Origin of the sequence: Pleomorphomonas carboxyditropha (assembly GCF_002770725.1) — a bacterium.
Lineage (GTDB): Bacteria > Pseudomonadota > Alphaproteobacteria > Rhizobiales > Pleomorphomonadaceae > Pleomorphomonas > Pleomorphomonas carboxyditropha.
In genome coordinates this window covers 1-55,939 of record NZ_NQVN01000021.1, presented here as the reverse complement: position 1 = coordinate 55,939, position 55,939 = coordinate 1, and the positions used below count along the sequence as shown (strand labels likewise).

The window sequence follows — 55,939 nt, the reverse complement described above, 5'->3', positions numbered from 1 at the left end:
CTCGGCGGTGCTGGCGCAAAGCGAAGCGCGAAAGCCAAGGGCGGAGGCCCGCCGGCGCCCGAGGCGGACATAAAGCTTGACGCCGTGGTAAACGCCCATCAATCCTCGGTCGCGGGAATTTCGCCCGGCGGGTTCGCGCCGCTACCCGACAGAAGGACCACGATGCCGCTTTTCGCCCTGCCCTTCCCGCCGATCAGCCCCGTCCTCGTCGAGCTCGGCCCGGTCTCCATCCGCTGGTACGGGCTGGCCTATGTCGCCGGCCTGATCTTCGGCTGGTGGTACATCATCCGGCTGGTGGAAACCGAGCGGCTGTGGAACGGCGTCAGGCGGCCCAAGGCCACCGACATCGACGACCTCCTCGTCTGGATGACGCTCGGCGTCGTGCTGGGCGGCCGCATCGGCTACATCCTGTTCTACAATTTCGCCGCCTATCGCGAAAATCCGATCGAGATCCTGCAGATCTGGCACGGCGGCATGTCGGTGCACGGTGGCTTCATCGGCACCGCGCTCGCCCAGTACCTGTTCGCCCGCCGGCGCGGCCTCAACGTGCTGACGGTCTTCGACCTCACGGCCGCCGCCGCGCCGGTCGGCCTGTTCCTCGGCCGCCTCGCCAACTTCGTCAACGGCGAGCTCTACGGCCGCGTCACCGACGTGCCCTGGGCCTTCGTCTTTCCCAATTCCGACGGCCTGCCCCGCCACCCGAGCCAGCTCTACGAGGCCGGCCTCGAGGGCCTGCTGATCTTCGCCGTGCTGACGCCGCTGATCTGGAAGGCCGGCATTCTCCGGAAGCCCGGCCTCGCCGTCGGCATCTTCGGGCTGATCTACGCCGCCGCCCGCATCCTGGTCGAAACGGTGCGCGAGCCCGATCCGCAGGTCGGCTTCCTGGCCGGCAACTTCCTGACCATGGGCATGCTGCTGTCGGCCGTCACCGCCGTCGCCGCCTTGGCGCTGGTGGCGCTGGCGCTCGGCGGCCGGACGCGGCGCCCGGAACCCTCGTCATGACCGGCCTCGAAGACAAGATCCGCCGGCTGATCGCCGCCGTCGGCCCGATCTCGGTCGCCGACTACATGAGCCTCGTGCTGTCCGATCCCGAGCATGGCTACTACACCACCCGCACCGCCATCGGCCTCGAGGGCGACTTCATCACCGCGCCGGAAATCAGCCAGATGTTCGGCGAGCTGATCGGCATCTGGTGCGTCGCCGCCTACGAGGCGCTCGGCCGGCCGCCGAAGCTGATCCTCGCCGAGCTCGGGCCGGGCCGCGGCACGCTGATGGCCGACCTGCTCAGGGCCGGCCGCGTCGACCCCGGCTTCATCCGCGCCGCCGAGGTGCATCTGGTCGAGATCAGCCCGGAATTGCGCCGCCGCCAGGCCGCCTGCCTCACCGGCTTCGCCAGCCCGGTCTGGCACGACCGCATCGACGAGTTGCCGGACGGACCGCTGCTGGTGGTCGCCAACGAGTTCTTCGACGCCCTGCCGATCCGCCAGTTCGTCCTGAGCGAGCGCGGCTGGCGCGAGCGCGTCGTCGGCCTCGACGAGGCCGGCAACCTCGCCTTCGGCATCGGCGCCGCCGCGCCGGACCTCGCCCTGCTGCCGCCCGGCGCCGGCGAGGCGGACGTCGGCGCGGTGGCCGAGATCAACCGTCCCGCCGAGGCGATCCTCGCCACGCTCGCCCATCGCCTCGTCCGGCACGGCGGCGCCGCGCTGATCTTCGACTACGGCCACGTGAAAAGCGGCTTCGGCGAGACCTTGCAGGCGGTGCGCGCCCATCACTATGCCGAACCGCTCAGCGAGCCCGGCGAATGCGACCTCACCGCCCACGTCGATTTCGACCGCCTCGCCCAGGCGGCCGCCGCCGAGGGGGCGGCGGTGCTGGGGCCGGTGACGCAGGGCGATTTTCTCATCGCCATGGGCCTCGCCGAACGGGCCGGGGCGCTCGGCGCCGGCAAGAGCGCCGCCGACCAGCAGGCCATCGTCGCCGCCGTCGAACGGTTGGCCGGACCGGAGGAGATGGGCACGCTGTTCAAGGCGATGGCGGTGACGCATCCGCCGATCGCCCTGTCCGGATTCTGAAGCGGATTCCAAGGCGCCGGCGGCGATGGTCCTCCACCGGCGCGATGTCATGCTCTTTCCCAAACCCCGCCCGAAAATGGTCGCGATTGCAGCCTCATTTGACAAGCATAGACCACCCCGCAGACCCCCTCCCCGGAACTTATCGATGATCGTCCGTTCGCCCGTCCTCTCGGCCCTCCCCGGCATCCGCCACGGCTGGTTCACCCGCGAGGGCGGCGTGTCGGGCGGCCTCTACGCCAGCCTCAACACCGGCTACGGCTCAAGGGACGATCGCGCCAACGTCACGGAAAATCGCGGCCGCATCGCCGACGCCGTCGGTGTCCGGCGCGACCGGCTGGTCACCCTCCATCAGGTGCATTCGCCCGACGTCGTCGAGGTGACCGAGCCCTGGGCCGTCAAGGACAATCCGGAAGCCGACGCCCTGGTCACCCGCGTTCCCGGCATCGCGCTGGGCACCAGCCACGCCGACTGCGGCCCGGTGCTGTTCGCCGACGCCGAGGCGCGCGTCGTCGGCGCCGCCCACGCCGGCTGGAAGGGCGCCTTCACCGGCGTCCTCGAGGCGACCGTCGACGCCATGGTCCGGCTCGGCAGCCGGCGCGGCGACATCATGGCCAGCCTCGGCCCGACCATTTCCGCCGCCGCCTACGAGGTCGGCCCGGAATTCGTCGCCCGCTTCCGCGACGCCGGCGAAGAGCGCTGGTTCGCGCCGTCGCAGCGGCCCGGCCACGCCATGTTCGACCTGCCCGGCTACATCATCTTCCGGCTGGAGCGGACCGGCGTCCGCGCCACCAATCTCGGCCTCTGCACCTACGGCGACGAAGCGCGCTTCTTTTCCTACCGCCGGATGACGCACAATGGCGAGGCCGACTATGGCCGCCACCTCGCGGCCATCACGCTCGAAGGCCCCTGACGCCGTCCGCCTCCACCAAGGGCCCCAACCAAGGGCCCCCAACCAAGGGATAGACAACGCAAAAACGGTTTCCAGACGGGCCGAAAAATGCTCTAACGGCACACGGCTGTGATTTGCCGGGAGGCGGATGGATGGGTTTTCTGAGCGGAACGAAGCGCACCGGATCGCTCCGGCTGTCAGGCGCCGTCCTGACGATCGCCCTCGCCTCCGTCCTTACGGCCTGCCAGTCAACCGAGCCCACCCGGCCGAGGTCGGCCGCCGTCGCCGGGCCGACGGTGCCGGCGCCGCCCGAGGCGACGCAGCCGGCCGCGCCGGCCGTGCCGGCGGCCGTCGCCACCTTCTCCTTCGACCAGATCAAGGGCGTGCCGACCAACAAGCAGGACGAGCTGGCCAAGTCGATCGCCAAATACGCCCAGCAGCGCAACCTGCGCCTCGTCCGCCGCACCGACACCACCGCCACCTATCACGTCTGGGGCTATCTGTCGGCGGTCGGCGGCGACGTCGGCACCAACGTCACCTACGTCTGGGACATTCTCGACCAGAGCGGCAACCGCGTGCTGCGCTTCTCGGGCATCGAGATCACCGGCGGCGCCAACGACGACCCGTGGGAAAGCGTCACCGGCAGCGTGCTCGACACCGTCGCCGCCCGCACCGTCGAGGACGTCTACGCCTGGATCAACCGCCTGCCGCAGCCGTCGGCGACCGGTGCGCCGGCCGCCCAGGCGGGCCTCGCGTCGACCAGGCCGCCCGCCGGCACGCTCTAAACTCATAAGTCGGCGCATAACGCCGTCAACATGGCAGCATTCGCGAGATCGCGTGTTTACGCGTCTCCATCGCGCTGCTAAAAGGCGCGCGAAACCAGCCAGCCGGTCGCCGCTCCCGTCTCTCATGGGGGCGGCGAGGTCTTTTCGCGAGGTCGACGTTCATGAAACTTGTCGCTGGAAACTCCAATCCGAAGCTGGCCGAGCAGGTCTCGGAATATCTCGACCGGCCGCTCACCAAGACCTCGGTCCGCCGCTTCGCCGACCAGGAGATTTTCGTCGAGATCCTCGAAAACGTGCGCGGCGAGGACGTGTTCGTCCTCCAGTCGACCAGCTACCCGGCCAACGACAACCTGATGGAGCTGTTGATCATCACCGACGCGCTCCGCCGCTCCTCGGCCAAGCGCATCACCGCCGTGCTGCCCTATTTCGGCTACGCCCGGCAGGACCGCCGCTCGCAGGGCCGCACGCCGATCTCGGCCAAGCTGGTCGCCAACCTGATCACCAACGCCGGCGTCGACCGCGTCCTCACCCTCGACCTGCACGCCGGCCAGATCCAGGGCTTCTTCGACATCCCCACCGACAACCTGTTCGCCGCGCCGGTGTTCGTGCGCGACATCAAGGAGCGCTACGTCACCGACAACGTGGTGATCGTGTCGCCCGACGTCGGCGGCGTGGTGCGCGCCCGGGCGCTGGCCAAGCGCATCGACGCGCCGCTGGCCATCGTCGACAAGCGCCGCGAGCGGCCGGGCGAATCCGAGGTGATGAACATCATCGGCGCCGTCGACGGCCGCGACTGCATCCTGGTCGACGACATCGTCGATTCCGGCGGCACGCTGTGCAACGCCGCCGACGCGCTGCTGCTGAAGGGCGCCAAGTCGGTCACCGCCTACGCGACGCACGGCGTGCTGACCGGTGGCGCCATCGCCCGCATCACCGCCTCGCAGCTCAAGGAAATGGTGTTCACCAACTCCATCCAGCCGACCGAGGACTTCGAGAACAGCCCCAAGCTCAGGTGGATCTCCATCGCCCCGCTGATCGGCGAAGCCATCTCGCGCACCGCCGCCGAGCAGTCGGTATCGAGCCTGTTCATCTGAGGATGATGGGCGCCGGGTTTTGGCGTCCGATATCCACGTCACGCATTTTCCGGCATGAGGTCCTGCGCCTTCGCGCAGGATGACAATCTATATATTTGTTTTCATTATATAATTCTGTCATCCCGCGCGAAGGCGCAGGACCTCGGGCAGAATGGGGCAATCGGCACATATAGGCGCCCGGCTCCCGAGTTTCCCACCCCGAAGTCCTCGACGCCGCTTACCCCTTGAGCCGCTCCAGCATCTCGAAGCAGGCGCGGCCGTTGTGATAGGGGCACTTCCACGGACCGGCGAGGCAGGCGTCGGGGTCCTCGGCCGCCGTATAGGGCCGGCCGTCCGGCTTGAGCTTGGCGTGCCATTCGCCATGTGCGCGATCGGTCAGCTTGTCGCGGATGAAGGCCCAGACGTCGCGCGCCGCGTCGCGGAACGCCGCGTCGCCGGTCATCTCGAAGGCATTCCGAAAGCCGACCAGCGCCTCCGCCTGCGGCCACCAGTGCTTGTCGGCGTCGATCAGCCGGCCGTCGCCGTGCGCCTCGTAATGCAGGCTGCCGTCGCGGTCGCGGCCCTCGGCGAGCGTCCGCTCGGCCATCAGGATGGCGGCCTCCCTGGCGCGGGCGATCAGCGCCGCGTCGCCCAGCACCTCGGCCGCCTCGACCAGCAGCCAACTGCCTTCGATGTCGTGGCCATAGGAGACGTGGTCGCCGAGCGGCCGCCAGTCCATGTCGAAGAACAGCCTGAAATGGCCGGCATCGACGATGCGGTCGAGCGTGACGGCGATCAGGTCGGCCTGCCGCGCCACCAGCGCCGGGTCGCGCCACACCCGGAGAAGGTTGGTATAGGCCTCCATGACGTGAAGATGGGTGTTCATCGACTTCGGGCTGTTGAGGTCCTTGTCGGAGAGGCGCATGTCGTCGAGCGGCCCCCAGGCCCGGCCAAGCGCCTCGATATAGCCGCCGCGCCCGCGGTCGGCGGCGTGCTTCTCGATCAGGTGGAACAGCTCGATCGCCAGCCGCAGGCTGTCGCGGTTGCCGGTGGCGCGGGCATATTCGGAGAAGGCGTAGATGGCGAAGGCCTGGGCGTAGATCTGCTTGCGGTCGGACAGCGGGCGCCCGTCGGCGTCGATGAGCCAGTAGAGGCCGCCATGTTCACCATCGACGAAACGCGTCCGGAGATCGTCGAAAGCCCAGTCGGCGGTGGCGCGGTAGCTTGCGCCGAGCACCCGCGTCGCCGTGGCGAAGGTCCAGAGGATGCGGGCGTTGACCACCGAGGCGCGCGGCGCTGTTTTGTCAACGATACCGTCGCAATTCGCGGCGCCGAAGAAGCCGCCGTTCGGATCGCGCATGCGCCCCTGCCAGAACGGCAGGATATTTTCGGTCAGTTCGCGACGGATCTCCTCGCGCATGCCCTCGTCGTCCGCCGTCATCGCCTGCCGCTCCTGTACACCGGACATTCCGGACCGGCCCCGCTGTCCTAAACGTTTTCATGCGGATTGCCAGACCGCAATGCCCCGAAGCCGCCCGGCAAGACGGGTGCGCCCTATATCCGCGTTGCGCCCTCTTCGGTCCGAGGTCCTACGCCTTCGCGTAGGATGACAGAATTATATATAAGAAACAAATACGTAGCCGCTCGCGGTGGTTCTTATAGATTGTCATCCTACGCGAAGGCGTAGGACCTCGGGCAGGATGGAGCGGGCGGCGGATATCGGGCTCCCCGTCGACACCGCAAGGTGCCATAAAATCCCCCGTTCCCTTGCCTTCCCCGGCCGTTTCCGCTATAGCGCCGGCATCCGCGCCGACCCCCCTGGAGGGAGCGCCGGATCGGTGTCGGCCGCGTGGCCGCCACTGCCAGTACTCCGATTAAGAAAGCACGAGAAATGGCTCAGACTTACGAGCTCGTCGCCTCGCTGCGCGACCGGGTGGGAAAGGGGTCCGCCCGCGCCCTGCGCCGTGAAGGCAAGACGCCCGCCGTCGTTTACGGCGACAAGCAGCCGCCGCTCTCCATCGCGGTGGACACCAAGGAAACCTTCCTCAAGCTGCACGCCGGCGGCTTCATGACCCACGTCGCCACCCTCAAGGTGGACGGCAAGGAGATCAAGGTCCTGCCGCGCGACTACCAGCTCGACCCGGTGACCGACACCCTCGTCCACGTCGACTTCATCCGCGTCTCCGACACCACCAAGGTGACGGTCAACGTGCCGGTGCACTTCGTCGGCCAGGACAAGTCGCCCGGCATCAAGCGCGGCGGCGTGCTGAACATCGCCGCCCACGAAGTGGCGCTGCTGGTTTCCGCCAATGCCATTCCCGAGCACCTGACGGCCGACGTCGGCGCCCTCGACATCGGCGACGCCGTGCACATCTCCGCCGTGACGCTGCCGGAAGGCGCGACGCTGGTCGACCATGGCGACTTCGCCGTCGCCACCATCGTCGGCTCCGCCGCCGCCACCTCGGAAGAGGCCGCCGACGCGGCTGCCGCTCCCGCCGAGGAGCCCAAGGCCTGATCGTTCCGGCCTTGTGATCGATGTTCGGGGTTCCGGTCGTGAGATCGGAACCCCTGATCTTTTCGGGAGAGGCGCGTGCTCATTCTGGTCGGTCTCGGCAATCCCGGCGCCAAATATGCGTCGAACCGCCACAACATCGGCTTCATGGCGGCCGACGTCATCCACACGCGCCATCGCTTTCCCGCCTGGCGGAAGAACTTCCAGGCCGAGGTGTCGGAAGGCGTGATCGACGGCGAGCGCGTGCTGCTGATGAAGCCGCAGACCTACATGAACGAGAGCGGCCGCTCGGTCGGCGAGGCGGTGCGCTTCCTGAAGCTCGCCCCGTCCGACGTCGTCGTCATCCATGACGAGCTCGACCTGCCGCCCGGCAAGCTCCGCATGAAGGTCGGCGGCGGCCACGGCGGCCACAACGGCCTGAGGTCCATCACCTCGCAGATCACCGACGGCTATCGCCGCATGCGCCTCGGCATCGGCCACCCCGGCGACAAGGCGCTGGTCCACGCCCACGTGCTCTCCGACTTCGCCAAGGCCGACCGCGACTGGCTGGTGCGCCTCCTCGATGCCATCGCCGACAACGCCGGCGAGCTGGTGAAGGGCGCCGACGCCACCTTCGCCAACCGCGTCCACGCCGTCACCGAGCCGAAGCCGCAGCGCAAGCCGAAGCCGGACGCGAAGACCGACAGCGGACCGGCCGCGCCCGCCGCCGCGGCCCCGGCCGAACCGCCGCCGAAGAACGCCATGGCGGCCATCCTCAAAAGCCTGCTCGCCCAGAAGACCAAGCGCTGACGAACCTCTCCGGACATTTTCCTTGACGGGCGGCGGCGCGCTTCCCTAACACCTCGGCCAACAGTTCGCTCCAGACGAAAGTCAGATCACCATGGGTTTCAAGTGCGGCATCGTCGGCCTGCCCAACGTCGGCAAGTCCACGCTCTTCAACGCGCTCACCAAGACCGCGGCCGCCCAGGCGGCCAACTATCCCTTCTGCACCATCGAGCCGAACACCGGCGAGGTGGCGGTGCCCGATCCGCGCCTGTCGGCGCTGGCCGAAAAGGCCAGATCGGCGCAGATCGTGCCGACCCGCATCACCTTCGTCGACATCGCCGGCCTGGTGCGCGGCGCCTCCAAGGGCGAGGGCCTCGGCAACCAGTTCCTCGGCAACATCCGCGAGGTCGACGCCATCGTCCACGTGCTCCGCTGCTTCGAGGACAGCGACATCACCCATGTCGAGGGCCGCATCGATCCGGTGAGCGACGCCGAGACGGTGGAAACCGAGCTGATGCTGTCCGACCTCGAAAGCCTGGAGCGGCGCGTCGTGCCGCTCCGCAAGCGCGCCCAGGGCGGCGACAAGGACATCAAGGAGCAGGTCGAATTGATGGACCTCGCCCTCGAGGAGCTGCGCAACGGCCGGCCGGCCCGCGTCGCCAGCATCCCCAAGGGCGCGGAAGCCGGCTTCGCGGCGCTCAACCTCCTGACCGCCAAGCCGGTGCTCTACGTCTGCAACGTCGAGGAAGCGGCGGCCGCCACCGGCAACAGCCAGTCGGCGCGCGTCTTCGAGATGGCCGAGAAGCAGGGCGCCAAGGCGGTGATCATCTCGGCGGCCATCGAGGCGGAGGTCGCCCAGCTCGACGACGCCGAGCAGAAGGAATTCCTCGAAACGCTCGGCCTCGAAGAGCCCGGCCTCGACCGGCTGATCCGCGCCGGCTACGACCTGCTCGGCCTGATCACCTATTTCACCGCCGGCCCCAAGGAGGCCCGCGCCTGGACGATCGTCAAGGGCACCAAGGCGCCGCAGGCGGCCGGCGTCATCCACACCGATTTCGAGCGCGGCTTCATCCGCGCCCAGACCATCGCCTTCGAGGACTACATCGCCTATGGCGAGGTGAAGGCCAAGGAGCTGGGCAAGGCGCGCGACGAAGGCAAGGACTACGTCGTCCAGGACGGCGACGTCATGCTGTTCAAGTTCAACACCTGACGTTCGGCGACCTCGACCCATTCTCGCCACATTTTTGACGCCGCCGTGGAACTTTCGCGGCGGCGTCGGCGTTTCCATTCAGTCCTCCGATTTGCGTTCCCGGCCGAAACACCGCGTTTACCAGCCGTTTACCGCGATGAACGCGAGATGAACGGCAGGTTCGGGGCTCGTTCAAGCCGGCGGGAATAGGGTGACATCATGGCGCGGAAGGGGCCGCGCCGCACAACAACGGCAGCATGCCATGGCCCGCAAGACCAAACTCCTGAGCTGGATCGCCGCCGCGCTGGTGGCGCTGACCACCGTGGTCGCCGCCCGCACCTTGCCCGACCGGCTGTGGCCGGGCGATTTCACCGTCACGGTCGAGATTTCGGCGACGGCCGGCGCCGGCGTCGCCACCAGTTGGCAGGCGCCCTGATCCTGCCAACAAAAGCGGCGGACATGCCTGGCATGCCCGCCCGAAATGGATCCGGAGCGATGACGGAACGGAACGCCGGCGGCGCGGATCAGCCGGCGTGATAGGAGCGGCGGGCCGCCACCTCGTCGAGCGCGTCCTGCTCGGCGACCTCCTGAGCGGTCTTCTCGCGCATCTGGTCGCGCTCTTCGAGAAGCTCGATCTTCTTCATCTCCTCGACCGCCTCGCTGAGCGCCGCCTGCGCCGCCTCGAGCTGCCCCCTGAGATCGTTGGCCGAGCCGATGAGATTGTCGCGCCGGCCCATCGCCGCCTTCGCGAAGGTCGGATAGGCGAAATGGGTGATGTCGGTAATGCCGCTGCGCTTCTGTTCGGCCAGGATCTGCTCGTCGAGCTCGGAGGCCATGCGCTCGAACTCGGCGATCATCATCTCGATCTGCATCACCTGCCGACGCTTCTCGTCGACCTGAAACCGCTTGAGTCGGATGAGACTGTTGCGAGATTTCATTTCAAATTACTCCCCGGAATGCGGGTATCGTAAACCGACAGTGCTTTCCAAAAGGTGAGCAAGATCGCGGTAACCGTCGTGACGGCAGGTGCATTCGCCTTTTCCCTGCGTCAAAAAGGCTTCCAGCGGACCGGAAACGTCGATCGACTGGTCGACTTCCGGGTTGCTGCCGCGCCGGTAGGCGCCGAGGCGGATCAGCTCCTCCATGTCGGCGAAGGTGGCCATCAGCCGCTTGGCGTCGCGGATCATCGGCCGGATCTCCTCCTCGACGCAGCCCGGCATGGTGCGCGACACCGTCTTCAGCACGTTGACCGCCGGATAGCGGCCGCGCTCGGCGATCGCCCGCTCCATGACGATATGGCCGTCGAGGATGCCGCGCACCGCGTCGGCCACCGGCTCGTTGTGATTGTCGCCGTCGACCAGCACGGTGAACAGGCCGGTGATGGTGCCGCCGCCCACCGGGCCGGGACCGGCGCGCTCCAGGAGGCGCGGCAGCTCGGCGAACACCGTCGGCGTATAGCCCTTGGAGGTCGGCGGCTCGCCGGCGGAGAGGCCGATCTCGCGCTGGGCCATGGCGAAGCGCGTCACCGAATCCATCAGGCAGAGCACGTCCTGCCCCTCGTCGCGGAAATGCTCGGCGACGGTCAGCGTCAGATAGGCGGCCTGCCGCCGCATCAGCGCCGTCTCGTCGGAGGTGGCGACCACCACCACCGAGCGGGCGAGCCCCTCCTCGCCGAGGTCGTCCTCGATGAACTCCTGCACCTCGCGGCCGCGCTCGCCGACCAGGCCGATCACCGACACGTCGCAGGCGGTGTAGCGGGCCAGCATGGACAGGAGAACCGACTTGCCGACGCCCGAGCCGGCGAAGATGCCCATGCGCTGGCCGCGGCAGCAGGTGGCGAAGGTGTTGAGCACGCGCACGCCGAGGTCGATCGGCTCGCCCACCCGCGCCCGCTCGGCCGCCTGCGGCGGCGAGGCGCGGAGCGGCATCTCGCGCGGGCCGAGCGGCAGCGGCCCCTTGCCGTCGATCGGCTCGCCGAAGGCGTTGACCACCCGGCCGAGCCAGCCTTCCGACGGCCGCACCGACGCCGACGAGGTGGCGATCGCCGCCTTGGCGCCGAGGCGCACGCCCTCCATCGAGGCGAACGGCAGGCAGAGCGCCTTGCCGTCGCGGAAGCCGACCACCTCGACGGCCACCCTGGCGCCGCCGAAGCCCGAGACCGACAGGCGGGCGCCGACGCTCATCTCCTCAACCGGGCCGGCCACCTCCACCAGCATGCCCTGCACGCTGGAAACGCGCCCGTAGATTTCCAGCGGACGGAGGGCGGCGATTTCGGCGGCGAGCCGGTCAAGCGTCATCGGCGGGGGTTCCGGACAAAAAGGTTTCCAAATTGATTCGCGCTCACCCCCTCAGTGTAACGCTTCGTTAAGGTCGGACGTTAATACTTTGCTTAAGAGTACGGCGGCGACCGACCGGGAGGCCCCGGGGTGTGGACAAGGAATCTTCGTGGAGTCGGCAGAATCGCTTAGGCAAATATCTTAATTTGCTGGATGAGGACAACCGAAGCCAATTTATCGTTGATTCTGAAGGACCTGCCCGACCTTTCGTAGGATTTTCGTCAAAGTGCTTGCGGCTGAGAATCATTGTTTGTTAACCATTCGGAACTAGCCTTGGATCCGATAGCCCATGTCCGGCGGAAGACCGGATGCGCTTCCGACAGAAGGTCGGGCCCGAGGCCCTAGAAAAAGGGGATAACGGAATGCGAGTTTTGCTGATCGAGGACGACAGCGCGACCGCACAGAGCATCGAGCTGATGCTGAAGTCCGAGAGCTTCAACGTCTATACGACGGACCTTGGCGAGGAAGGCATCGACCTCGGCAAGCTCTATGACTACGATATCATCCTGCTGGATCTCAACCTGCCGGACATGTCGGGCTATGAAGTGCTCCGGACGCTGCGCGTGTCCAAGGTCAAGACGCCGATCCTCATCCTGTCCGGCCTCGGCAACATCGAGGACAAGGTGCGCGGGCTGGGCTTCGGCGCCGACGACTACATGACCAAGCCGTTCCACAAGGACGAGCTGATCGCCCGCATCCATGCCATCGTCCGCCGCTCCAAGGGCCATGCCCAGTCGGTGATCGTCACCGGCGACCTCCTGGTCAACCTCGACACCAAGACCGTCGAGGTCAACGGCAACCGCGTGCATCTGACCGGCAAGGAATACCAGATGCTGGAGCTGCTTTCCCTCAGGAAGGGTACGACGCTCACCAAGGAGATGTTCCTCAACCATCTCTACGGCGGCATGGACGAGCCGGAACTGAAGATCATCGACGTGTTCATCTGCAAGCTCCGCAAGAAGCTGGCGAACGCCACCGATGGCCGCAACTATATCGAGACGGTCTGGGGCCGCGGCTACGTGCTGCGCGAGCCCGACGAGATCCAGGAAGCGGTCTGACCCGATCCGACCGAGCGGGCGGCGGCGCGTTTCACCCCTTTCGCGCCACGCTCGGCTTCGCCCCGGCTCACGCCGGGGTTTTTGTTTTCAGGCGACAGCCCCGGCGCGACGGCGGCGGAGCGCGTCGCTGCGATCGGACGTCCGGACAGGCGGAGTTTCGACGGCTCGTCGAAGAGGCGTGCCCTATATCGACCCCTTGCCATATCCTGCCTGAGGTCCTACGCCTGCGCGGAGGATGACAAATTATATATAGAAAACAAATATATAGGTTGTCATCCTCCGCGCAGGCGTAGGACCTCGGGCAGAAAGAGGCGCGAGGCAGGTATCGGGCGTTCCCGCACGAATGATCCCTGCCCTATTCGACCGGCTTGAAGCTCTTCGGCAGCGCCGTGCTGTCCTCGCCGCCGGTCTCCGCCCGGATCCAGGCGGCGACGCCGCGACCGGCGTCGGCGAGCGCCGTCACCTCGATGGCCGGCTGCTGGTAGGGATGGGTGGCGACGATCGCCGTGTAGAGCGATTCCACGAAGTCCTCGCGCGTCTTGAGGGTGAGCAGCACCTCGCTGTCCTCGCTGATCTCGCCCATCCAGCGATAGACGGTACGGACGCCCGGCACGATATTGGCGCAGGCGGCGAGGCGCCGCTCCACGGCGAGGCGGGCGATGGCGAGCGCCGTCGCCTCGTCCGGACAGGTGACGCTGACGATGCGCAGGTCGTCGACGGATTTCGACATGGGATCTCCCGCAGCTTCCGGAGGTGACCGGGCCGGCGAGAATCGCCACCGGCCCGGCACGTTTCCTTTTCCACGGGGCCATGCTAGATCATATCCCACGAAAGTGGACCCCCATTTGCGGCGGGCGCATCGTCCGGATGCCGGCTTGGCAGGGGGCGATGGCGGCCGGCCGGAGCCAGGAAACCGCTGGACGACTGACGCGACGGATCCGATGCCGCAAAACGGACGCCCTTCCTTCGAGCACCTTTCCTTCGTCGCCAGCGACACGGCCGAGGCCCGGGACGCCAGGGCGCGGCTCGTCGCCGCCTATGGCAACGTCGCCGCCGAGGACGCCGACGCCATCGTGGCGCTGGGCGGCGACGGTCTGATGCTGCAGACGCTGCATCGCTTCATCAATACCGACAAGCCGATCTACGGCCTCAACTGCGGCTCGGTCGGCTTCCTGATGAACGAGTTCCGCGTCGAGGGCCTCCGGGAGCGGCTCGCCGATTCGGTGGTCACCGCCCTGCACCCGCTGGCCATGGAGGCGACGACGGTGCTCGGCGACACCCACCTCGCCCACGCCTTCAACGAAGTGTCGCTGATGCGGCAGACCTATCAGGCGGCCAAGCTCAGGATCTCCATCGACGACAAGGTGCGGCTCGAGGAGATGGCCTGCGACGGCGTGCTGGTGTCGACGCCGGCCGGCTCGACCGCCTACAACCTGTCGGCCCACGGCCCCATCCTGCCGATCCACGTGCCGCTTCTGGCCGTCACGCCGATCAGCGCCTTCCGGCCGCGCGGCTGGCGCGGCGCCGTCATTCCCGACCGCTGCTCGATCGTCATCGACGTGCTCGAGCACGAGAAGCGGCCGGTTTCGGTGGCCGCCGACCATCAGGAGGTGCGCGACGTGCTGCGCGTCGCCATCAAGGCCGACGTGCGCCAGCGCAGCCTGATCCTGTTCGATCGCAACCATGGCTGGGAGGAGCGCGTCCTGACGGAGCAATTCCGGACCTGAAACGTTTCCTTAAGCGCCGCCGACGACAATTGGTTGTCGCGGCTCACCGCCGTGCAATCGACGGAACCATCGCCGATGACCAAACCCTCCGAAGCCACCGAATACATCGAGGCCAAGAACGACCTCCGCAAGAAGGTGCGGGAGATTCGCCGTCGCTCGCCGGCCGACGATCCGGTGAAGCGCGCCGAGGCGGCGCTGCAGATCCTGTCGACGCATTTCGACGACTGGATGCTCGACGAGGTCAGGACGATGTTCGCGACGCGCGACGCCTGGGTGGCCGCCGACTATCGCGAGGGCGAGGAGAAGCGCGCCTTCCACCGCGCCGTCCACGACATCAAGGGCCAGTCGACGACGCTGGGCTTTCCGCTGGCCACCCGCGTCGCCGGCAGCCTGTGCGCCCTGCTCGAACGCATCGCCGACCGGACGCTGACGCCGGTCGACCTCGTCAACCAGCACGTCGATTCCATCCGCGCCATCGTCCGCGAGCGCGCCAAGGACGAGCAGAACCGGGTCGGCTCGGCGCTGACGCAGACGCTGCTCGACGTGACGGAAGCCTATATCGCCCGTCACGGCCACGTCGACGAGGACGACGACGGCGTCATCATCCGCGACCTCTGAGAACCGTCCGGCAATTACGACCGCAAACGCTCGATCGCATCGGCGGCTCACCAGGATTTCAGCGCCCTGAGCGTCGGCGTCTTCTTGAAGATGTGTTCGTCCATGCGGGCCAGCAGGCCGTCGAGCACCTCGATCCCCTGGCAGACGGCCGGCCCCTTGTTGAGCATGACGCACTCGGCGCGGGCGGCCATCGCCGCGTCGGTCATCTCGGCCCGCGACGGCGTGCCCTGGCGGACCAGGTTCTCCAGGACCTGCGTCGCCCAGATCACCGGCACGGCCGCCGCCTCGCACACCCACAGGATTTCCTCCTGCATCTCGGCCAGGCGCTCGAAGCCGATCTCGGCGGCGAGGTCGCCGCGGGCGATCATCACCCCCAGCGGCCGCCGGCCGCTGGCCCGGGCGATCAGATCGGGCAGGTTGCGGATCGCCTCGGGCCGCTCGACCTTGGCGACCAGCCCGAGCGGACGCTGCCGCGCCCCCGCCGCCGACAGCGCCTCCTCCAGGAGATCGATGTCGTCGGGCCGGCTGACGAAGGAATAGCCGATCAGGTCGGCGCATTCGATCACCGTTATGAGATCCTGGTGGTCCTTGCTGGTCAGCGGCGACAGGCCGAGCGCCGTGTCGGGCAGGTTGAGGCCCTTCTGCGGCTTGATGCGCACGCCGCCGGTCTTGACCCGCCGCACCCGGATCAGCGCCTCCCCGCCGCCGCAGCTCTCCACCACCCCTTCGAGCTTGCCGTCGTCGTAGAGCAGCCGGTCGCCGACCGTCAGGCGGTTGACCATTTCGTCGAGCGACACGGAGGCCGCATAGGACGCCTCGCCGCAGAGGCGCGGCGCCCCGCTGGCGCACAGCCGGAGCGCGTCGCCCACCCCGAGGCGCGGACGGCCGTCCGCCGCCGCCACCTCCTCGGTGCGGATCTTGGGACCGGCGATGTCCATGAGAACGGCCATCGGGCGGCCGAGCGCCGCGCCGGCCGCCCGGACGTTGGCCGCCATGGCCCGCCAGGCGGCGGGATCGTCATGGGCGCAGTTGATGCGCGCCACGTCCATGCCGCAGCGGACGAGATCGTCGACGAAGCCCCGGTCGTCGGCCGCCGGGGTCGGCAGCGTCACCATGATCCGGCTGCGGCGATGGGCCGGCGCCGGCCCGAACAGCGCATCGGTGGCCGCCGCCAGGCGCGTCTCGCCGGCGAAGAACCGCGCCTCGTCGGGCGGCGGCGCCGGCGGCGGGCGCCCGGTCATGGCGGCCAGCGCCCAGAGCACGGCGTCGAGCGTCGGCAGGGTCCGGCTTTCCAGCCGGCCGAAGGACGACAGCCCGTGCCACATCAGCCGGCGCTGCATGGCGCGCAGGTCGCGGTGCCTGAGGCAGAGATAATGCGCCAGATTGGCGATGGACGGCGAGGCGGCGGCGCCGCCGAACCGCTCCAGCAGCGCCGCCGATTCGTCGACGATCCCGGTGCGCAGGGCCAGCACGTCGTCCATGAGCTTGCCGGTTTCGCCCTGCTCCGCCGGCGTCTGCGTCCAGCTTTCCATTGCCCCTCCCCGGCGAACGACCTCCTTGCCGCGTCGAAGAAGGCCCATCCGCTCCCGGCCAAGGTCGCCGCCATGTTCGCATCCGGCGGCGCCCCGCTCCGCCGCGCCGCCGATCGAGGAATATGTCGGGGCTTCGGCGAGCGTTTGCCATAGTCAGTATCCCCCAACGACGAAAGGCTTATGACCGTTCGATCCGGGCGGACAGGTCTCGGAAAATCGGCCAGGCGGGCAGGATGAGGGGCGCTTCCGGGCGCCCTCAGGCGGCGTTCCGCCGGTGTTCGCGCCGCGCCGCCATCATGTCGCGCGCCGCCGCGCGGGCGCTCTCGGCGGCGAGCCGCCGCAGCATGGCGAGAAGATCGTCCACCTCGCCGGGCGCGAATTCCTGGTAGCGGGTGAGGATGCGCTCGACCATCCGCCGGCCGAAGCGCGGCTCGTCGCCGTCGCGGCCGTCGTAGTCGAGCTCGCGCCAGACGTCGAGCGCGGCGAGGAAGGCGGCGTGGCTGCGCTCCGGCAGGCCGGCGCGGCCGAACAGCGCCCGGAGCGCCCCCGGCCGGCCGTCGATCAGCAGCGCGTAGACGCGGGTCGCCGGCAGGCCGGACAGCCGGGCGAGCGCCGCTTCGAGAAAGCGGATATGGCCCTCGCACATCGAGCGGATGAGCAGCGCCGTCGTCAGTTGCCCGGAGGCCCGGAGATGCTCGACCAGCGCGGCGAGCTCCGCCTCGCCGGCCGAGCCGGCAAGGAACACCGTCGCCTTGTCGCAGGCTTCGCGCAGCACGACGCCGGCCCGCTTGGGCGCGATCCAGGCGCGGCCGACCAGGAAGCGGCCGAGCTTCTCGCCGAGCGCCGAGATCAGCGACTGCCGCACGGCGAGCGGCAGATCGCGGCGGGCGAACAGCGCCTCGCGGATGTCGCCGTCGTCGCCCAGCCGGCCGGCGATCGCCGCGAAGGCCTCGCCGTCGAGATCGGCGCCGGGGTTGCCGAGCATGGCGAGCACGGCGTCGCGGTCGCCCTCGGCGGCGATGGCGTCGGCCACCTCGAAGGAAATCCAGGGGCGGCTGGCGATCGCCCTGGCGATCGACGGCGTGCCGAGCGCCACCGCCGCCGCGAGCTCGCTGTCGATCAGGCAGGGCGAGCGGCGGAAGATCGGCTCGGCGATGGCCGGCAGGTCCTGCGACAGCGCCACGATCAAATGGCGCGGCGCCGTCTCGTGGATCGACAGCGCCTCGGCCAGCGCCCGGCGCACGTCGGGCGACGGATCGTCGGACAGCAGCGTCAGCGTCGCCTCGATCATCTCGCGCGCGTCGCTTGCGAGGTCGCCGTGGACGTAGCTCCTGACCAGCGCCGGCACCGCCGAGGCCCGGGCCGGCGCCGGGGCCTTTTCCATCCAGTCGATGAGCCGAAAACGCCCCATGCTTCAAGTCCCGCCACGCAATTCCGCCGACGACGCGCCGCCGGCAACATCAACGGGATGTTCCCACGCCGACCCTTAAGGATTGGTTCACCATAACGCCGGTCTCCAGACCTCTTGACCAGGTAATGAAAATTCCCTACCTTTCCCGACCAAGCAAAGGAGATGAACCATGGCCGCGCCTGCCATCATCGAAAAGACCTGTGCGGTGACCCGGAAGGGACAAACCACTCTGCCGCTTGCCGTGCGGCAGCTCCTGGGGGTCGCCGAGGGCGGACAGATCGTCGTGCGCGCCGAGGGCCGCCGCGTCACCATCGAGCAGGTCGAGGCCGAGCACAGCGATCCGGCCATCGAGGCTTTCCTGCGCCTGATCGCCAACGACCTTGCCACCGAGCGCAACGTCGGCACGCTTTCCGACGATCTGCTCGAAAGCCTTCGGCACGCCCTCAAGGACGTCGAGGTCGACCTGAACGAACCGATCGAAGGTGACGTGTGCCTCTGATCGTCAACGGCTGGACGCTGCTTTTCCATGACATGATGCTCGGCCAGCTCAGAACGCTGGCCGACGCCTTCGACCGGGCGCGCACCGCCGACCCTACCGGCTTTCGTTCCAACGCCAACGTCCGCGTGTTCGCATCGGTCGCCAAACTGACCCTGCACGTCATCCCTCAGGAGCCCGGACACACGGACCACCGGATCGGCAACACCATGGGGCCGGACTACCGGCATTGGTCCCGAGCGAAATTCGGACAGCGATTCAGGCTGTTCTTCCGATACGACAGCGCCAGCAGGATCATCGTATACGCCTGGGTGAACGACGAGACCACCCTGAGAGCCAGGGGCAGCAAGTCGGACCCTTACGCAGTCTTCAAGGCCATGCTCGATCGGGGCAACCCACCGGATGCCTGGAAGGCGCTGCTGTCGGCGGCCACGGACCTGCCGGCCGAACTGCGGGACGTATTCCAGGACGCAAATCCATAGAGCATTTCGAGCGAGTGGATACCGGTTCGCGTTAAGATAATGGGTGCGTCGGACATGTACCCAGGGCAGATTTCCTGGCCAGTTTGAGAAACTCCGCTCGGAAAGCGGCGGCAATGTTCATTAAGGATTGAAATGGCCTGATCTCGCCCATGCGAAACCACGAATATTGCGCCAGCGCACCCGGGAATTTGCCCCGGATACCAGTGTGCCGGCCTATCCCTTTGTTCCCCATATATATAATTCTGTCATCCTCGCGCAGGCGAGGACCTCGGGCAGAACAAAGCTCAACGCCGATATAGCGCTCCAGCAACGCAAGGCGCCTGATACACCCCTCATCCCCTTCTCGTCCCGAGGTCCTCGCCTGCGCGAGGATGACAATCTATGGGAAGCGATGCGCGCGGCGGCGACGGCGTGATAGGAACGTTCGCGTATCCGGGGCAGATTTCCGGGCAAGCTTGAGGAGCAGCGTGCCCGGGAATTTGCCCCGGGTACGTCGGAAATTCGCCTGTGGTGCGTACGATTGCTGCCGTCAGCCGTTATTGTTGAGGAAGCTGGCGAGATCGAGCGGGCCGCTTGCCTTGAAGCCGCGGTCGAGGATCTGGCCCGGCCGGCTGGCGCGCAGCGCCGCGCTGGTGTCCGCCGCGTCGGCGGTGGCCTTGGCGAGATCCGAGCTGTCGTTGGCGAGCGCGGCGTGGAACAGGGTCGGCGACAGGTTGAACCCCTGCCAGAAGGCGGCCGACGCGTTGGCGGCCGCCGGGGCATCGGTGCGATAGAGCGCCGAGAAGGCGCCGGACGGCGCCGCCGCCGTCCAGCCCGAGCCGGGGGTGACCTCCGTCGAGGTCAGCGCCGACAGCGCCGATTCCGCCTCGGCGATGCGCCGCGACGCGCCGCCGCCCGTCTCGGCGTCGGTATAGCCGAGCGCCGGGTCCCAGCGGGTGGAGACCGGTTCGTCGGTCCGCTCCAGCCGGGCCACGACGTGGCCGGCGTCGACGGCGACCGGCACCGTCTCGCCGTGTTTGCCCGTCAGGTTGGCGTAGACCTCGGCGACCGTGCGCTCGCGCCCGCCCTCGTAGAAGATGGCGGGATTGGACCGCGCCGCCTGCGGGAACAGGTCGGCGGCGCTCGCCGCCGGGTCGCTGCCGGCGGCGCCGATCAGCGCCGACGCGCCCCTGGCACCGAGGAAATGCGCGATGTAGAGCTCGCCCGCCGTCGCCTCGCGGCCGATGTCGTCCCTGAGCGAGGCGGCGTTGCGGCGCGTCAGGGCGCCGGCCACCAGCGACGACACGTCCGGGTCCTCGCGCAGCGCCAGGATTTTCTGCCGCGCCTCGGCATCCGCCACCTGATAGCGGCCGCTGGCGGTCCTGGAGATCTGGGCGCTGTACTGGCCGAGGCCCAGCGACGGCCCCTCCTCCTTCAGCGTCTGCAGCCAGGTGCTCTCGACGAACTGGAACAGGCCGGTCGCCGACGAGGTCGCGGCCCTGGCGTCGGGCCGCAGGGAGGATTCCCGCTGGGCGGTGTCGAGGAGATACTGGAAGGACGTGCCGGTGGTGTCGCTCGCCGCGTCGAACGCCTGCTCGATGCGGTCAGAAATGCCGGCGCCCGAAATGCCCGTTCCCGAAAAGCCTGTTGACGTGGCCGGCGGTGCCGTCGTCTTCTGCGCCGGCGTCCCGTAGACCCATTGGAAAACCGGATTCATCGGCGTTTCACCAGCAAGGACCCTCCGGGTGGCTCCGGCGGGTCGGAAGGGCGAGGCGCGGCAGCCTCGGTTAGTTCTTTGTTAATCATTCTCGGCAGGAATGGTTAAGGATTGGTAAATGTCGTTCGTCTTCCAGTTACTCAGCAGAAACATCGGCAAGCACTTGATCAACTGCCCGGCGTTGCTGTGGCCGCTCGTCGCGGCCGGCGATCCGCCGCCGGGCGTCACCTTCTCCGTCGCGACAAGCGATCCCGACATGGCGCGCGCCGCCGTCGCCGCCGGCGCCCGCGCCGTGCTGATTCCCGTGGAGGGCGACTTCGCGCCGGCCGACCGGATGGCCGTGGCGCTGTCGGTCACCGAGGCGGACCTCGGCCTTGCCGACGGCGCGCTGGCGCTGATCATCGAGATCGCCGGCCCGGCCGCCGCCCTCCGGCTCGGCCGCGGCCTTCCGGCATCGCCGCGGCTCGCCGCCATCGGCATCGATCTCGACGGCTTCGGGCGCGGCGCGGCGGGAGCCGTCGACGGCCCGCGCCTCGTCGCCGCCGGCCTGGTGGCGCTCGCCGGCGCGGCGCTCGGCCTGCCCGCCTACCTCACCGGCGCGGACAGCCTCACGCCGTCCGGCGCGCCGGCCGTCGCCGGCTTCAGCCACCGGCTGGTCGACGCCGACGGGAAGGCCCGTTCCGCGGTCCGCTAAAGCATCGGGCCGACAGCGCGCGTATAGTTTCAATTGGCAAAACCTTGCCGGCGCATAGTCTTTTCATAAAGAAATATCGGCTGAAAATATATAATCTCCTATATTCTATTTTTTGCTTGACGGAAGATGACATTCCGCACTCTCCTGTGATGGAGAGTTATGGCTATGCTTGACGATAATTTGCGGCGGCTTGCCTGCCTGATATCCGAAAACCGCCGGACCGGCACCGTCTCGGACCTGCCCTTCGATGCCTTGCGGACCGAACAGGATGCCTGTTCGGTTCAGTCGGCCGCCACCTCGGCCTTCGCGGAGGATGCGCTCGGATATGCCATCGTCGGCGGCAGCGCCGCCATACGCCGCAGCCTCGGGATTGAGGCGCCGATTTACGGCGCGATCCCCGTCGGAACCTGTCAGGGGGAATCCGATCGCCCCATCCGGCTTCCCCCGGGGATGATCGGGGCGCAATGCGATCTGGTCTTCACCATGGGAGCGCCGCTGGGCGCCGACCGAGGCCCGGTCAACCGCGAAGGGTTCTGCGCGGCCGTGCTGAGCTGCCGGCCCGCCATCGGCCTCGTGGGCCGGCGCGGACATCTGTCGGGCCGGCCGCACCTCGCGGCCATCGCCGACTTCGCATTGCACGTCGCGACATGCGTCGGCAGCCACCACGAGGCAATCGACCCGGCCGTTTTCGACGGGATGAGCCTTCGCGCATCGATCAATGGAAATGACGTGCTCCATGCCGAGGCGGGCGGCCGGTTGGTCGATCCCGTCGCGTCGGCCGTGTGGCTGGTCAACGAGCTGATCGGGAGAGATCTCCATCTCCGCGCCGGCGACATCGTCGCGGCCGGCGCGCTCGCGCCGATCCTGCTGCAAATCCTGCCCGGGCAGGAACTCGCGGTTGAAATCTCCGGAATCGGCGGGATCGCCGCCCGCTTCGCCTGACGGCGCCGGCCGGAACTCAAACGGCGAATTCGCCTTGTCGCCCCTTCGTCTTGCCGGCAATCCGCTCGCGGCCGGCTTCGCAACTTTTCGGACGCGCGCTCTAGCGGGACGGGTGAACAGCCTGTATTTTTCCGGGACGAGCAACTTGCGACGGAGCAGCCGGGTCATTCCCGCACCCCATGGGCTACCTCTTTGAAATCGGCGTCATCTTCATCCTCCTGATTCTGAACGGCCTCTTCGCCATGTCCGAGCTGGCGGTGGTATCCTCGCGCCGCCCGCGCCTCGAGGCGATGGCCGCCAAGGGCTCGAAAGGGGCGGCGACGGTGCTGAAGCTCGCCGCAAATCCCGGGCGCTTCCTGTCCTCGGTGCAGATCGGCATCACGCTGGTCGGCATCCTGGCCGGCGCCTATTCCGGCGCCACGCTGTCGGAGCCGCTCGCCGGCCTGCTGCTCGCCTGGGGCGTTCCGGCCTCCTTCGCGTCAGCGCTGTCCATCGCGCTGGTGGTCGGCCTGATCACCTATTTCTCGCTGGTGATCGGCGAGCTGGTGCCCAAGCAGATCGCGCTGGCCAACCCGGAGGCCGTCGCCTCGATCATGGCCCGGCCGATGCTGGGCGTTGCCTTCATCGCCACGCCGGTGGCCATTGTCCTCGAAACGTCGAGCCGCCTGCTGCTCACCGCGCTCGGCCTGAAATCGACCGGCCAGAGCGCCGTCACCGAGGAGGAGATCAAGGCGGTGATCGCCGAAGGCACCAGTTCGGGCATCCTCGAACCCGAGGAAAAGGAGCTGATGGCCGGCGTCATGCGCTTCGGCGACCGGTCGATCCGCGCCGTGATGATCCCCCGCCCCGACATCACCGGCATCGACCTCGAATGGGACGACCGGCGCATCATCGAGGCGATCGCCAATTCCTCCCACTCGCGCTATCCGGTGTTCACCGGCTCGATCGACATGGTGCAGGGCGTCATCCAGGCCAAGGACCTCCTGGACCAGCACCTCAAGGGCGAGCCGCTCGACCTCAGGAGCCGCATCCGCCAGGTCGACATGGTGCCCGACACCGCCTCCGCCCTCGACGTGCTCGACACGCTGCGCCGCTCGCCGCTGCAGATGGTGATGGTGATCGACGAATACGGCTCGGTCGAAGGCATGGTGACCGCCGCCGACATCCTCACCGCCATCGTCGGCAACCTCGGCGGCGAGGCCAGCGAGGAGGCGAGCGAGATCATCGAGCGCGCCGACGGCAGTTGGCTGATCGACGCCGATCTCGGCGTCGACCTGGTGGCCGAGAAGATCAACTGCCAGGGCCTCGACGACCCCGACCGCGACTACGAGACGCTGGCCGGCTTCGTGCTGTCGGTCACCAAGGCGATTCCCTCGACCGGCGATGTCGTCGACTGGCGCGGCTGGAAGTTCGAGATCGTCGACATGGACAGCCGGCGCATCGACAAGGTGCTGGTCACGGCGCCGCCGCAGCCGCAGGCCTGAGCGCGGATCCTCTGGGGGGCCTTGTTCAGGCTATGATCGAGGCTCCCTCCTCCGCCGATCCGACCGTCCGGCGGAAGCTGGCGAAGAGCTCGCGGCCGGTGCCCCATTCGTTGTCGGAGAGATCGGCGGTCTCCGCCTCGCGGGCGGTCCATTCCGCCTCGGGCACCAGCGCCTGGAGCGTGCCGGCCACCGCGTCGAGGCGGACGATGTCGCCGTCGCGGAGCTTGGCGATCGGACCGCCGTCCTTGGCCTCCGGGGTAAGGTGGATCGCCGCCGGCACCTTGCCGGAGGCGCCCGACATGCGCCCGTCGGTGACCAGCGCCACCTTGTAGCCGCGGTCCTGCAGCACGGAAAGCGGCGGCGTCAGCTTGTGCAGCTCGGGCATGCCGTTGGCCTTCGGACCCTGGAAGCGGATGACGGCGATGAAATCGCGTTCGAGCTCGCCGGCCTTGAACGCCGTCTGCAGCGCCTCCTGCGAATGGAACACCACCGCCGGCGCCTCGATCACCCGACGCTCGGGCTTGACCGCCGAGGTCTTGATCACCGAGCGGCCGAGATTGCCGTTCAGCACCTTGAGCCCGCCGTCGGGCTGGAACGGGCTCGATGCGGGCCGCAGGATCTTCTCGTCCGCCGACCGGGTGGGCATGTCGATCCAGTGCAGCGAACCGTCGCCGGCAAGCCTTGGCTCGACCCGATAGCCCGAAAGGCCGCTGCCCCACACCGTCTTGACGTCCTCGTTGAGCATCCCCTCGTCGAGAAGCGTGCCGATGACGAAGCCCATGCCGCCGGCGGCATGGAACTGATTCACGTCGGCAAGCCCGTTCGGATAGACGCGCGCCACCAGCGGCACCACGTCCGACAGGTCGGAGAAGTCGTCCCAGGTGAGTCTGATGCCGGCCGCCCGCGCCATGGAGATGAGGTGCATGGTGTGGTTGGTCGACCCGCCGGTCGCCATCAGCCCGACGACGCCGTTGACGAAGGCCTTCTCGTCGAGGATGTGGCCGACCGGGGTGAATGCGTTGCCCTGTTGGGTGATGGCAAGCGCCCGCCTGGTCGCCGCCCTGGTCAGCGCATCGCGCAGCGGCGTGTTGGGGATGACGAAGGTCGAGCCCGGCAGGTGCAGGCCCATGATCTCCATCAGCATCTGGTTCGAATTGGCCGTGCCGTAGAAGGTGCAGGTACCCGGCCCGTGATAGGCGGCCGCCTCGGAGGCCAGAAGCTCGGCCCGGCCGACCTTGCCCTCGGCGTAGAGCTGGCGGACCTTGGACTTCTCCTCGTTGCCGATGCCGGTGGTCATGGGACCGGCCGGCACGAACACCGCCGGCAGGTGCCCGAAGCTCGCCGCGGCGACGATCAGGCCCGGCACGATCTTGTCGCAGACGCCGAGGAAGACGGCCGCGTCATACATATCGTGGCTGAGGCCGACGCCGGCGGCCATCGCGATGACGTCGCGCGAGAACAGGCTGAGCTCCATGCCGACCGCACCCTGCGTCACCCCATCGCACATGGCCGGCACCCCGCCCGCCACCTCGGCCACCGCGCCGACCTCGCGCGCGGCGGCGCGAATGACATCGGGAAAGCGCTCGAACGGCTGGTGCGCCGACAGCATGTCGTTGTAGGCGGTGATGATGCCGAGGTTGAGCGCGCCGTCGCCGGCGAGCAAGCCCTTGTCGGCGACGCCGCAGGCGGCAAAGCCGTGGGCGAGGTTGGCGCAGCCCATCTTGTTGCGCCGCGGCCCCTTCTCGATCTGGCGGTCGAGGCGTTCGAGATAGCGCGCCCGCCCGTCGTGGGAACGCCGGACGATTCGCTCGGTGATCTCGCCGATGCGAGCGGAAACGGTCCTCGTCATGCCATTCCTCCGGCATCGGCATATCGTGCCTGCCAAACGCTTTCGTCGACCAGATGGGCCGGTTTACGCCCTTCGAGCCCGGCGATCAGGTCGGCCACCGCGGTTTCGGCCATGGCGGCTCGCGTCTCATGGGTGGCCGAGCCGATATGCGGCAGCGCCACCACGTTCGGCATCGAAAGAAGAGGCGAGGCGGCCGGAAGCGGCTCCTTCTCGAACACGTCGAGGCCGGCCCCGGCGATCGTGCCCGCCCGAAGCGCCTCGATCAGCGCCGCCTCGTCGACGACGCGGCCGCGCGAGCCGTTGATGAAGAACGCCGATCGTTTCATCCGCGCGAAGGCGGCGGCGTCGACCAGCTTTTCGGTGGATGGCAGCAACGGCAGCAATGCGCAGACGAAATCGGCCTCCGCCAGGACTCTCTCGATCGGCAGGCGCACGGCGGCAAAATCCGCTTCGACCGACGGGGCGGCATGAAGGTCGTGATAGATCACCTTCATGCCGAAGCCGAGCCGCGCCCGGCGGGCGACGGCGGCGCCGATGCGCCCCATGCCCAGAAAGCCGATGGTCTTGTCGTGGACGTCGGTTCCGAACAGATCGGGACCGATGCTCCGCTCCCAACGGCCCGCCTTGACCAACTCGGCGAGCTCCACCACCCGCCGCGCCGTCGCCAGGATGAGCGCGAACACCGTATCGGCCACCGTTTCCGTGAGAACGCCCGGAGTGTGGGTGAGGACGATACCGCGCTGCCTGAGGAAGGCGGTGTCGAAGGTGTCGAAGCCGACGGAAATCGTCGAGGCGATCCTGAGCTTCCCGGCCTTGGCCAGCATTGCGGCATCGAACTTCACCGAGGCGCCGACCATGCCTTCCGCTTCGGCAAGAGCCGCCATGAAGGCGGCGCGGTTGCCGTCGTTGACGCCGTCGAAGGCGGTCACGTCGAAGCGGCTTTCAAGCTCGGCAATCAGGCTGGGAGCGAGTTTTTTGTAGACGACAACCTTCTTCTTCATAGCTGATCCTCAAGACGAAAGGCCGGTGATGGCTCCGGCCGGAAGGGCGCTGCGCCGGCCTTCGGGCCGGAGCGGCATGTGCAGGCAGGGCCGGCCGATCAGGCGTGATGCGGGACGGCGGCGAAGCTCTTCTCGCCCTCCGGCTTGACCGCGATCGTCAGCACGACCGAAACCAGAAGCGCCGCGGCCATCAGCGCGTAGGAGGCCGAGGGGCTGCCGGTAACGCCGTTGAGATAGCCGACCGCGTAGGAACCGACGAAGGAGCCGAGCGCGCCCATGGAGTTGATCAGGGCCATGGCGCCGCCGGCGACGTTCTTCGGCAGCATCTCCGGAATGATGGCGAAGAACGGGCCATAGGGTGCGTACATGGCGCCGCCGGCAATCACCAGCAGGCCGAACGAGAGCCAGAAGTTCGAGCTGCCGACCATGTAGGAGCCGATGAAGGCGACGGCGCCGATCAAAAGGCAGGGCCAGACGAAAGCGCGGCGGTTGCCGGTCTTGTCCGAAAGGTAGGAGACACCCAGCATGGCGACGGTGGCCAGCAGGTAGGGCACCGACGACAGCCAGCCGGCCTCGACCATGCCGACGTCGCTGCCGGCCTTGAGGATCGACGGCAGCCACAGCACGAAGCCGTAGACACCGATCGACCAGCAGAAATACTGGGCGCAGAGCAGGATGACCTTGCGCGAGCGGAAGGCCTCGCGATAGTTCTTGACCTGCTTGAGACCGCTCTGCTCTGCGGCGAAGACGGCCTCGAGGCCCTTCTTCTCCTCGGCGGTGAGCCAGGCGGCGTCCGCGGGCTTTTCCTTGACCAGCAGCCACCAGAAAACCGCCCAGATGATCGCCGGCACGCCTTCGGCGATGAACATGACGCGCCAGTCGAAGGCCTGGACCAGATAGCCGGAGAGCACCGACATCCACAGCACGGTCACCGGATTGCCGAGGATCAGGAAGGTGTTGGCGCGCGAGCGCTCGGCCTTGGTGAACCAGTGCGACAGGTAGATCAGCATCGCCGGCATCACCGCCGCCTCGACGACGCCAAGCGTGAAGCGGATCACGATCAGCCAGTTGGCGTTGGTGACGATGCCGGTGAGCGCGGCACATCCGCCCCACAGGATAAGGCTCCAGAACACCAGTGTTTTGGCCGAACGCCGTTCGGCATAGACGGCGCCCGGAATCTGGAAGAAAAAGTAGCCCAGGAAGAACAGCGCGCCGAGCAGCGACGACATTGCCGGCGTGATGGACAGGTCCTTGGCCATGCCGGCGGCGGCGGCGAAGCCGAAGTTGGCGCGGTCGAGATAGGCGAGGCTGTAGGTGATGAAGGCGATGGGCATGATGTACCACCACCTCCGGATCGCGATCGTCGTATGCTGCATGGTCCCCACTCCCTTGGATGCCGACGCGGAAATGCCGGCTTAGTCCTCGAAACGAAGATACTGTGTCCGGCGCCTCAGGCCGCCAGCGACAGGCCGAGTTGGCTTCGGGTCGGCAGGCCGTCCATGTCGCCGATCACCTGAATGGCGTAGGCGCCGACGCGGTTGCCGCGCATCACCGCCTGGGGAATGCTCTCGCCCTCGATGAGGGCGGAGATGACGCCGGCCGCGAAGCCGTCGCCGGCGCCGACGGTGTCGACCACCGTGTCGACGCGAACGGCGGCGACCGAGCCGCTGGCGTCGGCGGTGCGCCAGTAGGCGCCTTCGGCGCCGAGCTTGATCACCACCAGCTCGACGCCGCGGTCGATATAGAAGGCGGCGATGTCCTCCGGCCGGTCGCGGCCGGTCAGGACGCGGCCCTCGGCTAGACCGGGCAACACCCAGTTGGCCTCGACGGCAAGCGCGTTGAGCCTTTCGACCATCGCCTCGCGGCTCGGCCACAGCACCGGCCTGAGGTTGGGATCGAAGGAAACCGTACGGCCGGCCCGACGCATCTCGCCGATCATGTGGGCCGCCAGCTCGTAGCTCGTCGCCGAGAGGGCCGCGGCGACCCCGGTCGCATGAAGGTGGCGGGCCGACAGCACGTAGTCGGGGTTCCAGTCGGCCAGCGACAGGAAGCTGGCCGCCGAGCCCTTGCGGAAATATTCGACCCGGGGATCCTCGCCGCCCACGGCGCGGGATTTCAACTGAAAGCCGGTGGGATGGCGGGGATCGGTGGCGACGGCAGCGCAGTCGACCCCCTCGCGGGCGAGGGTGTTGCGGACGAAGCGGGCGAAGCTGTCGTCGCCGAGCCGGCTCACCCAGCCGACCCGCAGACCGAGGCGCGACAGCCCGACGGCGACGTTGGTTTCGGCACCGGCCATGCGGCGGGTGAAGGTTTCCACCCCGGCGAGGTCGCCGGGGGCGGTGGCGACGAACATCGCCATGGCTTCACCGAAGGTCACCACATCGAGTGCGGTCATGGTCATCTCCCTTGGCCCCTCAGAGCGTGGCCAGTTGCGTTACATGGTGGCGGGTGGCGGCGACGAGATCGTCGCCGGCGATCGGGAATTCGACGGCGCGCGGCAGTCCTGGCGTCAGGGCGCCGAAGATGACCGGCGCCAGGTCGGAGGCGGGGCCGAACGGCTCGACGTCGAGCCTGCCGTCGCGCTCGGCGGCGGTCTTGCAATGGACGTAGGCGACGTGAGGGGCGAGGCGGCCGATGGCGGCGGTGGCGTCTTCGCCGGTGTAGCGCCAGTTGCCGATGTCGAAGGTCAGCGCCAGCGAAAGCCCCGAGGCGGCCGCCCCTTCGATGAAGGCGGCGAGCGGCGCCAGGCGGCCGCCCTCGGGGGTCTGGTCGTTTTCGATCAGCAGAGGGCAAGGCAGCCCCGCGACGATGCCGGCCAGCTCGGCGAAATCGGGCGCGGCCGGGGCATGGCCGAGCGACACCTTGAGCGCCTCGGCGCCAAGGCGTCCGGCTTCGTCGGCATAGCCGGCAAGCTCCTCCGCCCCGAGGCGGCCGTCGGCGCCGTAAAGCGCGAAGGGCACCGAGTAGCGGATGCCGAGGCCGAGGGCGGCGGCGAAGGCGCGAAGTTCGCCGAGGGGAAGCGGGCGGCCGTCGAACAGCTCGCGCCGTATCTCGGCGCCGTCGGCGCCGGCGGCGGCGGCGACGGCAAGGAAGGCGGCCTGCCCCAGGAGCCGCACCCGTTCGGCGCCGAAGGCGGATAGTGCGATGAAAACCCGGCCGGTCATGAACCCTCCTGCTCTGGATTTTGTGAAACCGGTTGCAGTTGATAGAATTTGGCAAGCCGATCTCGTTTGTCGCATTTCCGGGAAATGCGGCAGTATTTTGCATGCGGTGGCGAGGTCCCCCGATTTCAGCCCTCAATTTACTGAAACCAGTTTCAGTAAAATATCCATGGATTGCCGGCAAACTCAAGTGCGTAAGAGCCACTAGGACAAAAGACCAATCGAAGCGCGATCGGGGACCGGCAAAGGCTGTGCGGCAGGGGGCAACCATGTTTCCACGCCGTCCGATCTCGGATAGGTTGCCGTCATGAGCAGCGATACGAAGCAGGCTTTGCCCGGCGAGCCTCCCCGCAGCGTGACCATCAGCGACGTGGCGCTCGAGGCCGGCGTCTCAAAGGCGGCCGTTTCCCGATTCCTGGGCGGCCGGTTCGAGCTGGTCTCGGCCCAGAACCAGGCGCAGATCGAGGCGGCCATCGGACGGCTGGGCTATCGGCCGAACCGGCTGGCCCGCGGGTTGAAGCGCGGCCGCACCCGCCTCATCGGCTTCGTCGCCGCCAATGCCACCAACCCCTATTCGGTCGAGGTGATGCGCAGCGCGGAACGGGCGTGCCGAGCCAGGGGCTATTCGATGATGCTGTGCAACAGCGCCGACGACCCGGCCACCGAGCAGGACATACTCGACACGTTGGCCGCCTATAGCGTCGAAGGCATCATCCTGCACACCACCAGCGAACGGCACAAGACATCGGCCCGCGCCACCGACGAGATGAAGGTGGTCCTGCTCGACCGCCTTCTCGCCGGAAGCCGCCACGACTATGTCGGCCTCGACAACGCCGACGCCTGCCGGCAGGCGACGCAGCACCTGATCGGCAACGGTTTCCGGGACATCGCCTTCGTTTCCGAGACGATCGCCGGCGTCAGCACCCGGGAGGAGCGGTCGTCGGTATTCCTGTCCGAAGCAGCCCGGCATGCGGGGGTGCGGGGACGGATCATCGAGGTCGACCTCGCCGACGAATCGGCGCTCGCCGCGCTGGTTGCCGCCTTTGTCGGCGACCGGGACGGCTCTCTCGGCCCCAAGGCGATGATCGCCGGCAGCGGCATCACCACCCTGCGCGTCGTCCGCGCCATACACCGGCTCGGTCTCGCCATGCCGGACGATCTCGGCTTCATCGGCTTCGACGAGCTCGAATGGTCGCCGCTGGTCAGCGGCGGCATCACCACCATCGCCCAGCCGACCGACGCCATCGGCGGCACCGCGGTCTCCCATCTGATGGATCGCATCGGCGGCGACCTGTCGCCGCGGCGCAAGACCGTCTTCCAGGGTCAACTGATCGCACGCCGGTCCTCGGCAGCGGTGTGAGAGCCGGTCTAGTCGTCGCCGGGCCGCGCGCCGATCTGCTCGACGATGCCGGCGCAGGCGGCGGCGCAGGCGCTCACCTTGTCGCTGCCGACGCTGTTGGCGATGCGCTGGACGAGATCGCTGTAGTTCGCCTCGATCGGCGCGATCGTCTTGCATCCGTAGTCGGTCAGCGACACCAGCGTCTTCCTCAGGTCCTCGAACTGCTGGGCGCGATTGATCAGGTCGCGCGCCTCGAGGTCGCGCAGAATGCGCGACAGGCTCGACGCTCGGACGAAGGTGTTGGCGGCGAGCTCGGAGGCGATCATCGGCGACCGCATCTGCAGCTCGTGCAGCACCCGCCACTGCGGCTCGGTGAGACCGGCGACCTTCATGCTCGGACGCAGTGTCTCGATCACCGACTCATAGGCCAGAAGGAAGGTTTTCATGAGATCGGGTTCGGCCGCCATGGCTGCCTCCCCTGCATTTTGCCGAACGGAGGAAAGGAGGGTGCTGGTGACCACTTGCTTCGACCTTGGGAGAATCGTGTTGCGTTTTATCCTACTAAACAACAAAATCAGAGATTTCAAGTATGCGCCTCGCATACGTTACGAATAGCGCAGGCAGCGCCCCAAGGTTTTTTAAAAGTTTCTATAAACCGGGCCGCCAATGAAAATTGTTTCCTGAGTGTTGGCGTAATTACATTTACATACCGGAATGTATCTGAATGACCTTGGCGGGTAAATAAGATTTGATATCCCTAGTCTCGACTAATTTTAAAGTGCTGGAAAAGCGGGCAGCAAACGAGGCAGTTGACCTTGTAAACGTTATATCATAACGGTTCGCTCTATCTCGACGTCGCCGCCAATCCAGGGGCCGCCATGCTGCAACATTCGCCTCGCCCCTTGCCCTCCGCCACCGGCGACGCCGGCCGTCCCGCCGTCGTCGTCGTCCGGCCGTCGGTGCTCCGCCTCGGCCTCGGCGCCCGCCTCGCCGGCGCGGCCTGCCTTGTCGCGGGCATCTGGATCATGATCGGCTGGGTGCTGCGGTGACGGATTTCGACCAACACGCCCGGCCCGCCGGCGGCGCGGCGCTCGCCTTCCGGAACGCCACCATCGGCTACGATCGCCATCCGGCGCTGCACCACCTGTCGGCGCATTTTCCGGCCGGCAGCATGACGGCGGTCGCCGGTCCCAACGGCGCCGGCAAGTCCACCCTGCTCAAGGCGGCGATCGGTCATATCCGGCCGATCGAGGGCCACGTCGAGGTCAGCGGCTGCCGCCGCAGCGAGATCGCCTACCTGCCGCAGCTCGCCGAAATCGACCGCCAGTTTCCGCTGCCGGTATTCGACTTCGTCGCCATGGGCCTGTGGGGCCGGCGCGGTGCCTTCGGCGGCTTCCGCCGCGCCGACGACGAGGACGTGGCGCGGGCGCTCGCCGCCGTCGGCCTCGTCGGCTTCGAGCAGCGGCCGCTCGACACGCTGTCCGGCGGCCAGTTGCAGCGGGTGCTGTTCGCCCGCCTCGCCCTGCAGGACGCGCCGCTGATCCTCCTGGACGAGCCGTTCACCGCCGTCGACGACCGCACCACCCACGAGCTGATGGACGTCGTCGCCGGCTGGAACGCCGAGGGACGCACGGTGGTCGCCGTGCTGCACGACCTCGAGCTGGTGCGCCGCCGCTTCCCCCGGACGCTGCTGATCGCCCGCCGGCTGATCGCCGAGGGCGACACCGCCGCCGTGCTGACCGCCGGGCACCTCGCCGCCGCCCGCCGCCATGTCGAGGCCTGGGACGAAGCCGCCCCCTTCTGCGAGGTCGAGCCCGCCCGATGACCGCCGCCGACCTCCTGTCCATCTTCGCCGATTTCGCCTTCATGCGCCGGGCGCTCGCCGGCTGCCTGGTGCTGTCGGTGGCCGCCGCGCCGATCGGCGTGTTCCTGATGCTGCGCCGCCTGTCGCTGACCGGCGACGCCATGGCCCACGCCATCCTGCCGGGCGTCGCCGCCGGCTATCTCCTCGCCGGCCTCAACCTCTGGGCCATGACGGCGGGCGGCCTCGCCGCCGGCCTCGCCATCGCGCTGATGGCCAGCGCCGTCACCCGCCTGACGCCGCTCCGCGAGGACGCCTCGCTCGCCACCCTCTACCTGGTGTCGCTGGCGCTCGGCGTCATCCTGATCTCGGCGCGCGGTTCGGCGGTCGACGTCATGCACCTGCTGTTCGGCTCGGTGCTGGCCATCGACGACACCGCGCTGACGTTCATCGGCATCGTCGCCTCGATCACCGTCGTCGCCTTTGCCGTGATGTGGCGCCCGCTGGTGCTGGAATGCATCGACCCCGGCTTCCTCAAGGCGGTCGGCGGACGCGGCGCGCTGATCCACGTCGCCTTCATGCTGGTGATGGTGCTGAACCTGATCGCCGGCTTCCAGGCGCTCGGCACGCTGCTGTCGGTCGGCCTGATGATGCTGCCGGCCGCCAGCGCCCGCTTCTGGACGCGCTCGCTCGGCGCCATGACGGCGCTGGCCATGGTCTTCGCCGCCCTGTCCTCGCTGTGCGGCCTCACCGCGTCCTTTGTCGCCAACCTGCCGTCGGGCCCGGCGATCATCGTCGCGGCGGGCGTCGTCTACGCCTTTTCCATCGCCTTCGGTCCGGCCGGCGGCCTGATCGCCCGTTTCCGGCCGGCACGCCACCACCGCACGGGCTGAGAGACCATTTGGAAATTCGCTCCGGTGAGTCGGCTGGCGTGGCTTTCGAGAACCGGAGCGGAGCGGACATTGAGGTCCGTGAGCACAGGAAGCGCAGAAAGTCGCGTCAGACGGCCGCCGGAGCAGAATTTAGAAATGGTCTCTTATGAGGAGCCCGACTGCGGCGCATCCCCCTGCGCCGGCGGCTCGGTTCCCTTGGCCAGCGCCGATTCGATGCGCTGGCGGGCGACCGCGTTGCGGGCGCGCAGCAGCTTCAGCCGGTTGGCGAGATCGTCGATGCGGGCATCCTCGTCGAGATCGTCGCCCTTGGCGGCCGGCTTGTCCGGCTGGCGCTCGGCCTTGGCCCCGAAATCCACGTGGATGACCGGCGCCGGCGGGGCGGCGGACGCCGGGGCGGCCATGCCCGGCGAATGCACCAGCGGCGGCGTATGGGTGAGGTCGGCGATGGTCTCGCTCAACACGGCGATGCGCGCCTCGGCCTCGACCAGCGCCATCTTCATGTCGGCGGCCAGCGATTCCGCCTCGTCGCGGCTTTCCTCGGCCTCGGTGGCCCGGATGCTGATCTTGCGCTGCAGGTCGCGCCGTTCGGCGTCGACGCGCGCCACCGCCTCGTGGGCGTAGCGGGCGATCGAGCGGGCCTCCTCGAGGCGCTTTTCGTAATCGGCGATCGCCGCCTCGAAGCTGGCCTTTTCCGCCTGCAGCGCCCGGGCCAGCAGGCGATCTTCCGAGCTGCGGAGCTCGGCCGCCGCCACCGCCTGCCGCGCCGTGTCGAGCTCGATCTCGATGCGCGCCATGCGGGCGGCCATCTCGGCCCGGACGGCGTCCTTGGCCGCCGCCATCTCGGCGACCGAGCGCGGCAGTTGCTGGTCGAGCCGCCGCCGGTAGAGGCGCACGGCCCGCGAGTTGATCGCCGGCATCGACAGCAGCGCCACGAGCCCCGCCGCCAGCACGCCCGCCAGAAAGATCAGCACCGTCTCGATCACGTCATGCCATCCCGCGGCAGATCAACCCGCCTCAGCCTTTATTTGTCGCGCATCGGGAAGGAAACGGTCAAGGGCGGACCGGAGTTCCCGACCGTCCGGCGGCGAAAAAAATGGCGGGAGCCGGCCCGGCGGCCGCAGGGAGCGTCAGAACGGGTTCCAGGTCGCCTGCGGCGTGAACTTGAGGTAGCCGACGTTGACGCCGAGGCGGGCGCCGACGCCGGTGCGCACCGGCACCAGCGTGATGTCGCCCTGGCGCAGCGCCGTGATGCCGAAGCCGCCGACCAGGTAGGCCGAGCCGTTGACGCCGCCGAAGCGCTGGTAGATCGACTGCACCGCGGGCAGATTGTAGACGAGGATCATGGTGCGGGCGCCGTCGCCGCCGAAGTCGATGCCGAACGACGGGCCCTGCCAGTAGACGCGCGCCGTGCCGGCGTTGCGCGTGTAGAGCGTGCCTTCGCCGTAGCGCAGGCCGCCGAGGAAGGCGCCGGAGCCCTCCTGGCCGAGGATGTAGCCGTTGGGCTGGCCGTAATTGGCGGCGGCCCGCTCGATCGCCGAGGCGAGGCCGCCAGACATCTCGCCGAAGAACTTGTGACCGGTGTCCACCAGTTCCGATGACGAATAGGTCTGCTGCCCCTGCTGGGCGGCGGCGGGCATCACCGCCGCGGCCATCAGGGCCAGCAGGAGGAGCGGCAGCGCTTTCAGCACCGACAGACGCGACATCGGCAATCCCTCCACGCCCCGCCCGCCGCCGCCGGAGCGGCAGGCTGGCGAGACCACCAGAACATTAACCTCGCCGACACCCCGTTCAGGCAAGATGAACGTCGGCATCGGCCGGTGACATCATGAGCATACAGACGAATCAGACATCACGACGGCAAGATTGGGCGAGTTTTATCGTCCGCGCCATTGTCTTGTCGCTGTTTTTCCTCATCCCTTGCCAGCCGGTAAAGGCGCTGGACGAAAGGATAGTGTTCGATCCCTACACCGGACTGTCGCTCGGCGGCTACGATCCGGTGGCCTATTTCGTCAGCGGCGCCGCCGTTCCGGGCCTTGCCGACTACGAGGAAACCTACGGCGACACCTACTGGCACTTCGCCACCGAAGGCAATGCCGCCGCCTTCCGCGCCGCGCCGGCCGTCTATATCCCCGGCTTCGGCGGCTATGCCCTGGCGGCGGTGGCGCGCGGCGTCGCCCAGCCCGGCAACCCCACCCTGTTCGCCATCAACCGCAACCGCCTCTATCTGTTCGCCTCCGAGGCCGAGCGGCAGAGCTTCCTCGCCGATCCCGACGCCATGATCGCCGCCGCCGCCGCCCGCTGGCCGGACGTGCTGAAGCTGCTGGCCTATTGAAGGGACGGCGCGGCGGCCGCCCCGCACGCGTGGCCGGCGGTCGCCGGCAGCGGGGCTTCCGGCAACTCCGGGCCGATCGGCGATCTACTCCTGCCTGTGAAGGAACGAGGCCACCTTGTCGGCCAATTGGTCGGTGGTGGCGGTGACCTTGGAGGCGACGCTCTCCACGTCCCGCGCCGCGCCGTCGGTCTCCCGCGCCTGCACGGCCAGCGAGGCGACGGCCGCCGCCGTCTCGCTGGCCACCGCCCGCTGCTCCTCGGTGGCGCCGGCCACGGCCGCCGACAGCTCGGCGATGGAGCGCAGGCCGGCGAGCACCTCGCCGACGCTCTCGATCGTCACCCTGGTGCCGCCGGTGATGTCGTCGATGCGCCGCGAGATCGACTCGGTCGCCTTGCTCGTCTGGTCCGACAATGCCTTCACCTCGGCGGCCACCACGGCGAACCCCTTGCCGACCTCGCCGGCCCGGGCCGCCTCGATGGTGGCGTTGAGGGCGAGCAGCTTGGTCTGCTCGGCGATGCTGGTGATCAGGTTGACCACCTCGGCGATGCCGCGCACCGCCTCGTCGAGCTGAGCCAGCTTGTCCCGCGTTCCGGCCGCCGCCGTGCTGACGTTGGCGGCAAGGTCGGCCGTCTCCGAGATCCGCTGGGCGACCTCGCCGAGGGCGGCCGACTGTTCCTCGGTCGCCGCAGCCATGGTGCCCGCCAGCGATACGGTCTCGGCGGCGTTCGACTTGAGCTGGATGCTGGCAGCGGAAACCTGGGTGCCGACCTCCTTCATGGCGGTGATCGCCTGATCGATGCCGGCGACCATCGCCACCCGGTCGGTGATGATCGACCAACTCAGCAGCGGCTGCCCGGCCACGATGGACGCATTGAGATCGAGCGTCTCCGCGCCGATGGCGATTTCCGCGTGGTGGCTGCGCGTGCCGAGCGAGGCCAGCAGATGGTGCTGGTGCGACGGCGCGCGGTGGAAGCGGTCGATGCTGGTGCCGATCAGCTGGTCGGCCTTCACCGGCAGGTGCCTTTCCACCCGCCGGATGGTCTCGACGCCCGTCCTGTTGACGTAGTCGATGAGGTGGGTCGACGGATCGCAGGTCATGATGGCGATCGGCAACTGGTCCAGCACGCCCAGAAGCCGCGCCGCCCGCTGTTCGGCCGCCCGTCGCGAGACGACCTCCGTCGCCACCTTGACCACGCCGGTCACCTCGCCCGACGTCGTGCGGATGGGACTGTAGGTGGCCTGCAGGCAGACGAGGCGGCCCGACTTGGCCTTCCGCTCGAATTCGCCGGCCTGCGGCTCGCCCCGCCGGAGAGCGGCCCAGAACGCCTCGTAGGCCGGGCTGTCGGCCTCGCCCTCGGGCATGAACATGCGGTGATGCTTGCCCTGGACCTCCCCGGGCTCGTAGCCCATGGCCTTCAGGAAGATGGGGTTGGCCTGCACCACGGTGCCGTTGCGATCGAAGCGGATCACCGCCTGGGATGAACAGATCGCCGCGAGTTGCTCGTCCGGACGATTGAAATGAAACATCTCTTGCTCCTCGCTCGATGCGTGGCCGATCGTGTCGGCCGCTATGTCCGTTGCCGGCGTTACGGTCCCTGGCGTCGGCTCGCCGCGGCGGCGGCCGGCGGCAGCTCCGGGGTCAGCCGGGAAACCTCGGGGAAGCCGAACAGGTAGCCCTGGGCCTCCGGGCAGCCCTCCTCGACGACGAGGCGCCATTGCGCTTCCGTCTCGATGCCCTCGGCGACCACCGCCAGATTGAGGCTGCGGCCGAGGCCGACGATCGCCTTGACGACGGAGCGGGCCGCCTCGTCGCCTTCCAGCGCCCCGATGAAGCTCTTGTCGATCTTGATCTTGTCGAAGGGGAAGCTCTGCAGGCTGTTGAGCGAGGAATATCCCGTTCCGAAATCGTCCATGACGATGCCGACGCCCAGCGCCTTGAGCTGGCGGAAGATCGACCGCACGGCCTCGGGATCGCGCATCAGCGCGGCCTCGGTGACCTCGATCTGCAACCGGTGCGGGGCAAGCCCGGACCGCCTGAGGCAGCCCTCGACGATCGCCGCGAGGTTGGGAAGCTGGAACTGGACGGGCGACACGTTCACCGCCACCGTCAGCGGCTCCGCCCAGCCCGCCGCCTCGTGACAGGCGGCCGTCAGGACCCACTCGCCGAGCTGGACGATGCTGCCGCTCTCCTCGGCCACCGGAATGAACACCTCGGGCGGAACCTCGCCGAGCTCCGGATGCCGCCACCGCAGCAACGCCTCGTAGCCGACGATCTCCCCGGAGGCGCTGGCAACCATCGGCTGATAGGCCAGGAACGTCTGGTGCCGCTGAACGGCCAGCCGGAGATCGTGCTCCATCTGGCGGCGGGCGCGCACCTCCCTGTCCATGGACGGGGCAAAGAAGCAGACGTTGCCGCGCCCCGACTGCTTGGCGCTGTAAAGGGCGATGTCGGCGTGGTGCTTGAGGACGTCCGCTTCCTCGGCGTCGGTCGGAAACAGGGCGGCGCCGATCGACACGCCGACGGCCATGGGGTTGCGCGTCATGTCCATCTCGCGGGCGAAGTCCTCGAGCAGGCGGAGGGCGAGGGTCTCGGCCTCGGCGTGCGAGGCGATGCCGTCCTGGACGATCAGGAACTCGTCGCCGCCGACCCTGGCCACCGTGTCGGTCGCCCGGACGGACGCGCGCAGCATGTCCGCCACCTTGCAGAGAATTTCGTCGCCCTTGGCATGGCCGAATATGTCGTTGACCGCCTTGAACCGGTCGAGGTCGAGGGCGAGAACCGAAACGGCGCGGCCGCCGGCCCGCGCCCTCGCCAGGGCGTCGGCCAGGCGCTCGTCGAGGAGGTGGCGGTTGGGCAGGCCGGTCAAGCCGTCGTGCCGGGCCATGTGCTCGATCTGCCGCTCGGCCGCCCGCCTGTCGGTCAGGTCGCGCAGCGAAACCACCATGCAGAGATGGCCGCGGAATTCCACCGTATGGGCCGAAACCTCGACGATGCGCCTCTCCCCGTCGGCCCGCCACAGCACGGTCTCGAAATTCTCCCGCCCGAGCCGGCCGTCGCCGTCGTCGTCGAGCAGCACGAGCCGGTCCAGCCGGCGGCCGACCAGCTCGGCCGCGCCGTGGCCGCTGAGCTCGCACAGCGACTGGTTGACCTGGGTGATGACGCCGGCGCGGACGATCATGAAGCCCTCGAAGGCGGCGTCGATCAGCCCCTTGAGGTCGGTGACGTAGCGGTCGAGCACCACGGCGAGCGCGGCGGCGCAGACGAGCAGCACGGTGGCGCCGGCGATGGTCACGGTCAGCCATTCGCGGTGAAGCCCGCTGTCGGCCACGACGAGGGTCGGATCGGGCTCGAAGCGGACGGCGGCCATGCCCGAGAAGTGCAGCGTGACGATGCCGAGCACCATCAGCAGCATCGGGGCGGCGAGCTGCGCGGCCCCCTCGAGCCGGCCGCGCAGGACCATCGCCGCGGCGATCAAGACGGCGGCGGCGGCCATGCCGGCCGCGTAGACCGGCCAATCGTAGGAGACCCGCGCCGCGATCTCGATGGCCGCCATGCCGGTGACGTGCATCCAGGCGATGCCGAAGGTGACCAGCAGGCCGAGCACCGTCGCCGCCTTCGCGCCCAGGCGGAAGAACAGCGACGAAAGGGCGGCCCACCAGACCAGCACGATGAACACCACCGAGAAAACCGTCGGCCACAGGGCGAAGGCGAGTGGCGGCGCGCTGTGATAGGCGAGCATGGCCACGAAATGGGTCGACCAGACGCCGATGCCGCCGGCGACGGCGGCGAGCGCCAGCCACCCCTCGCGATGGCCCGGCCGGCATTCGCCGGCCCGCCGCAGCAGCAGGAAGAAGGTGAAGGAGCCGAGCAGGCAGATGCCGGCGGCGAGCGCCACCAGGCGCGGGTCGTGCTGTTGCTGGATGCAGGCGATGATCCGGAACACCGTTCTCTCCAAGTGTGGATACCGGAATTCCAACTCAGGATTACAAATTTGTGTTTATCAAACATTAAACCAAATGTAGGCGTTATTTCACATATGCATCAATCGCTTGGTGTATATCGGCCGCAGGAGCGCCCCGCCGGTGCCGCCGCGCGCGGCAGGACTTCCCCGCCCGAAACCGCGCCCAGCCCGCTTCGGTGGGAAAGCCGGCGGACAATCATCGCGCTAGAAACACAACCGACCGCCGGCGCCAAAGGGGGAATCGTCCGCAGGCCGACCGCACAGGAGGCAATCGCCGGTCTCTCACTCTTCCCGCAGCGCCCTTGCGAACTGATCGGTGAGCGGCTTCAGGAGATAATCGAGGGTGGTCCGCTCGCTGGTGGTGACGTAGGCCTCGACGGGCATGCCGGGCAGCAGCGGCTCGGTGAGCCTGCCGAGCTCCTCGGCGGGGATTTTGATCCTCGCGAGATAGTAGCTTTCCCGCGTCGCCGGATCGACGGTGGCGTCGGCCGAGACGATACCGACCCTGGCGTTCACCTCCGGCGTCCGGCGGCTGTTGAAGGCCGTGAGACGCAGCCGCGCCGCCTGTCCCGGCGCGACCATGTCGACGTCGGTCGGCTTGATCCGGGCGTTGACGATCAGCTCGTCGGCCACCGGAACGATGATGGCGATGGTCTCGCCCGGCGGGATGACGCCGCCGACCGTATGATAGGCCAGTTCGTGGACGATGCCGTCCTGCGGCGCCCGGATGTCGATGTGCTTCAACTGATCGCGGGCGGCGATCTGGCGTTCGAGGATTCGCTCTTCGCTGCTGGTGACCTGGCCTGTGCTGCTGTGAGTTCCACCTTGGAGCGCCGGAACTGCGGCAGGCGGCCGATGCCGTCTGTACGAAGGCACCATGCTGCACCAGGACCTCCTCGACAAGACCAACACCTCACGGAAGGTCTGGGCGGATACGGCCCACCACTCGAAGGCCAACGAAAAGTTCATGGAAGACAACGGCTTCGTCAGCCACATCCACCACAAGAAGCCCAAGGGCAATCCGATGAGCGAGGCGACGCGCTGGGCAACAATCTCAAGTCGAAAGTGAGATCCCGCGTCGAGCATGTCTTTGCCGAGGAGAAGCCCCTGATGGGACTATTCATCCGAACCATCGGCATCGCCCGGGCGACGACCAGGATCGGGCTCGCCAACCTCGTCTACAACATCGAACAGCCGATCTGCCTGGAACGGAGAGCGGCGGCATAGTTAGTGCGGCCAGACAGGACTGAACACAGCGGCAAAACCGCAGGCCAAGGAGCCCCGACACGTCGGCGGGCGTACCCTCTCACTTTCCGTAAGCGATAACATCAACAACCTCACCGGAAATATTTATGTTGAATTGAACATCGAACGAAGCCGCCGCTACGTAAAAAACATAACCATTTTTAATTTTTCTTGTTTCTTTTTCCGTAAATATTTCACCTATAAAATCGACACATTCTTCAGATATATGTTTTGGGAGCAAATTCTGAATTTGCTTTTGTGTATCAATAAAGTTTAAATTTCCGTTTTTATAAAAATTATTACGTTTAATTTTTTCGACTGCGCCTTTAATCGATAATAAGTTTGATCTGCATTCTTCAGATATATTTGTAATATTGCCGCCCATGGCTCCCTCGCCCATTTGGGTTAGGAGGAGGATAAAAGACGTTATCGCCATTAACTTTGTCATTCCAAATTCCTGGTAGCAGTTTACTTCAAATAATCAGAAGAATTCTAAAAGAATTTGTCATTGATGATTTGTAGAATATCATTTCTATAAAAATTTATCCCTTCTACCCATGCATCCCTTCTACCTATGAAGGAGAATTTTTTAAAAGCTATTCCTATATTTGATAGTATATCTCGACAATCCTAAGATTGACCCCACAAACATTACGAGAAATATAGCCGCAGGAATATTTTGTTCAAATATATACAACGTCAATGACATCATTAGTATAAATGTACTGAATATGTGTATTGATATCAAATGCATCAATTTGTACTTTCTTTCAATATATTTCTCAAATGCAAAGTGATGAACATACCATCTATACGAGCTATTTTTGAAAATTGAGGAGGAATATATTTCGAAATCCCAAAATTTGCGGCTTCATTAAGATAAATACCACAAATCAATAGAACAGCGTCAAGTAATATTAAGTATACAATAACTTCTCGCAACTTCTGTCTCCCCTAATACATAAGCCTAGGTGCGTCAGCAGTTCCCCCTCCTACACACGTTCATCAACTTAAAGGAGAGGAATTGATGTCGTCAACCGAAATAATTGGATACACAGGCAACTGGGTTCGAGACTCATTGATTGGAGCCAGAAGAGGACTGCAGTCGCGATGCATATGGCCGATAAGAAGGTGCGCGCGCGCCAATCGTAGCGTGGGGATGCGGTATCAGTCCTTGAGTTTGGCGAACAGGTTCTCGACATTGTGGCGTTGGTAGTAGAGGGCTTTATCATAGGCAAAGGGCCACTTGCGGCTGCGCGATCAGGGAATGCAGGGCTCGATGCCGCCGCCATCCGCCCCCCTTCCTTACCAATATGTCATCCACCTTTGCGGTATTCGCCGGCTTGCCGCGCTTGTGAGCACCGGCGGCGGGCGTTATCCATGAAATCAAACAATCGCTCGATTCGTCGGCGGGCCCTGCCCGTCGCCGGCGCCAACCAATGGAACCGTCCATGTCCGACCTGGCCAAGCTGGAAGCCCTGGATTTTGCCGCCCTGCTCTGCTCGCGCGTCTGCCATGACATCATCTCGCCAGTCGGCGCCATCACCAACGGCCTCGAGGTGCTCGACGAGGAAAACAACGAGGAGATGAAGGCCTTCGCCTTCGACCTCATCCGCAAGAGCGCCCGCACCGCCTCCTCCAAGCTGCAGTTCGCCCGCCTCGCCTTCGGCGCCGCCGGTTCGGTGGGGGCCGAGGTCGACCTCGGCGACGCCGAGACGGTGGCCAAGCGCTACATGGAGAGCGAGAAGGCCGACGTCGACTGGCAGGCCACCCGTCGCCTGCTGCCCAAGAACCAGGTCAAGCTGCTGCTGAACCTGCTGCTGATCTCGTTGCAGGCGGTTCCCCGCGGCGGCCGGGTGGTGGTGCGCGTCGAGGGCGACCTGCCCTACCCGGTCCAGCGCATCGAGGCCACCGGCGCTGCCTCGCGCATTCCGCCGCGCGTCGCCGAGCTCTTGGCCGGCGACCTCGGCGACCATGTCGACGCCCACGCCATCCAGCCCTATTACGCCGGCGCGCTCGCCCGCGCCGCCGGTCTTGCCATCGAGATTTCCAAGGACGGCGACACGGTGATCTTCGAGGCGAAGGCCGCCGTCACCGCCGCCGAGGGCGAGCGGGCCGAATAAAGCGTTGACCGCCGCCACAACTCTCGATGGTGGCGACAATCCAGAATGATCGCACCCCGCGGCAACTGTCGACGCGCCTCGGCATGTGCGCCGCAAACGCACGTTTGAAGCCCAGACTTCAATCAATATTAACAGTTTGACGGGACACTTCCCCCCAAAGCGGCTGGTCGAGCGGGCGCCATTTCAGGATGCGGCGCTGCCGGCTCGGCCTTCCCGAGGGGGTGAAGTATGGACGACCTTTTGCGTGAATTCCTCACCGAGACAAACGAGTCGCTCGATACCGTAGACGTGGAATTGGTGAAGTTCGAGCAGGAGCCGAACAACGCCCGCATTCTCGACAACATTTTCCGCCTCGTCCATACCATCAAGGGAACCTGCGGCTTCCTCGGCCTGCCGCGCCTCGAGGCGCTGGCCCACGCCGCCGAAACGCTGATGGGCAAGTTCCGCGAGGGCGCCGCCGTCACCGAGGAGGCGGTCAGCCTGGTCCTGCAGACCATCGACCGCATCAAGGGCATCCTGGCCGAGCTCGAAGCCAACGAGGGCGAGGAGCCCAAGGGCGAGGACCGCGACCTGATCTCGCTGCTCGAGGCCATGTCGATGGCCGAGGCCGCCCCCCGCAAGGAACCGCCCAAGAAGGAAAAGAAGGAAACCGCCGGCACGCTGGTGGCCCAGGTGCTCGAACGCGAGCTCCGGCCCGGCGAAGTGTCGCTCGACGAGCTGGAGCGCGCCTTCCGCGAGACCGCCGTCGAGGTGGAGATCGCCACCGACGAGCCGCCGGCCGAGGAGGCCCCCGTCGGCATCGACTTCGCCCGCGTCGCCGCCGAGATCGAGGCGCGCATGAAGCAGGCGAGCCCCGACGGCAAGGAAGAAAAGGCCAAGGCGTCCGCCGAGGACGGCGAGGGCGAGGCCAAGAGCGAGAAGGGCTCGGTGTCGAGCCAGTCGATCCGCGTCAACGTCGAGACGCTCGAACACCTGATGACCATGGTCTCCGAGCTGGTGCTGACCCGCAACCAGCTGCTGGAGATCGTCCGCCGCCACGAGGACAGCGAGTTCAAGGTGCCGCTGCAGCGCCTTTCCAACGTCACCGCCGAGCTGCAGGAAGGCGTCATGAAGACGCGCATGCAGCCGATCGGCAACGCCTGGCAGAAGCTGCCGCGCATCGTCCGCGACCTCGCCCAGGAGCTCGGCAAGCAGATCGAGCTCGAGATGGTCGGCGCCGACACCGAGCTCGACCGCCAGGTGCTGGAGCTGATCAAGGATCCGCTCACCCACATGGTGCGCAATTCGGCCGACCATGGCCTCGAGCGGCCCGACGACCGCCGCAAGGCCGGCAAGACCGAGAAGGGCACCATCCGCCTCGCCGCCTACCACGAGGGCGGCCACATCATCATCGAGATCGCCGACGACGGCCGTGGCCTCAGCCTGGAGCGCATCCGCCAGAAGATCATCGAGAACGGCCTCGCCACCGAGGCCGAGCTCGAGAAGATGAGCGAAGGCCAGATCTACAAGCACATCTTCGCCCCCGGCTTCTCCACCGCCGCCAAGGTGACCTCGGTGTCCGGCCGCGGCGTCGGCATGGACGTCGTGCGCACCAACATCGAGACCATCGGCGGCACCGTCGATCTGAAGTCGGTGCAGGGCAAGGGCACCACCTTCACCATCAAGATCCCGCTGACGCTGGCCATCGTGTCGACGCTGATCGTCGAGAGCTGCGGCGACCGCTTCGCCATCCCGCAGCTTTCCGTGGTCGAGCTGGTGCGGGTGCAGAACAACTCCGAGCATCGCATCGAGCGCATCAAGGACACGCCGGTGCTCCGCCTCAGGAACAAGCTGTTGCCGCTGGTGCCGCTCGCCGGCCTCCTCAAGGTGGAGATGTCGGCCGAGAAGAGCGAGGACGAGGGCTTCATCGTCGTCATGCAGGTCGGCAACGTCACCTTCGGCCTGGTGGTCGACGGCGTCTTCCATACCGAGGAAATCGTCGTCAAGCCGATGTCGAAGATGCTGCGCCACATCACCATGTTCTCCGGCAACACCATCCTCGGCGACGGCTCGGTGATCATGATCGTCGACCCCAACGGCGTCGCCAGCGCCATCGGCACCGCCGTCGCCACCGACACGCTCGACAGCCATGCCGACGCCGACGCCGCCCGCGGCATCGACAACGACGCCAAGATCTCCATGCTGCTGTTCCGCGCCGGCTCGCCCGAGCCGAAGGCGGTGCCGCTGTCGCTGGTCACCCGCCTCGAGGAGTTCGAGATCGAGAAGATCGAGCATTCCAACGGCCGCGACCTCGTGCAGTACCGCGGCTCGCTGATGCCGCTGGTCTACCCGAACTACGACGTGCGCCGCCGCGAGGAAGGCACCCAGCCGATGCTGGTGTTCTCCGACTCCGGCCGCTCGATGGGCCTGGTCGTCGACGAGATCGTCGACATCGTCGAGGAATCGCTCAACATCCAGGTCGGTTCCGACGTGCCGGGCGTGCTCGGTTCGGCGGTGATCAAGGGCAAGGCCACCGAGATCCTCGACATCGGCCACTACCTGCCGCTCGCCTTCGAGGACTGGTTCAAGCGCAAGGAAATCTCCTCGGCCGCGCTGACGCGCAAGCTGCTGTTCATCGACGACAGCGCCTTCTTCCGCAACATGCTGGGACCGGTGATGAAGGCCGCCGGCTTCGACGTGACGATCTGCGCCTCGGCCACCGAGGCCATGCGCCTGCTCGGCGAGGGCGCCGCCTTCGACGTCATCGTCTCCGACATCGAGATGCCCGTGGTCAACGGCTTCGAGTTCGCCGAGATGCTGCGCCGCGACGCCCGCTTCCGTGAGACGCCGATCATCGCCCTGTCGGCTCTCTGCACGCCGGCCTCGATCGAGCGCGGCCGCCAGTCGGGCTTCGACGAATACGTCGCCAAGTTCGACCGTCCGGGCCTGATCGCCGCCCTCAAGGAAATCTCCGCCGCTGACTATGGGATTGCAGCATGACCGCCACCAGCCATACCCCGGGCGCCGCCGCCAACGACAGCCTGTCCGGCCAGATCCAGTATGTGACCGTGTTCATCGGCGGCCAGCTGTTCGGCCTGCCGATCCACAAGGTGCATGACGTCTTCGTGCCCGAGAGCATGACGCGCGTGCCGCTGTCGGCGCCGGAAGTGGCCGGCGTGCTCAACCTGCGCGGCCGCATCGTCACGGCGATCAACATGCGCCGCCGCCTCGGCCTGCCGCAGCGCGAGGGCAACCACGGCATCATGGCCGTCGGCATCGAATATCGCGGCGAGTCCTACGGCCTGATCATCGACGAGGTCGGCGAGGTGCTGAACCTCGACGCCGCCGGCCGCGAGGCCAACCCGGCCAACCTCGATCCCCGCTGGGCGGAAATCTCCGGCGGCGTCCATCGCCTGTCCGGACAGCTGATGGTCATCCTGGACGTCGAGCGGGTGCTCGGCCGCATGCAGGGCGACATGGCCGCCTGACGACCCTTGAAGCCGGCGTCACCGCCGTGAGGAGTGAAACAATGAAGACCTGTCTCGTGGTCGACGACTCGAGCGTCATCCGCAAGGTGGCCCGGCGCATTCTCGAGGATCTGTCCTTCACCATCCTCGAAGCCGAGGACGGCCAGCAGGCGCTGGAGAGGTGCCAGGAGACGATGCCGGACGCCATCCTGCTCGACTGGAACATGCCGGTGATGGACGGCCTGGAATTCCTGGCCCAGCTGCGCAGGCTGGAAGGCGGCGAAACGCCGAAGGTGGTGTTCTGCACGACGGAGAACGACGTCGGCCACATTGCGCGTGCCATCCGCGCCGGCGCCAACGAATACATCATGAAGCCCTTTGATCGCGAAATTGTCGAAGCGAAGTTCCAGGAAGTCGGGCTTCTCTGACGGTTCTAAGATCGATGCGAAACTGGAGACCGATTGAATGTCGGCCATGGCGCGCGCGCCTTCATCTTCCGGAGCCGTCACTGATCCCATCCGCGTGATGGTTGTCGATGATTCCGTGGTTATCCGTGGTCTCCTCGGTCGCTGGCTCGACGAGGACCCCAATCTGGCGGTGGTCGCCAGCCATCGCAACGGCCGCCTGGCGGTGGACGATGTCCTGAGGTCCAACCCCGACGTCGTCATCCTCGACATCGAGATGCCGGACATGGACGGTCTCACCGCCCTGCCGCTCCTGATCGAGAAGAAGCGCAACCTCGTGGTCGTCGTCGCCTCGACGCTGACCCGCCGCAACGCCGAGATCTCGCTGAAGGCGCTGTCGCTCGGCGCCGCCGACTACGTGCCGAAGCCCGAATCCAATTCCGGCGTCACCACGTCGACCGAATTCCGCCGCGAGCTGATCGAGAAGGTCACCCACCTCGGCCAGCGCGCCAGGAAGCGCGGCCTGCCCGGCCAGGCGCCGGCCGGTCGGCCGATGCCGCGGCCACAGCCGGGGGCGCCCGCCCCGGCCGCCCACAGCGCGCTGCGCGCCTCGCGGCCCGGATCCTTCACCATCCGCGCCTATTCCTCGGTGCGGCCGCGCATCCTGACCATCGGCTCGTCGACCGGCGGCCCGCAGGCGCTCAACGCGCTGTTCGGCGAGATCGGCTCGGCCATCGGCATGGTGCCGGTGGTGCTGACCCAGCACATGCCGCCGACGTTCACCGCCATACTCGCCGAGCACATCACCAAGGCGGCCGGCCGCCCGGCCAGCGAGGGCCGCGACGGCGAGGCGATCCAGCCCGGCCACATCTACGTGGCGCCCGGCGGCAAGCACATGCTGCTCGCCAAGAACGGCGGCGACGTCGTCATCAGGCTCTCCGACGCGCCGCCGGTCAACTTCTGCAAGCCGGCCGTCGACCCGCTGTTCAAGTCGGTGGCCGAAATCTACGGCACGGCGACGCTGGCCGTCGTGCTGACCGGCATGGGCTCGGACGGCGCCGAAGGCGTGCGCCGCATCGGCGAGATCGGCGGCAGCGCCATCGCGCAGGACGAGGAAACGTCGGTGGTCTGGGGCATGCCCGGCGCCGCCGCCCATACCGGAATGTGCTCGGACGTTCTCCCGCTCAACGAAATCGGCCGGAAGGTGTCCAAGATCCTGCTCGGAGGCCGTCCATGAATCCGGCGGAATACGACTACCTGCGTCAGTTCCTCAAGAGCCGCTCCGGCCTCGTCCTGTCGAACGAGAAGCAGTATCTCATCGAAAGCCGCCTGCTGCCGGTCGCCCGCAAGGCCGGCCTGCAGTCGATCGCCGCCCTCGTCGCCAAGCTCAAGGAGCCACGCGAGACGGCGCTCGCCGAGGCCGTCGTCGAGGCGATGACCACCAACGAGAGCTTCTTCTACCGCGACAAGACGCCTTTCGAGCATTTCACCCAGATGATGATGCCGGAGATGCTGAAGGCGCGCGCCGCGCAGAGGAAGATCCGCATCTGGTGCGCCGCCGCCTCCACCGGCCAGGAGCCCTATACGCTGGCCATGTGCCTCAAGGAAATGGAGGCGCGGCTCGCCGGCTGGCGGATCGAGATCCTCGGCACCGACATCTCCAACGAGGTGCTGGACCGCGCCAGGTCGGGCACCTACACCCAGTTCGAGGTGCAGCGCGGCCTGCCGATCCAGTTGCTGCTCAAGTACTTCACGCAAGCAGGCGAGAGCTGGACCATCGCGCCGGAGCTGCGCTCCATGGTGCAGTGGCGGAAGTTCAACCTGCTCGACAGCTTCGCCGCCTTCGGCCAGTTCGACATCGTCTTCTGCCGCAACGTGCTGATCTACTTCGACCAGGCCACCAAGGTGGACATCCTCGGCCGCATCTCCAGGACCATGACGCCGGACGGTTACCTGGTGCTCGGCGCCGCCGAGACGGTGGTCGGCCTCACCGACGCCTTCAAGCCGGCGCCCGACCGGCGCGGCCTCTACGTCCCGGCCGCCGTTGCCGCCGCCACTCAGGCGGCGCCCCGCTTCTCGGCCCTGGCGGGCGCCGGGCGGGTCTGATCCGGGCTTGCAGAATTGACGCGGCGCCGTGGGGAAACCCGCGGCGCTTTTTTATGATCGCGATCGCTGGGGGAGCGCCCGGTTCACCGTATCGTCCTGCCCGCAGATGGGGCTTCACGAACGGAGGTTGCCCTATATGTCCGTCTCGCTCTTTCCGGCCCGAGGTCCTGCGCCTTCGCGCAGGATGACAGAATTATATATAGGAAACATATACATAGATTATCATCCTACGCGAAGGCGTAGGACCTCGGGCAGAATGAGGCGAGAGATCGGGATAGGGCGCCGAGCCTCGGTCACCGAAGCGGTTGACGATATCTGCGAGCGCCGGCCGCGACCGGTCGACCCTCGTCAACCCTCGGGGCAACAGGAATTCGTTGAAGGTCTCTCGCGCCACGCCGCACCCCCTGCGTGACCCCGGCCATTATAAGCGAATTTCGATAAGTCCATGCGAATTGCCGTGGCTAATCCGGGCTATCCCGCCGTGCTAACGGTGTCCGGAAACAACCATGGGCAAACGGCCCTGCCAGACTGCCGATATCAGGAGATATCATGCTCGGAACAGTCCTCCACGCCCCCGGCGACATTCGCTGCGACAAGGTCGAAGATCCCACGATCCAGAAGCCGACCGACGCCGTCATCAAGCTCTCGGCCTCCTGCGTCTGCGGCTCCGATCTCTGGCCCTATCGCGGCCTTCAGCCGGTGAAGGGGCCGCAGCACATGGGGCACGAATACTGCGGCGTCGTCGTCGAGGTCGGCAGCGAGGTGAAGACGATCCGGCCGGGCCAGTTCGTCGTCGGCTCGTTCGTCATCTCGGACAATACCTGCCCGCATTGCCGGAACGGCTTCCAGTCCTCCTGCGAGCACCGGGAGTTCATGACCGGCGCGCAGGCGCCCTACGCCCGCATTCCCCTGGCCGACGGCACGCTGGTCGCCACCGGAACCATACCGTCCGACGACCTGATCCCGAGCCTTCTCGCCGCCTCCGACGTGCTGGGCACCGGCTGGTATGCCGCCGACGCGGCGCGCGTGCGGCCGGGCTGCACCGCCGTCGTGGTGGGCGACGGCGCCGTCGGCCTGATGGGCGTTCTGGCCGCCAAGCAGTTGGGAGCCGAGCGCATCATCGCCATGAGCCGCCACAAGGCGCGCCAGGAGCTCGCCCTCGAATACGGCGCCACCGACATCGTCACCGGGCGCGGCGATGCCGGCGTGGCCCAGATGAAGGAATTGACCGCCGGCGTCGGCGCCGATTCCGTCCTCGAATGCGTCGGCACGCAGGAATCGATGATGCAGGCGATCAACTGCGCCCGCCCCGGCGGCTCGATCGGCTTCGTCGGCGTGCCGCACGGCGTCGAGCTCGACGGCCAGATGCTGTTCTTCCAGCAGAAGAACCTGCTGGGCGGTCCGGCGCCGGTGCGCCGCTTCCTGCCCCACCTCATCGATCTGATCATGAGCCGCCGCATCAACCCCGGCAAGGTCTTCGATCTGGAAGTGCCGCTCGCCGACGTCGCCCAGGGCTACAAGGCCATGGATCAGCGCAGCGCCATCAAGACGCTTCTCAGGATGTGAACGCCCCGAGCCGCCTCAATCGCCGAAGCGGCTGACGATGTCCGCGAGCGCCGGCCGCGGCCGGTCGGTCGGCGCGATGGTCGGCGTGCCGATGTGGATGAAGCCGGCGATGGTCTCGCCCTCGGCAAGCCCGAGCGCGGCGCGCGCCTCGGCGTCGTAGGCCGGCCAGTCGGTCAGCCAGCAGGCGGCATAGCCCATGGCATGGGCGGCGATCTCCAGGTTGAGGCAGACGGCGCCGGCCGAATAGATCTGCTCGATCACCGGGATCTTGACGTGCTCGGCCGCCCGCCCCACCACGGCGACCACCAGCGGCGCCTTGGAAAAGCGCTGCCGCTCGTCTTCGAGCCGCGTTTCGGAAATGTCCGGCTGGCGCTGCTCGGCGATCCTGGCGAGCTGCCGCCCGGCCTCGACCCGCGCCTCGCCCTCGAGGACGATGAAGCGCCAGGGCGCGAGCTTGCCGTGGTCGGGCACCCGCGAGGCGATGGTCAGCAGCGTCTGCAACTCGTCGGCGCTCGGGCCGGGCGCGGCGAGCAGGGCGGCCGGCACGGAACGGCGGGTGAGCAGCAGGTCGATCGTGGCGTTCATGGGCGGGGCTCCGGGCGGAATACGACAACGGAAACCGGCATATCGCCATTCGGCCTCCATGGAAATACCTAGAGCATTTTCAAGCGAAGTGGACACCGGTTCGCGTGAAGAAAATGCGTCAACTCAAGAAGGTGGAGCGGCCAGCGGGGATGAAACTCCGCCTGACCGATCAATGCTTCGCGATAGCGGCGGCAAGGCTGTCCGTATCCCGGCCGCCGGACTTGAAATCAACACGATGATCGGCGAAGACTGGCACCCACGAGATGACGACCGAGAGGAGACGACAGGGCATGGCGCGGTGCAATGCCGCCCGCAACAGGTGGATTTTTGTGGCCGCCGCATTGGTGGCCGCAACGCCCTCGCTCGCCCAGAGCCCGCCCGGCGGTCCCGGCGGCGGACCGGGTGGCGGACCGGGCGGTCCGATGCCCGGCTTCATGCGGCCAGGGTCGGGGCCGCTGGAGCTCCTGCCGCCCGAGGTCGGTCCGGCGCCGCTTCCGGACGTCGTCACCCCCTACGCGCCGAGCACCGCCCCGCCCGTCGAGACGAAGCCGCTCGCCACCGTCGCGCCGCGCGAGACCGCCACGCTGTCGCTGACGGCGCGGCTGACGCCGGACGGCCCGCCGATCGGCGCCGGCGTGGTCTGGCGCATCTTCGGCGAGGCGCAGGGGCCGGACGGTAGCCGCGAGCTGGTGGCCGAGCGGCATGGCGGCTCTGCCGACTTCGTGCTGAAGCCGGGCGGCTACTTCGTCTATTGCGGCTTCGGCTATGCCGGCACCACCGAGCACGTGGTGGTGGGCACCGGCCTCAAGGCCGATTCCATCGTCCTCAACGCCGGCGGCGTCCGCCTCTCGGCGGTGACCGGCAAGGACCGGCCGCCGCTCAACAAGGACGACCTCAGCTTCGACATCTTCGCGCAGGAGCTCGATTCGCACGGCGAGCCCAAGGCGGTCGCCCTCGACGTCGCCCCCGGCGCGATCGTCCGCCTGCCGGCCAAGACCTACAACGTCGTCGCCAATTACGGCGACGCCAACGCCCGCACCACCGCCGACATCGACGTCAAGGCCGGCAAGCTGTCGGACATCACGCTGACCGAGAAGGCGGCCAAGATCACCCTCAAGCTGGTGAGCAACGAGGGCGGCGAGGCGATCGCCGACACCCGCTGGTCGATCCTGACCCAGGCCGGCGACCTCGTCACCTCCGGCGTCGGCGCCTTCCCGTCCTTCGTGCTGGCCGAGGGCGACTATACCGTCATCGCCAACCACGAGGACGGCCAGTTCCAGCGCATCGTCAGCGTCGTCTCCGGCGAGGACGCCGACGTTGAGGTGCTGGCGACGGATGGCCAGAAGGCCACCAACTGACGGCGTCACCGGAGTCCATGCGGGTTCATCGCGATTCACCGGGACTCATTGCGATTCATCGCCGGCCACGATCCACCATGGATACCCGCAGGCGAGCCAGGAGCCCGTAACTACCTGCCCCACCGCCCCGCTCGCATGAGAACGCCTGATACGTGCCTCGCGCCTCTTTCTGCCTAAGGTCCTACGCCTTCGCGTAGGATGACAAAGCTATATATCTGTTTGTTATATATAATTCTGTCATCCTACGCGAAGGCGTAGGACCTCGGGCAGGATGGAACAAGCGGCGGATATAGGGCGCCCTCTATAACGGAGCCTCACGAAAGCTGCGGCGGCCCCGGGGTTCTCCCGAGGCCGCCGCCGGCATCTCTTGTCTCCTCGCGAGACCTATCCGGATCAGTTGGCCGCCCAATCCTTGCCGAGTTTCAGGAACAGCGTCTCGCCCGAGGAATCGTCGACGCCGTCGTTGTCGGTGACGGCATAGGCGTCGCCGGCCGCGTCGATGGCGAAGCCCTCGACCTTGTCGACCACATAGCCGTTGAACGCCTCGAGGTCGGGGATGAGGTCGCGGGCGACGGTCTTGGCCACCAGCGGCAGGTCGCCGCCGAGCGCCGCCGGCTTCATGGCCGCCGCGTCGACGGTGGTGAGGGCCTTGAGCGCCGCCTTGCCGCCGATCTGGTTGTCGCGCTCGATCAGCACGAACCTGTCGCCGGCCGCCGTGATCTCCGACAGGCCGATCCAGGCGCCGCCGGCCGCCTTGTCGAGCGGATAGCGCACCGCGCCCCAGCTCTTGCTGGCCGGCGTGTAGGCGACGAGCTTGGTCTCGTCCGGCGCATCGTCGGCCCACGCCCGCTGAATAGCCAGCCAGACCACCTCGTCATCGCCGCTGCCGACCGTGGTCACGCCCTCGAAGCCGTAGTTGGTGGCGCCCTTGACGAGGTCCTCCGGCAATTCGATCTCCTCGAGGATGGCGCCGTCGGCTGCGACCTTGAGGAGCAGGTTCTTCACGTCCTTCTTCGGATTGCCCTCGGACGCCAGCCAGAAGCCGCCGTCGGCGCGCGTGGCGATGCCCTCGAGGTCGAGACCCTCGGCGGCGGCGCCGTCGCGCGTCACCGGCGTGGCGGCGACGATCTCCGCCGGCGCCTTGCCGGCGTCGATGGTGAGGATGCGCGGCGCCGCCGAATAGACGCTGTCGGTGACGGCGTAGAGCCTGGCCGCCGTGGTCCGGTCGGCGGCGAGGCCCGACAGGGCGCCGAACGGAATGGTGTCGGCACCGGCCGAGGCCGAGCGGATGGTGGGATACTGCGCCACGCCCTCGGTGCGCTCGTAGATCATCACGTGGGCGCGGACGCCGCCGTCCTCGACGAGGTCGGTCTCGTTGGCGGTGACCAGGAGGTTGCGCGACGGGATGGCCAGCACGCCCTCGGGACCGATGCCCGACGGCAGCACCTGCAGGAGTTCGGGCGCCGCGCCGGTGTCCTTGTAGACGCCGACGATGGAGGCGCGCTCCGAGGCGACGAAGATCAGCCGGTCGTCGCCGTAGATGCCGGCCTCGACGCCCTCGATCTCGATACCCTTCTTGTTGCGCTTGTCCGGATAGTGACCGAGCGACACCGCCTCGTATTCGAGGCTGGCACCGGATTCCCAGGCCACCGTCCCGTCGGCGTTCCAGATGGTGAAGCCGCGCGAACCGCCCTTGTAGTCGCCCTCGTTGGCGGTGACGAAGCGGCTGTCGTCGAGCCAGACGACGCCGTCCGGCTCGCGCAGCGCGCCGTCGATCTTGCCGGTCAGCTCGATCTTGCCGTCCTTCTCGGTGTCGATCTTGTCGAGATCCACCGCGCCGGCCGAAAAATGCCGCGCCACCTTCGCCGTGGCGAGATCGATGACGGCGATGTGGTTGTTCTCCTGCAGCGTCAGCACGGCTTCGTTCCGGCCGTTGATCGCCACGAATTCCGGCTCCGGGTCCTCCGGCGCCACCTCGGCGAGGCCGGTGAGGTCGACGCGCTTGAGGCTGGCGCAATCGGCGACGCCATCCTTCACGGCGAGCAGCGCCAGGAAGCCGGCCGGCATCTGCGGCAGCTTGCCGTCGTCGATCTCCTCGTCGCGCTCGTTCTCGATGGCGATGGCGAGATGCGCCTTGTCGGGCGACACGGCGACCGAATCGGGCTGGCCGCCGAGGTCGCACTTCGCCTCGACCGTCTTGCCGGCGAGATCGACGATGGCGAGGTGGCCGGACGGATTGGCCTTGCTCTCGGAGGTGACGACGCCGACGAAGGCCTTGCCGCCCACCACCTTCACCGAGGTCGGCTCGCCGTCGAGCGCCACCACGCCGGCCGGCTTCGGCGCCCTGGGATCGGCGATGTCGATGAGGCCGAGCCGCTTGCCGGGGCTGTCGGTATAGACCAGCGTCATCCCGTCCTCGGTGGCGCTGACGATCTCGGAAACGGTCGGGCTGCCGCGCTCGGCCTCCGGCAGGTTCTGCGTCGTCTCGAAGGTGGCGACGCGATTGAACACGGGCGCGGCGACGGCCGGGCCGGCGACGAGCGTGGTGGTGGCCAACAGGCCGGCGAGCAGGCGGGGCGTCATCGAGGTTCTCCGGGGTTGTGCGTAGACCCGCAAGTGAAGGCACCGGCGATGACATTGCGATGACGCGGCCATGACGATTCGGCGAAGGCGGGCCGCCCGATTTCCGTGGGTCCGACGGATTCGGTGGAGGCTTTGCGGATGAGAACGCCCGATATGTGCGTCGCGCCTCTTTCGGCCCGAGGTCCTGCGCCTGCGCGCAGGATGACAGTATAATATATAGGAAAAACAATCGGATAGCGCATCGCCATCCGCACGCTCGTTACGAACTCGCCATTCGCCGGAGATAAAACCTTCAGACACCGTACACGACAGTTTAAGTGAGAGCGGGATGAAGGGGTAAGATTGAAGATTCTTCGCCAAAAGGATCTTCAGAGATGACCGCCGTTCAAACCGCCCTCATGCTGACGCTATCGACGCATTTTGC

Annotated in this window: 52 protein-coding genes; 31 read left to right on the top strand and 21 right to left on the bottom strand. The window is 67.2% G+C overall.

Annotated elements, in window-relative coordinates:
• The first annotated feature begins 162 nt into the window (after positions 1-162).
• From lgt to CJ014_RS21935, 5 genes are all read left to right on the top strand, one after another.
• Complete coding sequence (gene lgt, locus CJ014_RS21955; protein ID WP_100082645.1) at positions 163-1,002, top strand: prolipoprotein diacylglyceryl transferase; 840 nt, start codon at positions 163-165, stop codon at positions 1,000-1,002.
• Positions 999-2,072: a class I SAM-dependent methyltransferase gene (locus CJ014_RS21950; protein WP_100082644.1), complete on the top strand. Its 1,074-nt coding sequence runs from the start codon at positions 999-1,001 to the stop codon at positions 2,070-2,072. Before lgt ends, CJ014_RS21950 begins: the two co-directional genes overlap by 4 nt.
• Positions 2,073-2,217: 145 nt before the next feature.
• Positions 2,218-2,982: a peptidoglycan editing factor PgeF gene (pgeF, locus tag CJ014_RS21945; protein WP_100082643.1), complete on the top strand. Its 765-nt coding sequence runs from the start codon at positions 2,218-2,220 to the stop codon at positions 2,980-2,982.
• 131 nt (positions 2,983-3,113) lie between these two features.
• Positions 3,114-3,746: a hypothetical protein gene (locus tag CJ014_RS21940; protein ID WP_100082642.1), complete on the top strand. Its 633-nt coding sequence runs from the start codon at positions 3,114-3,116 to the stop codon at positions 3,744-3,746.
• 161 nt (positions 3,747-3,907) lie between these two features.
• Positions 3,908-4,840 carry a ribose-phosphate pyrophosphokinase gene (locus tag CJ014_RS21935; RefSeq protein WP_100082641.1) on the top strand — a complete coding sequence of 311 codons (933 nt, stop codon included), beginning with the start codon at positions 3,908-3,910 and terminating at the stop codon, positions 4,838-4,840.
• A 217-nt stretch (positions 4,841-5,057) separates the two neighbouring features.
• Here the strand turns inward: CJ014_RS21935 and CJ014_RS21930 are convergent, their stop codons facing one another.
• Entirely contained in the window at positions 5,058-6,287 is a 1,230-nt protein-coding gene (locus CJ014_RS21930; RefSeq protein WP_207765836.1) for an AGE family epimerase/isomerase, read from the bottom strand.
• A gap of 423 nt (positions 6,288-6,710) precedes the next feature.
• Between CJ014_RS21930 and CJ014_RS21925 the strand changes: the two genes are divergently transcribed.
• From CJ014_RS21925 to CJ014_RS27915, 4 genes are all read left to right on the top strand, one after another.
• Positions 6,711-7,334 (top strand): 50S ribosomal protein L25/general stress protein Ctc, encoded by a 624-nt coding sequence (locus CJ014_RS21925; protein ID WP_100082639.1) that lies wholly within the window; start codon positions 6,711-6,713, stop codon positions 7,332-7,334.
• Positions 7,335-7,409: 75 nt separating this feature from the next.
• Entirely contained in the window at positions 7,410-8,120 is a 711-nt protein-coding gene (gene pth, locus CJ014_RS21920; RefSeq protein WP_100082638.1) for an aminoacyl-tRNA hydrolase, read from the top strand.
• A 91-nt stretch (positions 8,121-8,211) separates the two neighbouring features.
• Positions 8,212-9,306, top strand: coding sequence for a redox-regulated ATPase YchF (gene ychF / locus CJ014_RS21915; RefSeq protein ID WP_100082637.1), 1,095 nt, complete (start codon positions 8,212-8,214; stop codon positions 9,304-9,306).
• Between the two features lie 241 nt (positions 9,307-9,547).
• Positions 9,548-9,721 (top strand): hypothetical protein, encoded by a 174-nt coding sequence (locus tag CJ014_RS27915; protein ID WP_165790943.1) that lies wholly within the window; start codon positions 9,548-9,550, stop codon positions 9,719-9,721.
• Positions 9,722-9,809: 88 nt separating this feature from the next.
• On the opposite strand, the gene fliJ is transcribed toward CJ014_RS27915, so the two are convergent.
• Both fliJ and fliI read right to left on the bottom strand, forming a co-directional pair.
• Positions 9,810-10,223, bottom strand: a complete 414-nt coding sequence (fliJ, locus tag CJ014_RS21910; RefSeq protein ID WP_100082636.1) for a flagellar export protein FliJ — start codon at positions 10,221-10,223, stop codon at positions 9,810-9,812.
• Between the two features lie 6 nt (positions 10,224-10,229).
• Positions 10,230-11,582 (bottom strand): flagellar protein export ATPase FliI, encoded by a 1,353-nt coding sequence (fliI, locus tag CJ014_RS21905; RefSeq protein WP_100082635.1) that lies wholly within the window; start codon positions 11,580-11,582, stop codon positions 10,230-10,232.
• Between the two features lie 401 nt (positions 11,583-11,983).
• Here fliI and ctrA point away from each other — a divergent pair, with 401 nt between their 5' ends.
• The gene (gene ctrA / locus CJ014_RS21900) at positions 11,984-12,679 is read left to right on the top strand and encodes a response regulator transcription factor CtrA (protein WP_100082634.1); all 696 of its coding nucleotides are present in this window, start codon (positions 11,984-11,986) and stop codon (positions 12,677-12,679) included.
• 355 nt (positions 12,680-13,034) lie between these two features.
• Here ctrA and cutA read toward each other — a convergent pair whose 3' ends face one another.
• Complete coding sequence (gene cutA, locus CJ014_RS21895) at positions 13,035-13,409, bottom strand: divalent-cation tolerance protein CutA (RefSeq protein WP_100082633.1); 375 nt, start codon at positions 13,407-13,409, stop codon at positions 13,035-13,037.
• Positions 13,410-13,620: 211 nt separating this feature from the next.
• Here cutA and CJ014_RS21890 point away from each other — a divergent pair, with 211 nt between their 5' ends.
• Both CJ014_RS21890 and CJ014_RS21885 read left to right on the top strand, forming a co-directional pair.
• Positions 13,621-14,406, top strand: coding sequence for an NAD kinase (locus CJ014_RS21890; RefSeq protein WP_100082632.1), 786 nt, complete (start codon positions 13,621-13,623; stop codon positions 14,404-14,406).
• 75 nt (positions 14,407-14,481) lie between these two features.
• Positions 14,482-15,024, top strand: a complete 543-nt coding sequence (locus CJ014_RS21885; RefSeq protein ID WP_100082681.1) for a histidine kinase — start codon at positions 14,482-14,484, stop codon at positions 15,022-15,024.
• Positions 15,025-15,071: 47 nt separating this feature from the next.
• Here the strand turns inward: CJ014_RS21885 and CJ014_RS21880 are convergent, their stop codons facing one another.
• Positions 15,072-16,556, bottom strand: a complete 1,485-nt coding sequence (locus CJ014_RS21880; RefSeq protein WP_100082631.1) for a pyruvate kinase — start codon at positions 16,554-16,556, stop codon at positions 15,072-15,074.
• Positions 16,557-16,812: 256 nt separating this feature from the next.
• Complete coding sequence (locus CJ014_RS21875) at positions 16,813-17,967, bottom strand: DUF2336 domain-containing protein (RefSeq protein WP_100082630.1); 1,155 nt, start codon at positions 17,965-17,967, stop codon at positions 16,813-16,815.
• A gap of 169 nt (positions 17,968-18,136) precedes the next feature.
• Here CJ014_RS21875 and CJ014_RS21870 point away from each other — a divergent pair, with 169 nt between their 5' ends.
• Positions 18,137-18,466 (top strand): type II toxin-antitoxin system PrlF family antitoxin, encoded by a 330-nt coding sequence (locus CJ014_RS21870; protein ID WP_100082629.1) that lies wholly within the window; start codon positions 18,137-18,139, stop codon positions 18,464-18,466.
• Positions 18,457-18,945 carry a type II toxin-antitoxin system YhaV family toxin gene (locus CJ014_RS21865; protein WP_425351950.1) on the top strand — a complete coding sequence of 163 codons (489 nt, stop codon included), beginning with the start codon at positions 18,457-18,459 and terminating at the stop codon, positions 18,943-18,945. Before CJ014_RS21870 ends, CJ014_RS21865 begins: the two co-directional genes overlap by 10 nt.
• A gap of 529 nt (positions 18,946-19,474) precedes the next feature.
• On the opposite strand, the gene CJ014_RS21860 is transcribed toward CJ014_RS21865, so the two are convergent.
• Positions 19,475-20,641 carry a hypothetical protein gene (locus CJ014_RS21860; RefSeq protein ID WP_100082628.1) on the bottom strand — a complete coding sequence of 389 codons (1,167 nt, stop codon included), beginning with the start codon at positions 20,639-20,641 and terminating at the stop codon, positions 19,475-19,477.
• Between the two features lie 118 nt (positions 20,642-20,759).
• Between CJ014_RS21860 and CJ014_RS21855 the strand changes: the two genes are divergently transcribed.
• The 3 genes from CJ014_RS21855 (at position 20,760) to CJ014_RS21845 (ending at position 23,761) form a co-directional block, all read left to right on the top strand.
• Entirely contained in the window at positions 20,760-21,335 is a 576-nt protein-coding gene (locus tag CJ014_RS21855; protein WP_100082627.1) for a hypothetical protein, read from the top strand.
• A 165-nt stretch (positions 21,336-21,500) separates the two neighbouring features.
• Positions 21,501-22,277, top strand: coding sequence for a hydratase (locus tag CJ014_RS21850; RefSeq protein ID WP_100082626.1), 777 nt, complete (start codon positions 21,501-21,503; stop codon positions 22,275-22,277).
• 179 nt (positions 22,278-22,456) lie between these two features.
• Complete coding sequence (locus CJ014_RS21845; protein WP_100082625.1) at positions 22,457-23,761, top strand: hemolysin family protein; 1,305 nt, start codon at positions 22,457-22,459, stop codon at positions 23,759-23,761.
• A 25-nt stretch (positions 23,762-23,786) separates the two neighbouring features.
• Here CJ014_RS21845 and edd read toward each other — a convergent pair whose 3' ends face one another.
• From edd to CJ014_RS21820, 5 genes are all read right to left on the bottom strand, one after another.
• Complete coding sequence (edd, locus tag CJ014_RS21840; protein WP_100082624.1) at positions 23,787-25,610, bottom strand: phosphogluconate dehydratase; 1,824 nt, start codon at positions 25,608-25,610, stop codon at positions 23,787-23,789.
• Positions 25,607-26,611: a 2-hydroxyacid dehydrogenase gene (locus tag CJ014_RS21835; RefSeq protein ID WP_100082623.1), complete on the bottom strand. Its 1,005-nt coding sequence runs from the start codon at positions 26,609-26,611 to the stop codon at positions 25,607-25,609. The genes edd and CJ014_RS21835 overlap by 4 nt, the downstream gene beginning before the upstream one ends.
• Positions 26,612-26,709: 98 nt before the next feature.
• Positions 26,710-27,987 (bottom strand): MFS transporter, encoded by a 1,278-nt coding sequence (locus tag CJ014_RS21830; protein WP_100082622.1) that lies wholly within the window; start codon positions 27,985-27,987, stop codon positions 26,710-26,712.
• A 74-nt stretch (positions 27,988-28,061) separates the two neighbouring features.
• Positions 28,062-29,006: a sugar kinase gene (locus tag CJ014_RS21825; protein WP_100082621.1), complete on the bottom strand. Its 945-nt coding sequence runs from the start codon at positions 29,004-29,006 to the stop codon at positions 28,062-28,064.
• A gap of 19 nt (positions 29,007-29,025) precedes the next feature.
• Complete coding sequence (locus CJ014_RS21820; protein WP_100082620.1) at positions 29,026-29,775, bottom strand: sugar phosphate isomerase/epimerase family protein; 750 nt, start codon at positions 29,773-29,775, stop codon at positions 29,026-29,028.
• 304 nt (positions 29,776-30,079) lie between these two features.
• On the opposite strand from CJ014_RS21820, the gene CJ014_RS21815 reads away from it, so the two are divergent.
• On the top strand, positions 30,080-31,132 hold the full coding sequence (locus CJ014_RS21815; RefSeq protein ID WP_100082619.1) for a LacI family DNA-binding transcriptional regulator: 1,053 nt from the start codon (positions 30,080-30,082) through the stop codon (positions 31,130-31,132).
• Between the two features lie 8 nt (positions 31,133-31,140).
• Here CJ014_RS21815 and CJ014_RS21810 read toward each other — a convergent pair whose 3' ends face one another.
• Positions 31,141-31,578: a MarR family winged helix-turn-helix transcriptional regulator gene (locus CJ014_RS21810; protein WP_165790942.1), complete on the bottom strand. Its 438-nt coding sequence runs from the start codon at positions 31,576-31,578 to the stop codon at positions 31,141-31,143.
• 411 nt (positions 31,579-31,989) lie between these two features.
• On the opposite strand from CJ014_RS21810, the gene CJ014_RS27910 reads away from it, so the two are divergent.
• From CJ014_RS27910 to CJ014_RS21800, 3 genes are read left to right on the top strand one after another with little or no spacing between them, the layout of a single operon-like run.
• Entirely contained in the window at positions 31,990-32,160 is a 171-nt protein-coding gene (locus tag CJ014_RS27910; protein WP_165790941.1) for a hypothetical protein, read from the top strand.
• Positions 32,157-32,936: a metal ABC transporter ATP-binding protein gene (locus CJ014_RS21805; RefSeq protein ID WP_100082617.1), complete on the top strand. Its 780-nt coding sequence runs from the start codon at positions 32,157-32,159 to the stop codon at positions 32,934-32,936. The genes CJ014_RS27910 and CJ014_RS21805 overlap by 4 nt, the downstream gene beginning before the upstream one ends.
• The gene (locus CJ014_RS21800) at positions 32,933-33,805 is read left to right on the top strand and encodes a metal ABC transporter permease (protein ID WP_100082616.1); all 873 of its coding nucleotides are present in this window, start codon (positions 32,933-32,935) and stop codon (positions 33,803-33,805) included. The genes CJ014_RS21805 and CJ014_RS21800 overlap by 4 nt, the downstream gene beginning before the upstream one ends.
• Positions 33,806-33,948: 143 nt before the next feature.
• Here the strand turns inward: CJ014_RS21800 and CJ014_RS21795 are convergent, their stop codons facing one another.
• Positions 33,949-34,788, bottom strand: a complete 840-nt coding sequence (locus CJ014_RS21795) for a hypothetical protein (protein WP_100082615.1) — start codon at positions 34,786-34,788, stop codon at positions 33,949-33,951.
• A 144-nt stretch (positions 34,789-34,932) separates the two neighbouring features.
• Positions 34,933-35,508, bottom strand: a complete 576-nt coding sequence (locus CJ014_RS21790) for a DUF1134 domain-containing protein (protein WP_100082614.1) — start codon at positions 35,506-35,508, stop codon at positions 34,933-34,935.
• 248 nt (positions 35,509-35,756) lie between these two features.
• Here CJ014_RS21790 and CJ014_RS21785 point away from each other — a divergent pair, with 248 nt between their 5' ends.
• Positions 35,757-36,137, top strand: a complete 381-nt coding sequence (locus CJ014_RS21785; protein WP_100082613.1) for a YHS domain-containing (seleno)protein — start codon at positions 35,757-35,759, stop codon at positions 36,135-36,137.
• An 84-nt stretch (positions 36,138-36,221) separates the two neighbouring features.
• On the opposite strand, the gene CJ014_RS21780 is transcribed toward CJ014_RS21785, so the two are convergent.
• The 3 genes from CJ014_RS21780 to CJ014_RS21770 all read right to left on the bottom strand — a co-directional run bounded on the left by CJ014_RS21780 (position 36,222) and on the right by CJ014_RS21770 (position 40,843).
• The gene (locus tag CJ014_RS21780; protein WP_165790940.1) at positions 36,222-37,664 is read right to left on the bottom strand and encodes a methyl-accepting chemotaxis protein; all 1,443 of its coding nucleotides are present in this window, start codon (positions 37,662-37,664) and stop codon (positions 36,222-36,224) included.
• Between the two features lie 59 nt (positions 37,665-37,723).
• A complete protein-coding gene (locus tag CJ014_RS21775; RefSeq protein ID WP_100082611.1) occupies positions 37,724-40,081 on the bottom strand; it encodes a bifunctional diguanylate cyclase/phosphodiesterase in 2,358 nt (785 codons plus the stop codon).
• A gap of 300 nt (positions 40,082-40,381) precedes the next feature.
• Positions 40,382-40,843, bottom strand: coding sequence for a beta-barrel domain-containing protein (locus CJ014_RS21770; protein ID WP_483428689.1), 462 nt, complete (start codon positions 40,841-40,843; stop codon positions 40,382-40,384).
• 133 nt (positions 40,844-40,976) lie between these two features.
• Between CJ014_RS21770 and CJ014_RS28225 the strand changes: the two genes are divergently transcribed.
• Positions 40,977-41,168: a hypothetical protein gene (locus CJ014_RS28225; protein WP_245427550.1), complete on the top strand. Its 192-nt coding sequence runs from the start codon at positions 40,977-40,979 to the stop codon at positions 41,166-41,168.
• Positions 41,169-41,405: 237 nt separating this feature from the next.
• On the opposite strand, the gene CJ014_RS27620 is transcribed toward CJ014_RS28225, so the two are convergent.
• On the bottom strand, positions 41,406-41,792 hold the full coding sequence (locus tag CJ014_RS27620) for a hypothetical protein (RefSeq protein ID WP_133121905.1): 387 nt from the start codon (positions 41,790-41,792) through the stop codon (positions 41,406-41,408).
• Between the two features lie 1,003 nt (positions 41,793-42,795).
• Between CJ014_RS27620 and chpT the strand changes: the two genes are divergently transcribed.
• The 7 genes from chpT (at position 42,796) to CJ014_RS21735 (ending at position 50,989) form a co-directional block, all read left to right on the top strand.
• Positions 42,796-43,467, top strand: coding sequence for a histidine phosphotransferase ChpT (chpT, locus tag CJ014_RS21765; protein ID WP_100082609.1), 672 nt, complete (start codon positions 42,796-42,798; stop codon positions 43,465-43,467).
• Between the two features lie 228 nt (positions 43,468-43,695).
• Positions 43,696-46,446 (top strand): hybrid sensor histidine kinase/response regulator, encoded by a 2,751-nt coding sequence (locus CJ014_RS21760; RefSeq protein WP_100082608.1) that lies wholly within the window; start codon positions 43,696-43,698, stop codon positions 46,444-46,446.
• Positions 46,443-46,934, top strand: coding sequence for a chemotaxis protein CheW (locus tag CJ014_RS21755; protein WP_100082607.1), 492 nt, complete (start codon positions 46,443-46,445; stop codon positions 46,932-46,934). Before CJ014_RS21760 ends, CJ014_RS21755 begins: the two co-directional genes overlap by 4 nt.
• A gap of 41 nt (positions 46,935-46,975) precedes the next feature.
• Positions 46,976-47,341: a response regulator gene (locus tag CJ014_RS21750; RefSeq protein ID WP_100082606.1), complete on the top strand. Its 366-nt coding sequence runs from the start codon at positions 46,976-46,978 to the stop codon at positions 47,339-47,341.
• A gap of 37 nt (positions 47,342-47,378) precedes the next feature.
• Positions 47,379-48,554, top strand: a complete 1,176-nt coding sequence (locus tag CJ014_RS21745; RefSeq protein ID WP_100082605.1) for a protein-glutamate methylesterase/protein-glutamine glutaminase — start codon at positions 47,379-47,381, stop codon at positions 48,552-48,554.
• A complete protein-coding gene (locus CJ014_RS21740; RefSeq protein WP_100082604.1) occupies positions 48,551-49,423 on the top strand; it encodes a CheR family methyltransferase in 873 nt (290 codons plus the stop codon). Before CJ014_RS21745 ends, CJ014_RS21740 begins: the two co-directional genes overlap by 4 nt.
• A gap of 549 nt (positions 49,424-49,972) precedes the next feature.
• Positions 49,973-50,989 carry a zinc-dependent alcohol dehydrogenase family protein gene (locus tag CJ014_RS21735; RefSeq protein WP_100082603.1) on the top strand — a complete coding sequence of 339 codons (1,017 nt, stop codon included), beginning with the start codon at positions 49,973-49,975 and terminating at the stop codon, positions 50,987-50,989.
• 15 nt (positions 50,990-51,004) lie between these two features.
• Here CJ014_RS21735 and CJ014_RS21730 read toward each other — a convergent pair whose 3' ends face one another.
• Positions 51,005-51,574 carry a nitroreductase family protein gene (locus CJ014_RS21730; protein ID WP_100082602.1) on the bottom strand — a complete coding sequence of 190 codons (570 nt, stop codon included), beginning with the start codon at positions 51,572-51,574 and terminating at the stop codon, positions 51,005-51,007.
• Positions 51,575-51,864: 290 nt separating this feature from the next.
• Here CJ014_RS21730 and CJ014_RS27905 point away from each other — a divergent pair, with 290 nt between their 5' ends.
• Positions 51,865-52,932: a hypothetical protein gene (locus CJ014_RS27905; protein WP_165790939.1), complete on the top strand. Its 1,068-nt coding sequence runs from the start codon at positions 51,865-51,867 to the stop codon at positions 52,930-52,932.
• A gap of 393 nt (positions 52,933-53,325) precedes the next feature.
• On the opposite strand, the gene CJ014_RS21715 is transcribed toward CJ014_RS27905, so the two are convergent.
• Positions 53,326-55,515: an esterase-like activity of phytase family protein gene (locus tag CJ014_RS21715; RefSeq protein ID WP_100082599.1), complete on the bottom strand. Its 2,190-nt coding sequence runs from the start codon at positions 55,513-55,515 to the stop codon at positions 53,326-53,328.
• Between the last annotated feature and the right edge of the window lie 424 nt (positions 55,516-55,939).

Coding starts and splice junctions, on each gene's coding strand:
- lgt (WP_100082645.1), top strand. CDS start 163: ATGCCGCTTTTCGCCCTGCCCTTCCCGCCGATCAGCCCCGTCCTCGTC.
- CJ014_RS21950 (WP_100082644.1), top strand. CDS start 999: ATGACCGGCCTCGAAGACAAGATCCGCCGGCTGATCGCCGCCGTCGGC.
- pgeF (WP_100082643.1), top strand. CDS start 2,218: ATGATCGTCCGTTCGCCCGTCCTCTCGGCCCTCCCCGGCATCCGCCAC.
- CJ014_RS21940 (WP_100082642.1), top strand. CDS start 3,114: ATGGGTTTTCTGAGCGGAACGAAGCGCACCGGATCGCTCCGGCTGTCA.
- CJ014_RS21935 (WP_100082641.1), top strand. CDS start 3,908: ATGAAACTTGTCGCTGGAAACTCCAATCCGAAGCTGGCCGAGCAGGTC.
- CJ014_RS21930 (WP_207765836.1), bottom strand. CDS start 6,287: ATGTCCGGTGTACAGGAGCGGCAGGCGATGACGGCGGACGACGAGGGC.
- CJ014_RS21925 (WP_100082639.1), top strand. CDS start 6,711: ATGGCTCAGACTTACGAGCTCGTCGCCTCGCTGCGCGACCGGGTGGGA.
- ychF (WP_100082637.1), top strand. CDS start 8,212: ATGGGTTTCAAGTGCGGCATCGTCGGCCTGCCCAACGTCGGCAAGTCC.
- CJ014_RS27915 (WP_165790943.1), top strand. CDS start 9,548: ATGGCCCGCAAGACCAAACTCCTGAGCTGGATCGCCGCCGCGCTGGTG.
- fliJ (WP_100082636.1), bottom strand. CDS start 10,223: ATGAAATCTCGCAACAGTCTCATCCGACTCAAGCGGTTTCAGGTCGAC.
- fliI (WP_100082635.1), bottom strand. CDS start 11,582: ATGACGCTTGACCGGCTCGCCGCCGAAATCGCCGCCCTCCGTCCGCTG.
- ctrA (WP_100082634.1), top strand. CDS start 11,984: ATGCGAGTTTTGCTGATCGAGGACGACAGCGCGACCGCACAGAGCATC.
- cutA (WP_100082633.1), bottom strand. CDS start 13,409: ATGTCGAAATCCGTCGACGACCTGCGCATCGTCAGCGTCACCTGTCCG.
- CJ014_RS21890 (WP_100082632.1), top strand. CDS start 13,621: ATGCCGCAAAACGGACGCCCTTCCTTCGAGCACCTTTCCTTCGTCGCC.
- CJ014_RS21885 (WP_100082681.1), top strand. CDS start 14,482: ATGACCAAACCCTCCGAAGCCACCGAATACATCGAGGCCAAGAACGAC.
- CJ014_RS21880 (WP_100082631.1), bottom strand. CDS start 16,556: ATGGAAAGCTGGACGCAGACGCCGGCGGAGCAGGGCGAAACCGGCAAG.
- CJ014_RS21875 (WP_100082630.1), bottom strand. CDS start 17,967: ATGGGGCGTTTTCGGCTCATCGACTGGATGGAAAAGGCCCCGGCGCCG.
- CJ014_RS21870 (WP_100082629.1), top strand. CDS start 18,137: ATGGCCGCGCCTGCCATCATCGAAAAGACCTGTGCGGTGACCCGGAAG.
- CJ014_RS21860 (WP_100082628.1), bottom strand. CDS start 20,641: ATGAATCCGGTTTTCCAATGGGTCTACGGGACGCCGGCGCAGAAGACG.
- CJ014_RS21855 (WP_100082627.1), top strand. CDS start 20,760: ATGTCGTTCGTCTTCCAGTTACTCAGCAGAAACATCGGCAAGCACTTG.
- CJ014_RS21850 (WP_100082626.1), top strand. CDS start 21,501: ATGCTTGACGATAATTTGCGGCGGCTTGCCTGCCTGATATCCGAAAAC.
- CJ014_RS21845 (WP_100082625.1), top strand. CDS start 22,457: ATGGGCTACCTCTTTGAAATCGGCGTCATCTTCATCCTCCTGATTCTG.
- edd (WP_100082624.1), bottom strand. CDS start 25,610: ATGACGAGGACCGTTTCCGCTCGCATCGGCGAGATCACCGAGCGAATC.
- CJ014_RS21835 (WP_100082623.1), bottom strand. CDS start 26,611: ATGAAGAAGAAGGTTGTCGTCTACAAAAAACTCGCTCCCAGCCTGATT.
- CJ014_RS21830 (WP_100082622.1), bottom strand. CDS start 27,987: ATGCAGCATACGACGATCGCGATCCGGAGGTGGTGGTACATCATGCCC.
- CJ014_RS21825 (WP_100082621.1), bottom strand. CDS start 29,006: ATGACCGCACTCGATGTGGTGACCTTCGGTGAAGCCATGGCGATGTTC.
- CJ014_RS21820 (WP_100082620.1), bottom strand. CDS start 29,775: ATGACCGGCCGGGTTTTCATCGCACTATCCGCCTTCGGCGCCGAACGG.
- CJ014_RS21815 (WP_100082619.1), top strand. CDS start 30,080: ATGAGCAGCGATACGAAGCAGGCTTTGCCCGGCGAGCCTCCCCGCAGC.
- CJ014_RS21810 (WP_165790942.1), bottom strand. CDS start 31,578: ATGGCGGCCGAACCCGATCTCATGAAAACCTTCCTTCTGGCCTATGAG.
- CJ014_RS27910 (WP_165790941.1), top strand. CDS start 31,990: ATGCTGCAACATTCGCCTCGCCCCTTGCCCTCCGCCACCGGCGACGCC.
- CJ014_RS21800 (WP_100082616.1), top strand. CDS start 32,933: ATGACCGCCGCCGACCTCCTGTCCATCTTCGCCGATTTCGCCTTCATG.
- CJ014_RS21790 (WP_100082614.1), bottom strand. CDS start 35,508: ATGTCGCGTCTGTCGGTGCTGAAAGCGCTGCCGCTCCTCCTGCTGGCC.
- CJ014_RS21780 (WP_165790940.1), bottom strand. CDS start 37,664: ATGTTTCATTTCAATCGTCCGGACGAGCAACTCGCGGCGATCTGTTCA.
- CJ014_RS28225 (WP_245427550.1), top strand. CDS start 40,977: ATGCTGCACCAGGACCTCCTCGACAAGACCAACACCTCACGGAAGGTC.
- CJ014_RS27620 (WP_133121905.1), bottom strand. CDS start 41,792: ATGACAAAGTTAATGGCGATAACGTCTTTTATCCTCCTCCTAACCCAA.
- chpT (WP_100082609.1), top strand. CDS start 42,796: ATGTCCGACCTGGCCAAGCTGGAAGCCCTGGATTTTGCCGCCCTGCTC.
- CJ014_RS21760 (WP_100082608.1), top strand. CDS start 43,696: ATGGACGACCTTTTGCGTGAATTCCTCACCGAGACAAACGAGTCGCTC.
- CJ014_RS21755 (WP_100082607.1), top strand. CDS start 46,443: ATGACCGCCACCAGCCATACCCCGGGCGCCGCCGCCAACGACAGCCTG.
- CJ014_RS21750 (WP_100082606.1), top strand. CDS start 46,976: ATGAAGACCTGTCTCGTGGTCGACGACTCGAGCGTCATCCGCAAGGTG.
- CJ014_RS21745 (WP_100082605.1), top strand. CDS start 47,379: ATGTCGGCCATGGCGCGCGCGCCTTCATCTTCCGGAGCCGTCACTGAT.
- CJ014_RS21740 (WP_100082604.1), top strand. CDS start 48,551: ATGAATCCGGCGGAATACGACTACCTGCGTCAGTTCCTCAAGAGCCGC.
- CJ014_RS21735 (WP_100082603.1), top strand. CDS start 49,973: ATGCTCGGAACAGTCCTCCACGCCCCCGGCGACATTCGCTGCGACAAG.
- CJ014_RS21730 (WP_100082602.1), bottom strand. CDS start 51,574: ATGAACGCCACGATCGACCTGCTGCTCACCCGCCGTTCCGTGCCGGCC.
- CJ014_RS27905 (WP_165790939.1), top strand. CDS start 51,865: ATGGCGCGGTGCAATGCCGCCCGCAACAGGTGGATTTTTGTGGCCGCC.
- CJ014_RS21715 (WP_100082599.1), bottom strand. CDS start 55,515: ATGACGCCCCGCCTGCTCGCCGGCCTGTTGGCCACCACCACGCTCGTC.